At 70.8% G+C, this 57,671-nt stretch carries 48 protein-coding genes and 1 pseudogene (1 of these 49 only partly in view); 37 read left to right on the plus strand and 12 right to left on the minus strand.

Annotation, left to right across the window (positions count from 1 at the left end; genetic code table 11):
• Window positions 1-20 precede the first annotated feature (20 nt).
• From ACQPXS_RS40225 to ACQPXS_RS40265, 9 genes are all read left to right on the plus strand, one after another.
• Complete coding sequence (locus ACQPXS_RS40225) at window positions 21-1,079, plus strand: 3-keto-5-aminohexanoate cleavage protein (RefSeq protein ID WP_433454464.1); 1,059 nt, start codon at window positions 21-23, stop codon at window positions 1,077-1,079.
• 42 nt (window positions 1,080-1,121) lie between these two features.
• Entirely contained in the window at window positions 1,122-2,096 is a 975-nt protein-coding gene (locus ACQPXS_RS40230; RefSeq protein WP_433454465.1) for a quinone oxidoreductase family protein, read from the plus strand.
• 40 nt (window positions 2,097-2,136) lie between these two features.
• The gene (locus tag ACQPXS_RS40235; protein ID WP_433454466.1) at window positions 2,137-3,036 is read left to right on the plus strand and encodes a TauD/TfdA dioxygenase family protein; all 900 of its coding nucleotides are present in this window, start codon (window positions 2,137-2,139) and stop codon (window positions 3,034-3,036) included.
• 91 nt (window positions 3,037-3,127) lie between these two features.
• A complete protein-coding gene (locus ACQPXS_RS40240) occupies window positions 3,128-4,414 on the plus strand; it encodes an MFS transporter (protein WP_433454467.1) in 1,287 nt (428 codons plus the stop codon).
• Entirely contained in the window at window positions 4,411-5,034 is a 624-nt protein-coding gene (locus ACQPXS_RS40245; protein WP_433454468.1) for an RBBP9/YdeN family alpha/beta hydrolase, read from the plus strand. The genes ACQPXS_RS40240 and ACQPXS_RS40245 overlap by 4 nt, the downstream gene beginning before the upstream one ends.
• Window positions 5,031-7,064 carry an acetoacetate--CoA ligase gene (locus ACQPXS_RS40250; protein ID WP_433454469.1) on the plus strand — a complete coding sequence of 678 codons (2,034 nt, stop codon included), beginning with the start codon at window positions 5,031-5,033 and terminating at the stop codon, window positions 7,062-7,064. The genes ACQPXS_RS40245 and ACQPXS_RS40250 overlap by 4 nt, the downstream gene beginning before the upstream one ends.
• Before the next feature lie 115 nt (window positions 7,065-7,179).
• Window positions 7,180-7,614: a MarR family winged helix-turn-helix transcriptional regulator gene (locus ACQPXS_RS40255; protein WP_433454470.1), complete on the plus strand. Its 435-nt coding sequence runs from the start codon at window positions 7,180-7,182 to the stop codon at window positions 7,612-7,614.
• A complete protein-coding gene (locus tag ACQPXS_RS40260; protein WP_433454471.1) occupies window positions 7,611-8,051 on the plus strand; it encodes a hypothetical protein in 441 nt (146 codons plus the stop codon). The genes ACQPXS_RS40255 and ACQPXS_RS40260 overlap by 4 nt, the downstream gene beginning before the upstream one ends.
• Window positions 8,052-8,305: 254 nt before the next feature.
• Window positions 8,306-8,578 carry a hypothetical protein gene (locus ACQPXS_RS40265; RefSeq protein ID WP_433454472.1) on the plus strand — a complete coding sequence of 91 codons (273 nt, stop codon included), beginning with the start codon at window positions 8,306-8,308 and terminating at the stop codon, window positions 8,576-8,578.
• A 337-nt stretch (window positions 8,579-8,915) separates the two neighbouring features.
• On the opposite strand, the gene ACQPXS_RS40270 is transcribed toward ACQPXS_RS40265, so the two are convergent.
• Window positions 8,916-9,752 (minus strand): alpha/beta fold hydrolase, encoded by an 837-nt coding sequence (locus tag ACQPXS_RS40270; protein WP_433454473.1) that lies wholly within the window; start codon window positions 9,750-9,752, stop codon window positions 8,916-8,918.
• Between the two features lie 210 nt (window positions 9,753-9,962).
• Window positions 9,963-10,655: an alpha/beta fold hydrolase gene (locus ACQPXS_RS40275; RefSeq protein ID WP_433454474.1), complete on the minus strand. Its 693-nt coding sequence runs from the start codon at window positions 10,653-10,655 to the stop codon at window positions 9,963-9,965.
• 541 nt (window positions 10,656-11,196) lie between these two features.
• Here ACQPXS_RS40275 and ACQPXS_RS40280 point away from each other — a divergent pair.
• Window positions 11,197-14,007 carry an ATP-binding protein gene (locus ACQPXS_RS40280; protein WP_433454475.1) on the plus strand — a complete coding sequence of 937 codons (2,811 nt, stop codon included), beginning with the start codon at window positions 11,197-11,199 and terminating at the stop codon, window positions 14,005-14,007.
• Window positions 14,008-15,179: 1,172 nt separating this feature from the next.
• On the opposite strand, the gene ACQPXS_RS40285 is transcribed toward ACQPXS_RS40280, so the two are convergent.
• The 4 genes from ACQPXS_RS40285 to ACQPXS_RS40300 form a co-directional block, all read right to left on the minus strand.
• Complete coding sequence (locus ACQPXS_RS40285) at window positions 15,180-15,959, minus strand: SDR family NAD(P)-dependent oxidoreductase (RefSeq protein WP_433454476.1); 780 nt, start codon at window positions 15,957-15,959, stop codon at window positions 15,180-15,182.
• The gene (hisD, locus tag ACQPXS_RS40290; RefSeq protein WP_433454477.1) at window positions 15,956-17,263 is read right to left on the minus strand and encodes a histidinol dehydrogenase; all 1,308 of its coding nucleotides are present in this window, start codon (window positions 17,261-17,263) and stop codon (window positions 15,956-15,958) included. Before hisD ends, ACQPXS_RS40285 begins: the two co-directional genes overlap by 4 nt.
• 70 nt (window positions 17,264-17,333) lie before the next feature.
• Window positions 17,334-18,287: a VOC family protein gene (locus ACQPXS_RS40295; RefSeq protein WP_433454478.1), complete on the minus strand. Its 954-nt coding sequence runs from the start codon at window positions 18,285-18,287 to the stop codon at window positions 17,334-17,336.
• A complete protein-coding gene (locus ACQPXS_RS40300) occupies window positions 18,284-19,261 on the minus strand; it encodes a fumarylacetoacetate hydrolase family protein (RefSeq protein ID WP_433454479.1) in 978 nt (325 codons plus the stop codon). Before ACQPXS_RS40300 ends, ACQPXS_RS40295 begins: the two co-directional genes overlap by 4 nt.
• A 330-nt stretch (window positions 19,262-19,591) precedes the next feature.
• Here ACQPXS_RS40300 and ACQPXS_RS40305 point away from each other — a divergent pair, with 330 nt between their 5' ends.
• The 13 genes from ACQPXS_RS40305 (at window position 19,592) to ACQPXS_RS40365 (ending at window position 31,987) form a co-directional block, all read left to right on the plus strand.
• A complete protein-coding gene (locus ACQPXS_RS40305) occupies window positions 19,592-19,897 on the plus strand; it encodes an antibiotic biosynthesis monooxygenase family protein (protein WP_433454480.1) in 306 nt (101 codons plus the stop codon).
• Window positions 19,898-19,944: 47 nt separating this feature from the next.
• Window positions 19,945-21,069 carry an FAD-dependent monooxygenase gene (locus tag ACQPXS_RS40310; protein WP_433454481.1) on the plus strand — a complete coding sequence of 375 codons (1,125 nt, stop codon included), beginning with the start codon at window positions 19,945-19,947 and terminating at the stop codon, window positions 21,067-21,069.
• Window positions 21,066-22,088, plus strand: coding sequence for an amidohydrolase family protein (locus tag ACQPXS_RS40315; protein ID WP_433454482.1), 1,023 nt, complete (start codon window positions 21,066-21,068; stop codon window positions 22,086-22,088). The genes ACQPXS_RS40310 and ACQPXS_RS40315 overlap by 4 nt, the downstream gene beginning before the upstream one ends.
• Window positions 22,089-22,106: 18 nt before the next feature.
• Window positions 22,107-23,063, plus strand: a complete 957-nt coding sequence (locus ACQPXS_RS40320; RefSeq protein WP_433454483.1) for a fumarylacetoacetate hydrolase family protein — start codon at window positions 22,107-22,109, stop codon at window positions 23,061-23,063.
• A 225-nt stretch (window positions 23,064-23,288) separates the two neighbouring features.
• Window positions 23,289-24,317 carry a LysR family transcriptional regulator gene (locus ACQPXS_RS40325; RefSeq protein WP_433454484.1) on the plus strand — a complete coding sequence of 343 codons (1,029 nt, stop codon included), beginning with the start codon at window positions 23,289-23,291 and terminating at the stop codon, window positions 24,315-24,317.
• Between the two features lie 57 nt (window positions 24,318-24,374).
• Complete coding sequence (locus ACQPXS_RS40330; RefSeq protein ID WP_433454485.1) at window positions 24,375-25,157, plus strand: SDR family NAD(P)-dependent oxidoreductase; 783 nt, start codon at window positions 24,375-24,377, stop codon at window positions 25,155-25,157.
• Between the two features lie 118 nt (window positions 25,158-25,275).
• Window positions 25,276-25,791 (plus strand): cupin domain-containing protein, encoded by a 516-nt coding sequence (locus tag ACQPXS_RS40335; protein ID WP_433454486.1) that lies wholly within the window; start codon window positions 25,276-25,278, stop codon window positions 25,789-25,791.
• A gap of 166 nt (window positions 25,792-25,957) precedes the next feature.
• A complete protein-coding gene (locus ACQPXS_RS40340; RefSeq protein ID WP_433454487.1) occupies window positions 25,958-27,121 on the plus strand; it encodes a substrate-binding domain-containing protein in 1,164 nt (387 codons plus the stop codon).
• Complete coding sequence (locus ACQPXS_RS40345) at window positions 27,121-28,662, plus strand: sugar ABC transporter ATP-binding protein (RefSeq protein WP_433454488.1); 1,542 nt, start codon at window positions 27,121-27,123, stop codon at window positions 28,660-28,662. Before ACQPXS_RS40340 ends, ACQPXS_RS40345 begins: the two co-directional genes overlap by 1 nt.
• Window positions 28,663-28,664: 2 nt before the next feature.
• Entirely contained in the window at window positions 28,665-29,741 is a 1,077-nt protein-coding gene (locus ACQPXS_RS40350) for an ABC transporter permease (RefSeq protein ID WP_433454489.1), read from the plus strand.
• A 334-nt stretch (window positions 29,742-30,075) separates the two neighbouring features.
• Window positions 30,076-30,507 (plus strand): DoxX family protein, encoded by a 432-nt coding sequence (locus tag ACQPXS_RS40355; RefSeq protein ID WP_433456169.1) that lies wholly within the window; start codon window positions 30,076-30,078, stop codon window positions 30,505-30,507.
• Between the two features lie 461 nt (window positions 30,508-30,968).
• Complete coding sequence (locus ACQPXS_RS40360; RefSeq protein WP_433454490.1) at window positions 30,969-31,331, plus strand: hypothetical protein; 363 nt, start codon at window positions 30,969-30,971, stop codon at window positions 31,329-31,331.
• Window positions 31,328-31,987: a nucleotidyl transferase AbiEii/AbiGii toxin family protein gene (locus ACQPXS_RS40365; RefSeq protein ID WP_433454491.1), complete on the plus strand. Its 660-nt coding sequence runs from the start codon at window positions 31,328-31,330 to the stop codon at window positions 31,985-31,987. Before ACQPXS_RS40360 ends, ACQPXS_RS40365 begins: the two co-directional genes overlap by 4 nt.
• A 566-nt stretch (window positions 31,988-32,553) precedes the next feature.
• Here the strand turns inward: ACQPXS_RS40365 and ACQPXS_RS40370 are convergent.
• Window positions 32,554-33,942: a hypothetical protein gene (locus tag ACQPXS_RS40370; protein WP_433454492.1), complete on the minus strand. Its 1,389-nt coding sequence runs from the start codon at window positions 33,940-33,942 to the stop codon at window positions 32,554-32,556.
• Window positions 33,943-34,498: 556 nt separating this feature from the next.
• Between ACQPXS_RS40370 and panD the strand changes: the two genes are divergently transcribed.
• Window positions 34,499-34,918, plus strand: coding sequence for an aspartate 1-decarboxylase (panD, locus tag ACQPXS_RS40375; protein WP_433454493.1), 420 nt, complete (start codon window positions 34,499-34,501; stop codon window positions 34,916-34,918).
• A 550-nt stretch (window positions 34,919-35,468) separates the two neighbouring features.
• On the opposite strand, the gene gndA is transcribed toward panD, so the two are convergent.
• The gene (gndA, locus tag ACQPXS_RS40380; RefSeq protein ID WP_433454494.1) at window positions 35,469-36,908 is read right to left on the minus strand and encodes an NADP-dependent phosphogluconate dehydrogenase; all 1,440 of its coding nucleotides are present in this window, start codon (window positions 36,906-36,908) and stop codon (window positions 35,469-35,471) included.
• Window positions 36,909-37,179: 271 nt separating this feature from the next.
• Here gndA and ACQPXS_RS40385 point away from each other — a divergent pair, with 271 nt between their 5' ends.
• Window positions 37,180-38,322: a transglycosylase family protein gene (locus tag ACQPXS_RS40385; protein ID WP_433454495.1), complete on the plus strand. Its 1,143-nt coding sequence runs from the start codon at window positions 37,180-37,182 to the stop codon at window positions 38,320-38,322.
• Here the strand turns inward: ACQPXS_RS40385 and ACQPXS_RS40390 are convergent.
• Entirely contained in the window at window positions 38,312-39,496 is a 1,185-nt protein-coding gene (locus tag ACQPXS_RS40390; protein WP_433454496.1) for a DMT family transporter, read from the minus strand. The genes ACQPXS_RS40385 and ACQPXS_RS40390 overlap by 11 nt on opposite strands.
• Window positions 39,497-39,724: 228 nt before the next feature.
• On the opposite strand from ACQPXS_RS40390, the gene ACQPXS_RS40395 reads away from it, so the two are divergent.
• From ACQPXS_RS40395 to ACQPXS_RS40430, 8 genes are all read left to right on the plus strand, one after another.
• Window positions 39,725-40,474, plus strand: a complete 750-nt coding sequence (locus ACQPXS_RS40395) for a (2Fe-2S)-binding protein (protein WP_433454497.1) — start codon at window positions 39,725-39,727, stop codon at window positions 40,472-40,474.
• A gap of 40 nt (window positions 40,475-40,514) precedes the next feature.
• On the plus strand, window positions 40,515-41,666 hold the full coding sequence (glgA, locus tag ACQPXS_RS40400; protein ID WP_356307005.1) for a glycogen synthase: 1,152 nt from the start codon (window positions 40,515-40,517) through the stop codon (window positions 41,664-41,666).
• Window positions 41,667-41,716: 50 nt separating this feature from the next.
• Window positions 41,717-42,937, plus strand: coding sequence for a glucose-1-phosphate adenylyltransferase (gene glgC, locus ACQPXS_RS40405; protein ID WP_433454498.1), 1,221 nt, complete (start codon window positions 41,717-41,719; stop codon window positions 42,935-42,937).
• Window positions 42,938-42,953: 16 nt separating this feature from the next.
• On the plus strand, window positions 42,954-43,244 hold the full coding sequence (locus ACQPXS_RS40410; protein WP_433454499.1) for a hypothetical protein: 291 nt from the start codon (window positions 42,954-42,956) through the stop codon (window positions 43,242-43,244).
• 78 nt (window positions 43,245-43,322) lie between these two features.
• Window positions 43,323-43,550, plus strand: a complete 228-nt coding sequence (locus ACQPXS_RS40415; protein WP_433454500.1) for a GNAT family N-acetyltransferase — start codon at window positions 43,323-43,325, stop codon at window positions 43,548-43,550.
• A 139-nt stretch (window positions 43,551-43,689) separates the two neighbouring features.
• Window positions 43,690-46,011 carry a GH92 family glycosyl hydrolase gene (locus ACQPXS_RS40420; protein WP_433454501.1) on the plus strand — a complete coding sequence of 774 codons (2,322 nt, stop codon included), beginning with the start codon at window positions 43,690-43,692 and terminating at the stop codon, window positions 46,009-46,011.
• Window positions 46,012-46,166: 155 nt separating this feature from the next.
• Window positions 46,167-47,498 (plus strand): wax ester/triacylglycerol synthase family O-acyltransferase, encoded by a 1,332-nt coding sequence (locus ACQPXS_RS40425; RefSeq protein ID WP_433454502.1) that lies wholly within the window; start codon window positions 46,167-46,169, stop codon window positions 47,496-47,498.
• 490 nt (window positions 47,499-47,988) lie between these two features.
• Window positions 47,989-49,491 (plus strand): SDR family NAD(P)-dependent oxidoreductase, encoded by a 1,503-nt coding sequence (locus ACQPXS_RS40430; protein WP_356307017.1) that lies wholly within the window; start codon window positions 47,989-47,991, stop codon window positions 49,489-49,491.
• A 227-nt stretch (window positions 49,492-49,718) separates the two neighbouring features.
• Here ACQPXS_RS40430 and ACQPXS_RS40435 read toward each other — a convergent pair whose 3' ends face one another.
• Window positions 49,719-50,114, minus strand: coding sequence for a hypothetical protein (locus ACQPXS_RS40435; RefSeq protein ID WP_433454503.1), 396 nt, complete (start codon window positions 50,112-50,114; stop codon window positions 49,719-49,721).
• A 409-nt stretch (window positions 50,115-50,523) separates the two neighbouring features.
• Here ACQPXS_RS40435 and ACQPXS_RS40440 point away from each other — a divergent pair, with 409 nt between their 5' ends.
• Entirely contained in the window at window positions 50,524-50,697 is a 174-nt protein-coding gene (locus ACQPXS_RS40440; RefSeq protein ID WP_323375219.1) for a hypothetical protein, read from the plus strand.
• 64 nt (window positions 50,698-50,761) lie between these two features.
• A pseudogene (locus ACQPXS_RS40445) lies at window positions 50,762-51,146 on the plus strand (N-acetyltransferase family protein); the annotation flags it as partial.
• 36 nt (window positions 51,147-51,182) lie between these two features.
• Here the strand turns inward: ACQPXS_RS40445 and ACQPXS_RS40450 are convergent.
• The gene (locus ACQPXS_RS40450) at window positions 51,183-52,532 is read right to left on the minus strand and encodes an amidase (RefSeq protein WP_433454504.1); all 1,350 of its coding nucleotides are present in this window, start codon (window positions 52,530-52,532) and stop codon (window positions 51,183-51,185) included.
• Window positions 52,533-52,751: 219 nt separating this feature from the next.
• Here ACQPXS_RS40450 and ACQPXS_RS40455 point away from each other — a divergent pair, with 219 nt between their 5' ends.
• Window positions 52,752-55,088 carry an alpha-L-fucosidase gene (locus ACQPXS_RS40455; protein ID WP_433454505.1) on the plus strand — a complete coding sequence of 779 codons (2,337 nt, stop codon included), beginning with the start codon at window positions 52,752-52,754 and terminating at the stop codon, window positions 55,086-55,088.
• 79 nt (window positions 55,089-55,167) lie between these two features.
• On the opposite strand, the gene ACQPXS_RS40460 is transcribed toward ACQPXS_RS40455, so the two are convergent.
• Window positions 55,168-56,235 carry a LacI family DNA-binding transcriptional regulator gene (locus ACQPXS_RS40460; protein ID WP_433454506.1) on the minus strand — a complete coding sequence of 356 codons (1,068 nt, stop codon included), beginning with the start codon at window positions 56,233-56,235 and terminating at the stop codon, window positions 55,168-55,170.
• A 221-nt stretch (window positions 56,236-56,456) separates the two neighbouring features.
• Here ACQPXS_RS40460 and ACQPXS_RS40465 point away from each other — a divergent pair, with 221 nt between their 5' ends.
• Window positions 56,457-57,671 carry the 5' portion of an ABC transporter substrate-binding protein gene (locus tag ACQPXS_RS40465; protein WP_433454507.1) on the plus strand. Its footprint extends 72 nt past the window's final position, so only the first 1,215 of its 1,287 coding nucleotides appear in the window; the start codon lies at window positions 56,457-56,459; its stop codon lies beyond the right edge, outside the window.

Here is a 57,671-nt window from a genome sequence, read left to right on the forward strand (position 1 = left end):
CTACGCCAAGGAGAAGCCCCGTGCATTTCCACGACGACTCCCTCTTCCCGGAGAACCAGGAGAAGCTGGTGATCCAGGCCGCGCCGTACGGCCCCGAGTGGCTTCCCGGGGACGCGGACGACCTGCCACTGACCATGGACGAGCACGTCCAGGCGGCCGTGGACTGCTACAACGCCGGCGCCACGGTGCTCCACATTCACGTCCGCGAGCTCGACGGCAAGGGCTCCAAGCGGATGTCGATGTTCAACGAACTGCTCGGGCGACTGCGCGAGGCCGTGCCGGACATGGTGCTCCAGATCGGCGGATCGATCTCCTTCGCACCCGAGGGCGAGGGCGGCGACGCCAAGTGGCTCGCCTACGACACCCGCCACCTGCTGGCCGAACTCACCCCGGCACCCGACCAGGTGACGATCGCCATCAACACCAGCCAGATGAACATCGTCGAGATCATGAACGACGACGACCTGGAGGGCACCTCGATCGCGAAGCCGGACTACTACCGGGCCTACCGCGACATGGTCGTCGAGGCCGGTCCGGACTTCTACCTGGAACACCTCAAGCGCCTGCACGCGAACGGCATCCAGCCCCACTTCCAGCTCGCCCACCTGGCCCAGCTGGAGACCGTGGAGCGGCTGATCCGCGCGGGCGTCTACACCGGGCCGCTGATCCTCAACTACGTGGCCATCGGTGGCGGTTTCGCCGGCAGGCACCCCGCCGACCTGGTCGAGTTCATCCGCCGCGTGCCGGACGGAGCCGTCCTGACCATCGAGAGCTCCATGCGCGCCGTGGCGCCCATGAACGCCGTCGCCATCGCCCTCGGCCAGCACGTGCGCGTCGGCAACGAGGACAACCTCTGGCGCGCCAAGGGCGAACGGATGTCCTCCGTGGCCCAGGTCGAGCAGATGGTGAAGATCTCCGAGGCACTTGGCCGCGATATCGCCACGGGAGCGGACGCCAAGCGGATCTACAAGCTCGGCGAGTACTACGCGGACGCCGACGAGACCCTCGCCCGGCTCGGCATGGTGCCCAACCGCCGCCCGGGACAGCGCGGCTTCATGCTGCGCGACGTCACGGCCTGACCGCCCTCTTCCCCACCCTTACGAACCCTCAGGGAGCTCTCCGTGGCACACGCCGTCCGCTTCTACGAAACCGGTGGCCCTGACGTCCTCACATGGGAGGAGGTGCCCGTCGGCGACCCCGGACCGGGCCAGGTGCGCATCCGGCACGAAGCCGTCGGCCTCAACTTCGCCGACACCTATTTCCGTACCGGGCTCTACCCGGTCCGGCTGCCCGACGGCATCGGCGTCGAAGCCGCCGGGGTGGTGGAGGCGGTCGGGGAGGGCGTCACCCATGTCGCCGCGGGGGACCGCGTGACGTACACCGGGAGCCCCCTCGGTGCCTACAGCACCGAACGGGTCATGGATGCCTCGCACCTGATCAAACTGCCCCCGGAGATCAGCTGTGAGACGGCGGCCGCGATGACCATGCGCGGCCTGACGGCGGCCTATCTGCTGCGCAGGATCCACCCGCTGCGGGAGGGGGACACGGTGCTGTTGCACGCGGCCGCGGGCGGCGTGGGCCTGATCGTCTCCCAGTGGGCCGCACTGCTCGGCATCCGTGTGATCGGAACCGTCTCCAGCGAGGAGAAGGCGGAGATCGCCCGCGCACACGGATGCGAGCACGTCGTCCGCTACCGGCAGGAGGACGTGGCCGAGCGAGTGCGGGAACTGACCGACGGAGCCGGGGTACCGCTGGTGCTCGACAGCGTCGGCAAGGACACCTTCGCCGGCTCGCTGGCCTCGCTGGCCCGTCGCGGACTGCTGGTGTGCTTCGGCACCGCCTCCGGTCCCGTACCACCGATCGACGCCATGCAACTCGCCGCCCGTGGCTCGCTGTTCGTCACCCGGCCCGCCCTCGCCGACTACATCGCCGACCCCGCCGAACGCGGTGCTCTGGCAGGAGAACTGTTCGATCACGTCTCATCGGGGCGCATCGCCATCGAGATCAACCAGCGCTACGAGCTCGAGGACGCGGTCCAGGCCCACCACGACCTGGAAGCCGGGCGGACCACCGGGTCCTCCGTCTTCGTCCTGTGAGCACGGCACCCTCGACCCACCTCCCATGGAGGGAGCACCCATGCCCGACATCCTCTCGTCTCCGGTGCGCTCCGCCGCACGGCGCACCTCGATCCAGGTCGAGCCCCTGACCTGCACCATCGGTGCGGAACTCACCGGGGTGAACCTCGCCGACGCGGCCCGGGACGACGACCTGTTCGCCGAGATCAAGAGCCTGCTGCTGGAGTACAAGGTCCTCTTCCTGCGGGACCAGGACATCTCCCGTGCCGACCACGTCGCGTTCGCCTCGCGCTTCGGCCCGCTGGAGGACCACCCCGTCGCCGGCAGCGACCCGGACCACCCCGGACTGGTCAGGATCTACAAGGACCTGGACAGTCCTCCGGAGCACTACGAGAACGCCCTGCACACGGACGGCACCTGGCGGGTGAACCCGTCGATGGGCGCCGTACTGCGCTGCGTCGAGTCGCCCCCGGTCGGCGGAGACACGATCTGGGTGAACATGGTCGAGGCGTACCGTCGCCTCCCCGACCACATCAAGACCCGGATCCCGGGGCTGCGCGCCCGGCACAGCATCGAGGCCACCTTCGGCGCCGTCATGCCCGAGGAACAGCGCCACGCGCTGAAGGAGCGGTTCCCTGACGCCGAGCACCCGGTCGTGCGGACCCACCCCGAGACAGGCGAGAAGATCCTCTTCGTCAACGCGTTCACGACGCACTTCGTCAACTACCACACGCCCGAGAACGTGCGTTTCGGCCAGGACTACGCGCCGGGCGCGAGCCACCTGCTCGCCTATCTGATCAGCCAGGCGGCGATCCCCGAGTACCAGGTGCGCTGGCGCTGGAGCCCGGGCAGCGTGGCCATCTGGGACAACCGCTCCACCCAGCACTACGCCGTCCAGGACTACTGGCCTGCCGTCCGCAAGATGGAGCGCGCCGGAATCGTGGGCGACAGACCGTTCTGACCTTCCCTTCCAAGCAGTCGAGGTGATGACAATGGAGTTTCACGCCACTGCGCAGTCCACGGCCCCGACATCGTCCGCGTCGGAGTGGCCCGTGTCCAAAGGCTATGCCTGGACGGTCTTCGCACTCGGCTTCGGCCTGCTGCTGTCCGACTACATGTCCCGCCAGGTCCTCAACGCCGTCTTCCCGATGCTGAAAGCCGAATGGCTGCTGTCCGACGCCGCCCTGGGCTCGCTCAGCGGCGTCGTCGCCCTGGCGGTCGGCGTACTCACCTTCCCCATGTCCCTGATGGCCGACCGGTGGGGGAGGGTCCGGAGTCTGCTGCTGGCCGCCACGATGTGGAGCCTTGCCACCCTGGGGTGCGCCGTATCGGCGAGTTACGGCGAGATGTTCGTAGGCCGCCTCTTCGTCGGCATCGGCGAGGCGGCGTACGGCAGTGTGGGCATCGCCGTGGTCCTCAGCATCTTCCCCCGCACCCTGCGGGCCACCCTCTCCGGTGCCTTCATCGCCGGCGGCGCCTTCGGCTCGGTACTCGGCGTCGCCGTCGGCGGCGCGGTGGCCCAGGCGGCCGGCTGGCGCTGGGCGTTCGCCGCGATGGGGATCTTCGGCCTCGTGCTCGCCGCCGTGTACGCGGTCGTGGTCAAGGAGAGCAGACTGACACCCCACGGACGCCCCTCCGGCGGCGAGAACGGCGCGGAAGCCCACGGGCGGCTGCGCACTCACCTCCCCCGCCTCTTCTCCTCCGTCTCGGTCATCAGTGCCTATGTCGGCAGCGGACTGCAACTGTTCATCGCCGGCGCGCTGTTGTCCTGGCTGCCGAGCTTCTTCAACCGCTACTACCACATGGCACCGGCCAAGGCGGGCGGGGCCGCCGGCGGCTTCGCCATGATCATCGGCCTGGGGATGATCTTCGGGGGCGTGGCCTCCGACCGCATCAGCTCCACCGCCCCCATCCGTAAATGGGCCGTCGCGGCCGGCTGCAGCCTCGGCGCGCTCCTCCTGCTGACCCTCGCCTTCCAACTGCCCACCGGCGCGGCTCAGTTGCTCGCTCTGGCCGTGGGCTGCCTGCTGTCGGCCGGTTCCGCCGGACCCGCGGCGGCCATGGTGGCGAACCTGACCCCCGCCTCCATCGCGGCGACCGCGTTCGCCACCCTCACCCTGGCCAACAGCCTGCTCGGCCTGGCCCCCGGTCCCGCGGTCACGGGCGCGCTCGCGGACCACTTCGGCCTGCTGGGCGCCCTGCGCATCGTGCCCCTCGTCGCGGTCGCGGCCACACTGGCCTTCCTGGTCGGCAGGCACTGGTACGAGCGCGACCTCCTCCGCCTCGCCGACCTCACCGCGAAGGCGGAGCCCAAGCACCCGTCGGAGATCCCTTCATGAGTCCCACGCCGGAACCCACCGTGGTCATCGTCCCAGGTCTGCGCGACCACATCGCGGACCACTGGCAGACCGTGCTCGCCGAACGCCTCGCCGAAGCAGGTCGTCCCGTGCGCACCGTTCCTCCGGTGGTCGGGCGACGACTCAGCCTGGACGCCCAAGTCGGCAACGTGGCCGCGACGCTGGCGACCGTGGACGGACCGGTCGTGCTGGTCGCCCACAGCGCGGGAGTCATCACCACGGTGCACTGGGCCGCCCGCCACCGAGCCGACGTACGCGGCGCGCTCCTCGCCACACCACCGGACTTCACAACACCCCTGCCGGACGGCTACCCCACCCCTGCCGAACTGGCGGAGCACGGCTGGATCCCCGTGCCCCGCGCGCGGCTGCCCTTCCCGAGCATCGTCGCCGCCAGCTCCGACGACCCGCTGGGCGCACCCGAACGCGTCGCCGAACTGGCCCGGAGCTGGGGCAGTCAACTCCTGCAACTGGGCGCGGTCGGCCACCTCAACCCGGCCTCGGGACACGGCGAATGGTCCCAGGCCGAAGAGCTGATCTGCATGCTGGAGTCCGACTCCGGCCGCGCACCGCTCGGGGCGACGCCCACCGGAGGGCACTCATGAAGCCGGACTCCGAAGCGCTGTGGACACCGGGACGCCGCGAACTGGAGGACTCCAACGTCGCGGTGTTCATGGAATGGCTGGAAGAGACCCGCGGCCTGAGCTTCGCCGACTACGCCGAGCTGTGGCGGTGGAGCTCCACCGATCTGGCGGGCTTCTGGTCGGCGGTGTGGGAGTACTACGGGCTGGACGCTGTCACCGCATACGACGAGGTGCTGGCCGACACCACCATGCCGGGCGCCCGCTGGTTCACCGGCGCGCGCCTGAACTTCGCCGAACGGTGCCTGGCCCAGGCCACCGACGCGCGTCCCGCTCTGGTGAGCGTGACCGAGGGCGGGGAGCCCGTGGAGACGTCGTGGGCGCAGCTGCGCCGCCGGGTCGCCGACGTGTCGGCCGCCCTCCGGCGTATGGGTGTGAAGCCCGGTGACTGTGTCGCCGGCTACCTCACCAACCTGCCGCAGACGGTGGTGGGACTGCTGGCGACCGCGGCGGTCGGCGCGGTGTGGACGGCCTGTTCGCCCGACTTCGGCACTCCCAGCGTGCTCGCCCGGCTGCGACAGGCCCGGCCGACGGTCCTCGTCGCCGCGGACGGCTACCGCTACGGGGGCAAGGAGCACGACAAACGGACCACGGTCACCGAACTCCTGGACGGGCTGCCTACCGTCCGCCACCTCCTCACCATCGACAACCTCTTCCCCTCGCAGACGGACGCCTGGTCCGTACGATCCGACGTCACCGTGCACGCGTGGTCCGCGCTGCCCTCCACCGACCAGGCACCGGACTTCTGCGACGTACCCTTCGACCACCCGCTCTGGATACTCTGGTCGTCGGGAACCACCGGCGTCCCGAAGGGCATCGTGCAGAGCCACGGCGGCATCGTGGTGGAACTGCTGAAGGCGCTCGGGCTCGGTGTCGACCTGCGCCCCGAGGACCGGTACCTGTTCGTCACCTCCACCAGCTGGATGGTGTGGAACTTCCTGGTCGGCGGCCTGCTGCACGGCACCACGATCGTCCTGTACGACGGCAGCCCCACCTTTCCCGACGCCGCCGGCGCCTGGCGCGTCGCCGAACGGACCAGGGCGACGATGGTCGGAGTCGGCGCGGCCTATCTCGCGGCCGTGGAGAAGTCGGGTCTGCATCCGGCAGCAGACCTCGACCTCGGTGCCGTGCGCTCGGTCCTGCAGACAGGCTCGGCCATGGCTCCGAGCACCTGGCAGTGGGTCCACGACCGGCTTACTCCCGGCGTATGGCTTCAGTCGATCTGCGGTGGAACCGACGTCTGCTCCGTCCTGGCAGGCGGCTCCCCGCTCCTCCCGGTGCGCGTAGGCCGCATGCAGTGCCCGGCGCTCGGTGTGGCGCTGGCCGCGTGGGACGAGACGGGACAGCCTCTGATCGGAGAGCAGGGAGAGCTGGTGGTCACCGCCCCACTGCCGTCCATGCCGCTGCGCTTCGTCGACGACCCCGGTGACGCCCGCTACCGGTCCAGCTACTTCGACACCTACCCCGGCGTGTGGCGGCACGGTGATTGGGTGACCATGGATGCGGACCTGTCGGTCGTCGTGTCCGGCCGGTCCGACTCCACGCTCAACCGCATGGGGGTGAGGATGGGGTCGGCCGACATCTACGCGGTGGTGGAGCAGCTGCCCGGCATCTCGGACAGCCTCGTCGTCGGTGTCGAGCAGGCCGATGGCGGTTACTTCATGCCGTTGTTCATCGTGACGGACGACGACGAGGAAACGGACGACGGCCTGCGCGAGCGGATCACAGCGGCCGTCAGGCGCCAGTTGTCCCCACGCCATGTGCCCGACGTGATCGTGCGGGTGCCCGCACTGCCCCGCACACTGACCGGAAAGAAGCTGGAGGTGCCGGTCAAACGGATTCTGCAGGGCGCGCGCGTGTGCGATGTCACCGCTCCGGGTGCCGTTACCGATGGTCACATGCTGGCCTGGTTCGCAGAATTCGGAGGCCGGAAGAATCAGACCGGTGAGACGGGACCGATCCACGATCGCGAGCAGGATGCCGCTGCCGCCTGATCGGTGAGTCGGGCCGGCACCGCCCGACGCCGACCCGGACTCGGCGTGCCGAGCGGCACTGAGGTCGCGACGGAAGCTTGCGGTTCATTACTACGATCTCGTAATATCCGAAAGTGTGAAGTCCGAATCCGCATCATCTGACCGGTCGGTGCTGTTGACCTTGCAGCGCGCGACCCACGCCACCTTGCAGCTGATCGCCGCTGAGCTCGTCGATCTCGATCTGACCGCCTCCGAAATCAACGCACTGGCAAATCTCGCTGACGGCAAGGGTCGTACCGTGTCTCAGCTGGGCGCTGCTGTCGGCACGCGCCCCACTACGCTGACCGGCGTGCTGGACCGGTTGGAGCGACGCGGTCACATCACCCGGGGCACGCGGGCCGGCGACCGCCGTTCGGTGCTGATCCAGCTCACCGAGTCCGGGCGCGCCACAGCAGCCCTGATCAGGCAGACGCTGGCCGACCTTGAGAATCGCGCGTTGGCCGGACTGTCTGCCGAAGCGATCGCCAACTGCTGTGCCGTGCTGGATGCGTTGATCAAGGAGGGGGCGTGAGCACTGGCGAACACGCTGCGAATGAGCAGGCTTCGGCGTTCACGGAACTGATGGGCGAGGTGATGGCCACTGACGAGCGGTTCGGGCACCGCCAGCACGTTCACCTGACCTGGCTGGCCGTGCGGCGCTATGGAACCGACGCGGCGGTTGACCTGATCAGCGACGGTATCCAACGCACCGCCCGTTACGCAGGCGTCCCGCAGAAGTACAACGCCACCGTCAGCCGTGCGTGGGTCGAGCTGGTGGGCCACCACGCGGGTCAGCCGGACACTGCCGACTTCAACGCCTTCGCCGACCAGCACCCCGCGCTGCTCGACAAGAAGCTGCTCACGCGCTTCTACCGGCCCTCGACGCTGGCCGACGCCCGGGCCAGGACCGGCTGGGTCGAGCCCGACCGTGCGCCCTTCCCCTGGCAGCACACCGACGGGCGAGGCTGAACTTCGTCGCTGCGAGCACAGCGGCTGGCAGTGACTGCCGCCGTCGGGACTTGGTGCGGCGGAGAGGCTGGTCGTTGTCCGGGCAGAGGAACGAAACTCACCTGCCTGGTAGGGGATTGGCGGCCGAGGCTGTTCGGGCCAAGCGCCCGATACGCCATCCGCCCAGCGCTCAGCCTGCCTTGGCCGCGACGGCCTGGACCTCGGCGTGCGATTGCCTGCCCGTGATGCCGGAGTCCCCGAACTCGTGGGACTAGATGGGCTCGTGTGACGGTCAGGAACACGTCTGCGGCCACACCCTGCAGATCACGGCGGCCTTCGGCATGTCGTACGACCACCTGAGCCCGGCGGCCCAGCGGTTGTGCCGCCGATTGGCCCTGGTGCCGGGGCCCGATTTCGCGGCGCCTGTGGCCTCGGTGCTGGTCGGGTCCTCGGTGCCCGACGCCGAGGAACTGCTGGACGAGTTGCACGAACTGGGGCTGGGCTGCTGTCTCGGACCGAGAACGGCCGCTACGGCTTCCACGACCTGACACGCCTGTTCGCCGGGGACCGCCTGACGGCAGAGGAGCCGGCGGAACGGGAGGCGCTGACCCGGGCGATGACCGACTGGCTGCTGGACGTGACGGTGGCGGCCGGCCGGCCGTCCGTTCGAGCCCGACTACGGCGCCGCTCCGTAGCGTGAACTCCGTAACTGATCGACGCAGGTCTCCGGCGTCAGCCGGCGCATTCGGTCGATTCCGACCCTGGGGTACCGCCGAATCCAGCTGGGTGACGCGGGTCCCGGCCATGGGCCGGCCGGGAACGGGGTGCGCCGGTTCCCGGCCGGTGGAGCGCGGGTCAGTGGGTCACCCATACCCGGGGGTGGGATCAGCTCGTCGAGGCCGCGGCTTCCTCGATCATGTGCTCGATGACATCCGGGTGGCTGATCATGACGACGTGGGACGCGCCCGGCACCTCGACGACGTGCGCGTGTGCCCGCCTGTACTCGAACCGCTCCAGGTCCGGGGGGATCGACTTGTCGGCGCCGGCGACCACGCCCCAGGACGGGATGGTGTGCCAGGCGGCGGCGGTGGTCACGTCGGTGAAGGAGGAGGCGCTGAAAGGCCGCTGTTCGGCAGCCATCAGTTGAGTCGTCTTCTCCGGCAGGTCGGCGGCGAACACGTCGCGCAGCCGGTCGGGCCGCAGGTACAGGTCGGTTCCGGTGGTGCCGTCGGGATTGGTGAACGGCACCTGGTTCAGCGCCGCCTGGATCTCGCTGCCGGGGTACTTCTGGATCAGGTCGCCCAGCTTCTCGCCGGTGTCGGGGACGAACGCGGCGACGTAGACCAGGGCCTTGACGTTCGGGTTGCCAGCCGCCGCGTTGGTGATCACGGCGCCGCCGTAGGAGTGGCCGACGAGGATGATCGGACCCTTGATCGACTTCAGGACGCTGGAGATGTAGGGCGCGTCGGTGGGCAGGCCCCTCAGAGGGTTGGCCGGGGCGATCACCGGGAAGCCGTCCTTCTGCAGCCCTGCTATGACGCCGTTCCAGTTGGAGGCGTCGGCGAAGCCGCCGTGGACCAGGACGACGGTGGGCTTGGCCGCCGACGTGCTGTCGGCTGCTGATGCCGCGGGGGTCGGCGTGGCCACGGCTGCGGCGCCGACCAGGGCCGCCGCCGCGGCGGCACCGAGGACATAGTTCCGGCGTCTGTGTGAGGACTTCATGATGGTGCTCCTGTTACGGGATGGCTGGCGTCGCCCCCCGGTAGGGCGTGCAGCGGCTGCCGGGCCGCGCTGAGGCGTCGCCGAAGGGTGCACAGAGTTCAGGCGGTGACTGCAGGTCCCGTCCGGAAGGCAGTCGAGGCGTTCGGCGCCCGCCGACCGGCTGTGGCGGGTCGTTCGGCGGGCGCTGCCGAGGATGGTGTGGCGGTGCGATCAGCCGCGGGCTGCCTGCTTGATCAGGTCGGCCGTGGCGGCCGGCTGCGAGAGGTAGACGGAGTGGCTGCCGGGTACTTCGACGGTCTGGGCCCCGATTCGCTCGGCCATCGCGCGCTGCGCGGGCGGCGGGATCATCCGGTCGTCCTGGGCGACGAGGTACCAGGCCGGCTTGGTGCGCCAGGCCGACCGGGACACCGCGCCGCTCAGGGCGTCCAGGCCCCAGGGCACCTGGGAGTCGGCCATGAACTCGGCCTGGGCACGGGGCAGGTCACCGGCGAAGGAGTCGGCGAACTTGTCCCGGTCCAGGAACAGGAAGCCGTTGTCCGGCGGCAGGATCGGCGGGACCGGGGCCCCCGGCGGCGGGTCGGCGATCAGGGTGCTGACCGACTCGCCCTTGTCCGGGGCGAACGCGGCGACGTACACCAGCGATGTCACCTTCTCGTGAACGCCGGCCTCGGTGATCACCGCACCGCCGTAGGAGTGGCCGACCAGGGTCACCGGTCCCGGCATACCGTCGATCACCTGGCGGGTGGCGGCCACGTCACCCTCGAGGGAGAACGTGGGGTTCTGCACGACGGCCACGTTGTAGCCGTCGGCCTTCAGGGCCTCGTAGACGCCCTGCCAACCGGAGCCGTCCACGAATCCTCCGTGGACCAGCACGACATTCCCTCGTTGCGAGTTGTCGTTCATCAACCCTCCAGTGTCTTCCGGGCCTGGCGATCGGCCCCTGTGAAGGACACTAGGAACACCGCCGACGCGGCCGCCCCCGTCATGTGACGTAGTTCGTGGCCCGCGAGCGGCTCACTGCCAGAGGAACGGCTCCAGCGCGTGCCTGAGCGTGGTCGACGACGGCCACGCTGTGTGCGACCCAGCGCGCCGGCTCACGCCCAGTCCCAGCCGGCGTGAACATCGCGTCGCCGCATTCACCAGGACCACCGTGCGCACGGCCCGGGTGAGCACCAGGACCGCGGCCTACTTTTTCACCCCGTTTAGCCTGGCGGCTTCGCTGTCCCGCCGTTTGACTACGGGCATGTCGATGACGACCGTGGACGCAGTGCGCGCGCCACCTGGTGGGATGAGGAGTTCCTTGCCTGTTCGGGGTGGGGCACGCTGTTCGGTCGACCAGGGCTCCTGTGACGCGTAAATCAGCGATGCTTTTCGACACCCGCAGCATTTTCTGTCGAGTGAGTCTCCCGATCCCGCTCGATAGCGAACGTAAGAAGGTGTAGCCATGGTCGACCGAGCCACTGATCGCACCACGTTCAGTGCTTCAGCCCTCGGCCGGTCACCCGGCGATGAAGACAGGTCGCTGGTCGGCCGTGAGGCCGACATGGATCGGCTCGGCGTCTTCTTGGCCGGCATCCCGCGTAGGGGTGGATCGCTGGTGCTGCTGGGGGAGCCGGGAGTCGGGAAGACGGCGCTGCTCGCCACTGTCGCCCGGGAAGCCGAGGCCGCAGGGGTGCGAGTTCTGCAGACCGTGGGTGTGCAGTACCGGGCGCAGGCCAGTTTCGGCGCCTTGCGGCAGTTGCTGACTTCGGTGCCGCACAACCGGTCGGAAGCGGCGAGCGCACCTGTCCTTGCCGCGGCCCTTGGCTCTGAGCGAGGCACGGCGCGCGGGCACGACGCGGTCGCCGAGGCGGTGGTGTCACTGGTCGCGGATCTTTCACGCGACATGCCCACACTGCTGGTGCTGGACGATGTGCAGTGGCTGGACCGGGCCAGTGCCGTCGTCCTGGGGCAGGTGGCTCGTCGGCTTCTGGGCACCGGCACCGGGATGGTGTGTGCGGCCAGGCCCGGGGATGAGAGCTTCTTCGACCGCAGCGGGCTTCCGCTTCACGAATTGGGTCCGCTCAGCGAGGCCGCTTCCGAGGAGTTGCTCAGCCGTCGCTTTCCAGCGCTGGCCCCTCGGGTTCGACGGCGCCTGATGGCCGATGCCGAAGGCAATCCGCTGGCGCTGCTGGAACTCCCGGCCGCCCTGACCGATTCCCAGCGGGCCGCGTCGCAAGCCTTGCCGAAGCGCATTCCGCTGACCCAGCGACTACAGACGACATTCGCCTCCCGTATCACGACCTTGCCGGCAGCCACGCGGCACCTGCTGCTCGTAGCGGCGTTGGAGGGCAGCGGCAACATGCAGATCGTGCGCCGGGCGGTGGCTGGGCGGTGCAGCCTGAAGCACCTCGCTCCCGCAGAGCGCGTTCAGCTCGTCCACATCGACGACACGACCGGCCGCCTGGCGTTCCGGCACTCGCTCATGCGCTCGGCGGTGGTGGACCTGTCGACCAGCGACCAGCGACGCAACGTACACCGCGCACTCGCGGAAGCATGGATCGGGGTCCCCGAGCAGCGGGCCTGGCATCTGGCGCAGGCCGCGGTCGAACCCGACGAACAGATCGCAGCCCTGCTCGAGGAGGCCGCCGACGTCAGCGTCCGCCGCGGGGACGGGCCGAACGCGGTAGCGGCGTTGGTGCGCGCCGCCGAGCTGAGCCCGGGAGGGTCCGAGCAGGCCCGACGGCTGGCCAAGGCCGCGTACGTCGGCGCGAACCTCACCGGCGACCTGCGTGACGTGCCGCGCCTGCTGGACGACGCGCGACAGGCCGCCCCGGATGCGTCCTCCCTGGCTGTGGCGGTGGCTGCCGCGGTGTATCTGCTCAACAGCTACGGAGACGTCGACACCGCCCATCGCCTGCTCTACGGCGCGATCGTCCTCCAGCCCGACCCGTACGACCTGACCGATGCCACCCTGCTCGAGGCGCTGTCCACACTGTTGTTGGTGTGCATCTACGGCGGCAGACGCGAGCTGTGGTCGGACTTCGACGCGGCGTTGTCGAAGTGCACCTCGGTGCCGGACACCGTGCAGCTGTTGCGGGCCACCTTCGCCGACCCGGCCCGAGCCCGCCCGTCCGACTGGGCCCGGCTCGACGCCGCCATCGCGGCACTACCCGGCACGTCGGATCCGATACGGATTGTGAGGATCGGTACCGCCGCCGCCTATGCGGACCGCCTAGGTGCGTTGGAAGAGCCGATGCGGCGCACGGCGTCCGGCGGACGCACCGGGGAGAACATCTTCCCGGCCATCCAGGCCTCGTTCCTGTGGGGCAGTCATGCCTGGTTCACCGGCCGGTGGTCGGAGCTTCGAGAAGTCGCCCACCACGGGCTGGGCCTGTGTGAGGAGTTCCACTATCCGCTGCGTTCCTGGACCGGGAAATTCGTGCTGGCCTGCGTGTCCGCGGCCTGCGGCGAGTTCGCGGCCGCCCGTGGGCTCGCCGATCAGATGGACCAGTGGGCCAGGTCTCGCCGCGCCCATGCCGTCCGCCAGTACGCCGCCCATGCCAGGACGCTGATCGCCCTGTCGCAGGGCGATTTCGAAGAGGCCCACCAACACGTCGCCACGATCGCGCCGACCGGATCACTGCCGCCCTTCGTCGGACACGCGCTGTGGGTGATCCTGGACCAGGTCGAGGCGGCGGTGCGAACCGGTCGGCGCGAGAAGGCCCTTGACCACATCGGGGCAGCCCGGGACGCCGGTCTGGACGCTGTCTCACCGCGGTTGGCCATGGTCCTTCTCGCCTCCGCCGCCATTACAGCCGAAGACGACGAGGAGGCAGTACTCAGGTTCGGCGAAGCTCTGGCCGTCGAGGGGGCCGAGCGCTGGCCCTTCGACCATGCCCGCATCCAGCTGTACTACGGCGAACGGCTCCGCCGCGGCAAAGCCCCGGCCCGGGCCAGGCACTACCTGGGCGCCGCTGCGGAGATCTTCGGGCGGCTCGGCGCCAACCCGTGGACCGACCGGGCCAACAAGGAGCTACGCGCCTGCGGCAGCCCCATACGCGCCCAGCCCCGGCCTGATGGCGCCGCGCTGACGCCGCAGCAGCGGGAGATCGCGAGTCTGGCGGCCGCAGGCCTGTCCAACAAGCAGATCGGGGAGAGGCTCTTCCTGTCTCCGCGAACCGTCTCCACCCATCTCTACCAGCTCTTCCCGAAGCTGGGTGTCACGTCCCGGGCTGCCCTGCGGGACGCGCTGGAGGAGCTGGACCGGCCGTGAGTGTCAAGCCGGCTCACCCGCCGGGAACTACGTCAGATTGCGGGAGCCCCTTGATCGGCGCTGCTCCTAGTGTCCTTGACGGGGCCGGTCATCAGGTCCGGAAGACACTGGAGGAACGATCAACGACAGCTCAACGGCCAAGCGCCACGGCCACCCGGACTCCGGGCATACAGGCATCATGGTGAGCTGACGGGGGAGAAGACCATGACCGATCACGCTGCCGATCTGCTGATCCGGGCCGCGGCTGTGCGCACGCTGGTGCCCGGCCGAGGCGCGCCGCGGGAACCGGCGGTGCGGGGCGACCGTATTACGTCCTCAACACCTTCGCGCTGCGGCCGGCGGGCATCACCGAGGACACCCCCGTACCGCCGGGCGGAGCCATCGGGCGTGCCCCAGCACGCCGACCGCATCGCGCAGGAGTGCGTCGCCGGCCTGGTCACCAGGCGCCGCGGCGAGGGCGCCCTGTCCTCCGCGGCCCCGCCTCGGGTGCGCGACGGTCTCCCCGTTGCACCTCTCGTGGATCGTCGTTCCGTTCTTCCTCTTCGACACCATGACGCGGGTGCGGCGTTTGACTGGCACGGCGTCAGAAAGATCAGCAACAGGTCAGTGTGAGTCCTCGAACACCCGGCGACAGCTGACCACGCATCCGAAACGTTGTAGCCTCCGAACATCGCCCTTGACCTGCAAAAAGCAGGCAGGGAGCAGACAAACCGGGAGTTTCTCCATGCTTCGTACCATGTTCAAGTCCAAGATCTAGCGTTTGGGTGTTTCCGCAGGTCATGGCGCTGATCGCGGCCTCCGGGTCAGCAAAAGGTCAGCATCGGGCCGAACGGTGTCCGGCTTGCTGACCTGCGCCTAGGGCAGGGGCCGCCTGTGCCGCTCATCGCCCTGCTCGGAAGGCTTGATGCGCGCAAGCAACGTGAAGAGGCCAGCTACGACACGCGGATCGTCCACTACGGCTCGAATGATGGTGGGGCAATGCGCGTGTGGTGAGGTAAGCCGACGCCGGTCAGACCTGGGTGTGGAGGGGCCCGAGTTGTAGGTGATCGCGTCGGTGACTGCCTGCGGCAGGTCGAAGGCGTGGTCTCGGGGGCGTGGTGCAGGTTGAGGACGATGTGTCCCGCGTCGGGCAGGACGGGGTCGCGTACGTACGGCGGGGCCGGAGCCGTGGGTCACGAGGGGGCGATCATGCCGGCGGAGAGGTCGATGTCCGCGCCGCAGAGTCCGGGCATGGCGAGCATCGCCACCAGGGCCTTCGCCACTTCCTCCTCCTCCACCAGTCTGCCCAGGGCCGCCCGGGAGGCGAACGCCCGCTCGGCCTCTTGCGGTGTGCTGCCCGTCAGTTCGGCCTCCAGCCTGAAGTTGCGGTCCATGCGCGGGCCGCGCACCGGGCCAGGGGAGAGGGAGTTGACGGCGACGCCGTGGGGTCCGACCTCAGCGGCGAGGGTGCGGGTCAGGCCCAGCAGGGCCATCTTGGAGGCGGTGTAGGGGGTGCGGTTGAGGAGGGGGCGTTTGCCGCTGACCGAGGCGATGTTGACGATGTCACCGTGGCCGGCCGCGATCATCGAGGGAAGGAAGGCCCGGCACATCAGGTAGACGCCGCGTACGTTCGCGGAGAAAACCCCGTCCCACTCGTCGGGTTCGACCTCGGTGAGAGGCTTCACCGGGCCCGCGACGCCCGCGTTGTTGACCAGGACGGAGACGTCCTCCTCGGCGAGTGTGTCCGTGAGTGCCGTGACCGACGCCGGGTCCGACACGTCGCACACCGCGGTGCGGGCCGTGCCACCCTCCATGGCCACACGACGAGCCGCATCGGAAAGGGCCTGCTCGTTGCGGCCGACGAGGATCACCCGGGCCCCGGCCCGGCCGAGGCCGGCGGAGAAGGCCAGCCCCAACGGGCCCCCTCCGCCGGTGACCAGTGCCGTACGGCCCCTCAGGGGGAGGGTGGTCATGCTCGCACCGCCCAGGGAAGTTCGTCTCCCGCGGCCTTGGCGGCTCGTACGTCGCCGGACCGGGCGTGTCCCTCGAACAGCTCGATCCGGGCGGCCCGGCCGCAGAGCCGGCCCAGCAGGGCCTGCGACTCGGTGTCCGTGACCTGCTGGTAGGTCACCGTCTTGAGGTACTTGCCGACCCACAGACCGCCGGTGTAGCGGGCGGCGCCGCGCGTGGGCAGCACGTGGTTGGTGCCGATGACCTTGTCGCCGAAGGACACGCAGGTGCCCTCGCCGAGGAACAGCGCACCGTACTGGGTCATTCGCTCCAGTGCCTCGCGCGGGTCGGTGGTGAGCACCTCCACGTGCTCGTAGGCGAACTCGTCGGCCAGCGTGTACAGCTCGTCCATGGAGTCCACCACGATCACCTGGCCGTGGTCCCGCCACGCCGGCTCCGCGAAGTCCTTCGTCGGCATGCCGGGCAGCAGCCGCTCCACCTCGGCGATGGTCCGCTCGCCCACTTCGCGGGAGGTGGTGATCAGCACGGCGGGGGAGTCGGGGCCGTGCTCGGCCTGGGAGAGCAGGTCGACGGCGCAGACGAACGGGTCGGCGTCAGCGTCGGCCAGCACCAGGATCTCGGTGGGGCCGGCGAACAGGTCGATGCCGATCTCGCCGAACAACTGCCGCTTGGCCTCGGCGACGTACGCGTTGCCCGGCCCGGTGATCAGGTCCACCGGTCGCATGGTGTCGGTACCGGTGGCCATCGCGGCGACGGCCTGGACACCGCCGAGCAGCCAGATCTCGTCGGCGCCCGCCAGGTGCGCGGCGGCGACGGTCGCGGCGGGGACCTCGCCGCGGATCGGCGGGGTGCAGGCGACGACCCGGGGCACGCCCGCGACCTTCGCCGTGACGATGGTCATGTGGGCGGAGGCGGTCAGCGGGTAGCGGCCCCCGGGGATGTAGGCGCCCGCGGCCTGGACGGGGATGTGCTTCTGACCGAGCTTCACGCCGGGCAGGGTCTCCACCTCGAACTCGCCGAGGGAGTCGAGCTGGTGGCGGGCGAAGGTGCGCACCTGCTCCTGCACGAAGCGGATGTCCTCGATGACCTGGGCGGGCACAGAGGAGACGATCTCCTCGATCTGCTGCGGTGACAACCGGAAGGACTCCGGGCTCCATCCGTCGAACTTCTCGGAGTACTCGCGCACTGCCGTGTCGCCGCGTTCGCGGATGTCCGCGATGACGTCGGTGACCGTGGCGCGCACGGCGTTCAGATCGACGATGACCTGTTCCTTGGAAACGGCGGTCTTGAGAAATGTCTTCGCCACGGTGGTGCCTTTCTCGGATGCTTGGGGGGTGTTTCGCCAGAGGGGGCGGCGGGTGCTGATCACGTCCCGGTCACACGGGCGGGGCCTCGAACAGCACGTCGGGGTCGTTGAACTGTTCCTTGGCCACCGACTCGCTCATCGGGTCGGCGGTGCCCCACTGGTCCTGCGTCAGCGGATCGTCCACGTCGTGCCGTCCGGGGTGCCACAGGTCCTCCTCCAGGACGGCGAGTTCGGTGGTGTACTCGACGGTGTTGCCGTGCGGGTCGTGGAAGTAGGCGAAGGTGTTGTCGCCCGCGAGGTGGCGGCCGGGCCCCCAGGTCAGGCGTGTCCCGGCGCGCAGCGCCCGTCCGGTGCCGCGCATGTACTCCTCCACTCCGCGCATCTCGAACGAGGCGTGGTGCAGGGAGATATGGGGGCCGCGCGCGATGGCGAAGGAGTGGTGCAGCGGGTTGCACCGCATGAAGTACATGAGGTCACCCATGTGCTGCGAGAAGAGGGTGTCGGAGAGTCGGAAGCCCAGGTGCCGGGCGTAGAAGTCGCGAAGTCCCGCCGGATCGGTGGAGTTCACCACGCAGTGCGAGAGCCGGACCGGGACCGCCTCCCTCTCCTCGATCTTGCGGTGGACCCGGTTCTCCACGTCCGCGGAGACCTCGACGACCCTCCCGTCGGGGTCGAAGAACCGAAAGCCGTAGCCGCCTCCCGGAGTGTCCATGGCGCCCGGTTCGCTGACCAGCGGGACGTCCGCGGTGCCCAGCCGTGCCGCCAGCTCGTCGACATCAGCCACCGAGGCGGCGCCGAAGGCGACCAGGTCCATGCGCTTGCGCTGGTCCTTGCGGATGCGGACGACGTACTGCTCGGGGCTGCCCTCGGCCGCGAAGAATGCGATGCCGCTGTCGTTCGCGATCTCGGTCAGTCCCCACACCTCGGTGTAGAAGGTGCGCTGCCGGTCGAAGTCGGGCACAGCCAGGTCGAAGTGACGCAGATGGGTGATGGGCTGGAAGGCGTCGGAAGAGGTCGCGGTCATCGGATGCTCCTGACGGTGTTGCGCTGGTGCCCGAGGCCGGTGATCTCGGCCTCCATGACGTCGCCGGGCGCCAGGAACACGTTCCAGTGGGCGCCGTTGCCGGCCGGCGAGCCGGTGAGCAGCAGGTCTCCCGGGCGCAGGGTGCTGGTGGTCGACGCGTAGGCGATGAGCCGGGGGATGTCGAAGATCATGTCCTTCGTCGACTCGTCCTGGCGTACGACTCCGTTGTGGCGCAGGGTGATCCGGACGTCGGACGGGTCGCCGACGAAGCCGGCCGGCACCAGGAACGGCCCGGTCGGCAGGAAGGTGTCGGCGTTCTTGGCGGTGAACCAGTCGGTGCCGATGGCCTTCAGATCCGGGCGGTAGAGCCGGTCACGGGTCGTGATGTCGTTGCAGATCGTGTATCCGGCGACATACGACCACGCGTCCTTGGGGGCGATGTTCCGCCCTTCACGGCAGATGACGAGCGCGAGCTCCAGCTCCCAGTCGTGCTGCTCGCCGAGCTCCGGCAGCATCACCTCGTCGTAGGGGCCGCAGATCGCGCGCGGCGAGCCGAGGAAGATGTACGGCACGCCGTTGCGGGCGCGTTCGTCCATCATCTTCTCGGCGTCGGCCCGTGCCTCCTCCGGGGTGGCCCCGTGCACGCTCACCTTCTCGGCCGCGACCAGATCCTCCACGTGACGCCGGTAGTTGGCACCCGACTGGAGGATCTGGCCGGGCTCGATCGGGGCGTGCACGCGCAGGTCGGCCAGGTCGTGCCAGGTGCCGTCCGGTGTCTGCGGTTCCTCGGCGAGAGCGGCCAGCCGCGGCAGCACCCCGTCCCAGTCCTCGACCAGCGCACGCACCGACGCCGCCACGTCCGACAGATCGCGCACCCGGGTGGCGGTGACCAGTCCCGGGAACGGATCGCCGCCATAGCGGCTGAAGGTGCCGAGCGCGAACGGCCCGGCGTGCAGGGGTAGACGGTCAGGCACGAGCGACTCCTCGTCCATGGACAACAGGGGAAGTGACAGGAAACGGGATGCGGACAGGGCATCCACCGCGAACGCTAGGCAGCAGCGAGTGCCCGGCGGAAATGGTCATCGGCGATGCCAGCCATCACGTTCGGCCACTACTCCCCGTCACCCCAGATCGCGCATGGTTCCCGGCTGGTCCATCGCCGTAGGGGATGGATGACGTGCTGATTCGCGATGCCCGAATCGGTTGACCGCGCGGTCGCCACTCACGGAGGGTCATGCAACGCAGACCCGACGGCGGGCGTCGGGTGTGCTGGACCGTCGCACCCGGCACGTCAGGAGAATCTGGTGATCGTCGAGCACGCGGAGCTGGCCGTGTCGGCCGGCCAGGAGCAGCAGTTCGAGGCGGCCTTCGACGAGGGACGCAAGGTTCTGGCCGAGGCCGACGGCTTCCGCTGGGCCGAGTTGCTGCGCTGCGAGGAGCGGCCGCAGACCTACCTGCTGCTCGTCGGCTGGGACACGGTCGAGGCGCACATCGTCGGTTTCCGCAGCTCCGAGCGGTTCCAGCGCTGGCGTTCCCTGGTGGGCCCGTACTTCGACGGGGCCCCGGTCGTCGAGCACTACAGCGAACTCGGGGACCGCTTCACCGGCTGACGGACCGGCCTTCCCCTACCTCTCATCTCACACGGCAAGGAATGCCCATGGCAGTGGACAAGGTGCTCGTCGTCGGCGGCGGCATCACCGGAAGCGTGTTGTCGCTCGCGCTGACGCAGCGAGGCGTCGACGTCGACCTGGTCGAGATCTCACCTCAGTGGTTCGGTGTCGGCCACGGCATCACCCTGCAGGGCAACGCGCTGAAGGCGCTGCGCTCGGTGGGCGTCCTGGACAAGGTGCTCGCCCGGGCGGTGCCCTTCGACGGTCTGCGACTGCGCCAGGCGGACGGCGAGCTGATCACCGATCTCGCGGTCGCCCACACCGGCGGACCCGACCTTCCCGCGACGGCCGGCGCGCTCCGCTCCGACCTCCAGAACGCCCTGTGCGACGCGGTGTACGCCCAAGGGGTGCACGTCCGGCTGGGCCTCACCGTCGAGCGATTGGAACAGTCGACCGGCCGTGTGGACGTGACCTTCACCGACGGCAGCACGGGCAGCTACGACCTGGTCGTCGGCGCGGACGGCATCAAGTCGCACATGCGCTCCCTGATCGGCATCACCGTCGAGCCGCGCCCGGTCGGCATGTCCATCTTCCGGGTGGTCGCCGACCGCCCGGCCGAGATGGACGGCCCCGAGGTCTACTACGGCGGCCCCCGCTACAAGGCCGGCTACAGCCCCATCTCCCCGGACAAGTGCTACGCCTACCTGCTGGACGAGAACCTGGACGCCTCTCTGATGGGTCCGTCCGCCCCGGTGTCCCTGCTGCGTGAACGCGGCGAGGGATACGGCGGCACCTGGGGCAGGCTCATCGCCGCGCTGCCCGACGACACGGCGGTCGACTACCGCTGGATCGAGAGCGTGTTGATCGACGAACCGTGGTACCGGGGGCGGACGATCGTGATCGGTGACGCGGCGCACGCGTGCCCGCCCCTGGTCGCGCAGGGCGCGGCGATGTGCGCCGAGGACGCGGTGGTCCTCGCGGAGCTGCTCGTCGGTGACGACCCGGTCGAGGTCGCGCTCAAGGCGTTCATGGCACGGCGGATGCCCCGTGTGCGGATGGTGCTGGAGAACTCCCTGAAGCTGGCCGAGTGGGAGATCAACCCGGAGACGCCGGGGGCCCACCCCGCCCGGCTGATGACCGAGACCCTCGACGCGCTGCAGGCCCCGGCATGACCATGCCTGTCGTGGACTTCCACGGTCACATGGCCGTCCCCGCGGCGGACGAGCTGTGCGCCGGTACGGACGGACTCGCGGCCGAGTTCGCAGCCGAGCAGCGGGCGCACGCGCCCGAGTCGCTGGCGGCCAACCGCGCCAAGTTGTCCCGGCTGCGGCCCAGGCTGACCGACGTACGGGCAAGGCTGGCGGACCTCGACGCGATGGGCGTCGACATCCAGGTGGTCGGGCCGATGCCGATGCACCACTACTGGGCCGGCGAGGACCTCGCGCAGCGCCTGGCCCGTACGACCAATGAGGCGGTCGCCGCGCACTGCGCGCAGGCTCCGGAGCGGCTGTGCGGACTGGGCACCGTGCCGCTGCAGCACGCGCATCTCGCGGTGGAGCTGCTTCAGGAGGCGGTCACCGGACTCGGGCTGTACGGGATCAGCGTCTCCACCTCCGTCGACGGCCGTGAGCTGGCCGACCCTGCCCATGACCCGGTGTGGGCCAAGGCCGAGGAGCTGGGCGCGGTGGTGTTCGTCCACCCGTGGGGCTGTTCCCTCGGGGAACGGCTCGCCGTCCACTACCTCGGCAACACCGTCGGTCAGCCCGTGGAGACCACCGTCGCGCTGTCCCGGCTGATCTTCGGCGGCACACTCGACCGCTTCCCGGGGCTGAAGCTGGTCGCCGCGCACGGCGGCGGCTACCTGCCCACGTACATCGGCCGGTCCGACCACGCCTGGCAGGTACGCCAGGACGCGCGGGGCTGTGCTCACCCGCCGAGCGCCTACCTGCGGCGCATGTGGTTCGACGCCTTGGTCTACACGCCCCGGGGACTGCGCCACCTGGTCGAGGAGGTCGGTGCGGACCGTGTCGTTCTCGGCACCGACCATCCCTTCGACATGGGCGTCGAGGACCCGGTGGCGCGCCTGGACGCCGCGGGGCTGGACCCGGCGGCCCGGGCCGCGATCGCCGGCGGCAACGCCATGGACCTGCTGGGGACGGTCCGGCGGGCACCCACGCCCACCCACCACTGAGCACGGGAGAAGCACACGATGCGTTTCGCGACATACGAGCACGAAGGCGCCGAGCGCGCGGGTGTCGTCCGGGACGGGGTGATCCACCCGCTGCCGGACGGCACCACGGTGCTGTCCCTCCTGGAGAACGGGACGTTGCGGGAGGCGGGCGAGCGGGCCCTGGCCGGGGACGGCGGTCCGAGGGTCGAGGACGTCCGGTTGCTGCCGCCGCTGAAGCCGCCGTCGATCCGTGACTTCGTGGGCTTCGAGGCGCACATCGAGGGCGTCTCGAAGGCCCTGGACGGTCTGGAGCACGTCCCCGAGGAGTGGTACAGGGCGCCGAACTTCTACTTCACCAACCCGCACGCCGCCTACGGCGCCCACGACGAGGTGCCGGTCCCGGCCGGGTGCTCGGTGCTCGACTGCGAGCTGGAGGTGGCCGCCGTGATCGGCCGGCCCGGGCGGGACCTCGCGCCCGAGGAGGCCGGGGACCACATCGCCGGCTACCTGGTGTTCAACGACTGGTCCGCCCGTGACCTGCAGAAACCGGAGAAGAACCTCGGGCTGGGTTTCTCCAAGGGCAAGGACTTCGCCAACACCCTCGGCCCGTTCCTGGTGACCGCGGACGAGGTGGAGGACCGCAGGGACCCCGACGGGTTCCTCGACCTGGAGATGACTCTCACCATCAACGGAGAGCTCGTCGGCCGTGACACCCTCGCCAACTGCTCGTGGACCTTCGAGGAGATGATCGCCTACGCCAGCCGCGACACCTGGGTACGCTCGGGAGACCTGCTGGGCTCGGGCACCTGTGGCTGGGGCGCCCTGGCGGAGCACTGGGGCCGCAACGGCGAGCGGACCCCGCCCCCGCTCACCCCGGGTGACGTGGTGACGCTGACCGTGGAACGGCTCGGCAGCGTGTCCAACCGGGTCGTGGCGGGCCGCCAGGACGTCTACCTGCCCCGGGCGCGCAAGCGCGGGCGTACCCCGCGGCCCTGAGCGCGGGAACCGTAGAGCCTCACGTCCACAGGCCGCTGCGGCGGACCGCACCAGCACCACGGGTGGCGTCGCGACTGTTATCCGTGGCACCGATGGCTGGTATGGGTCTCGGTGACGGCCGCACGCCACCCCTTCCGTGCCCTGATTGCTCCCGGTTAAGCTCACCGCCCTGGTTAATCCCGCGTTTCGGCGCTCGTTCGGCGACGTTGCCGGAAGGGGACTCGGATGGGGCTCGGAACTATCGATCTCAACCTGCTGGTGGCGCTCGAAGCGCTGTTGCAGCAGAAGAACGTCACCCGGGCGGGTGAACGGCTGAACACCAGCCAGTCCGCGATGAGCGGCTCGCTGGCGCGGCTGCGCCGACACTTCGACGACGAGCTGCTGGTGCGGGTGGGCCGGGAGTACGAGCTGACGCCGCTCGCGGAGCGCCTCCTGCCCGTCGTACAGGCGTCGCTGCAGAAGGCCGAGGAGGCCCTGTCCCTGACTCGTCGGTTCGATCCGGCCACCAGCGACCAACGGTTCTCCGCCGTCATGTCCGACTACATGATGATGGTGATGGTGGAGCCGCTTCTGCGGGTCATCGGGCAGGAAGCGCCGGGCGTGCGCATCGACTTCCACCCCACGCCCGGACAGCTGGCGAGCGAGAGGCATCTGGCCTGTCACGATCTGCTGATCGCGCCGCTCGGCTACGGGGTGCCCGGGGTCAACGAGGCGGTGCTGCGCGACCGGTTCGTGTGCATCGTCGACCCGGACAACCCACGGCTGGTGGACGGGCGGCTGAGCCTTCGGGACCTGGCGGAGATGCCGCACGCCGCGGCCGGATTCGTCAAGAGCCCCACACCGTCGGACCGTCAGCTGGAAGTGCTCGGGATCACTCCGAGGATCCAGGTCAGCACCCCGGGTTTCAGTGTCCTGCCGTTCGTGGTGAGTGGCACCGATCTGGTGGCGGTGGTGCCGGAGCGGCTGGCCCGCCGGTACGCGGGCTTCGCGCACTGTGCCGTCGTACCGGCGCCGTTCCCCGACGAGCTGCCGCTGGTCGAGGCGATGTACTGGCATCACAAGCGCCATACGGACCCCGGACACACGTGGCTGCGCGGCGTGGTCCGTCGCGTCTGCGCGGAACTGGCCGAACCCGGCATGCCGGCTCCCGCCGCCGGGGATTCGACGACCGGCGCTGCCGCGGTTCAAGCCATGGCGGCTCCGGATGCCAGCCATCGGCAACAACCGTTTCCGCATCTCGTCTCCGCTTCCTAGCGTGAGTCCCGTGACGGGTACGGCCGAGTGCCCGGACGGGAACAGCAGGAGGAAGCCGTGAGTCGAAGGCGTCTGGAAGGCCGAAGCGTTGTCGTCACCGGCGCCGCCCGGGGCCAGGGTGCCGCCGAGGCGGAGGCCGCGGCCCGCGAGGGCGCCACCGTCTTCGCCACCGACGTCCTCGGCGAGGACGGCGAAGCCCTCGCCGCCTCCCTGACCGCCCAGGGCCTGGACGTCCACTACCGGCACCTCGACGTCTCCTCACCCGATGACTGGGCCGCTCTCGCCGACTGGCTGGAGGCCCTCGGCCGTCCCCTGCACGGCCTGGTCAACAACGCCGGCGTGCCGGTACGCGCGCGGCTCGGCGAGGTCGACGTCGCCGACTGGAACAGGGCCTTCGCGGTCAACACCACCGGCGCCCTGCTGGGCATGCAGGCCATGGCCCCGCTGATGCGCGAAGGAGGCTCGATCGTCAACGTCGGATCGGTCGCCGGCCTCGTCGCCCACCACGCGGTCGCCTACACCGCCAGCAAGTGGGCACTGCGCGGACTGTCGAAGGTCGCGGCACTGGAGCTGGCCCCCCGGGGGATCCGTACGAACATCATCCACCCCGGATACATCGACACACCGATCATGGCCAACGCCAACCCCGTGTTCGTGAAGGCGCATCTGTCGATGACGCCGATGAACCGGGCCGGGGTCCCCGAGGAGGTGGCACCGCTGGTGGTGTACCTCCTCTCCGATGAGTCGGCGTACGTCAACGGCGCCGAGATCACCGTCGACGGGGGATTCTCGGCACACGGCGGCACCAAGGCGTTCACCGACGCGCTCGACGCCGTATAGAGCCCTTCGCATTCTTTGCCTTTGACGCCCCGCGATGTTTTCCGCACCGCAGGGCGGGCCGCACTGTGCCCTTTTCCGGCACACGCTGATTCATTTGCCACGCTGAAAGGTGGACTGTATGAGCTGGACGTCTCGCCGGGTCGTCACCGGTCACGACGACAACGGAAAGTCGGTGTTCCTCTCCGACGGACCGCCGCCCGTGGTGCGGACCGCACCGGACGGCGCGGTCTTCCACGAGCTGTGGAACACCCGCGAAACGCCGGCCCTCATAGACCCTGACGAACCGGAGCCGACGCAGATCTCCCTGACCGTGCCGCCCGACCCCAACGGGACGAAGATCAGGATCAACGAGTTCCCACCGGGTGCCGTGTCACCGATGCACCGCACGCAGACCGTCGACTACGGCATCGTGCTGCAGGGCGAGGTCGTCCTGGTGCTCGACGACACGGAGACCGTGCTGCGGTCGGGGGACGTGGTCGTACAGCGGGGCACCGATCACCGCTGGGAGAACCGCTCCGGAGCAGTCGCCCGGATGGCGTTCGTACTTGTCGACGGCGCATTCTCCGACCGGCTCACTAAGCGGCTTCCCGAGGGAGTCATGGAAAGCCTGCTGACGGATCCCCATCACCCCTGATATCGCTGCCGAAGTGGCCGCGGATCAGCAGGATCAAACGCATCGTGCTCCGCGATGACACTCATGCGGATTGGCAATTTCCCTCGCAGTCGCCCGCTGTGTTCAATTCCAGCCATCACCGACTCCGGAATGGCGACGTTTCCGCCACCGCTCCCCAAGGAGAATCGTGTCCGAACAAAGGCGTTCACTCCGCAGATTCGCCCTCCCCCTGATCGTCGCGGCGGTCACCGCCGTCACCGCCGCCTGCGGCGGCTCCGCGAGCACCTCGGCCGGCGGATCCTCCGACTCCGGGACCTCCAAGGAGGCGCGCGCCGCCCTGGAGACGGCCTTCAAGGGCGCCACCGGCGACTTGCCGGAGGTCACCGCGAAGCCGAAGGCAGGGGTGAACCTGTGGGTCATATCCTGCGGCCAGCAGCAGCCCGGATGTGTGGAGCCCAGCGTGGCCGCCATGGCGGCCGGCAAGGCCGCAGGCTGGAAGACCAAGCTCTGTGACGGCAAGCTCAACCCCGGCGGCTGGGGGGCGTGCATCCGGCAGGCGATCAGCGCCAAGGCCGACGTGATCGTGCCCGTGGGCATCGACTGCCCGGCCGTCCAGGGCCCCCTCGGCGAGGCCAAGAAGGCCAAAATCATCACCATCGGGAACGGCGGCATGGACTGCGACGTAGCCGGCGGTAAGAAGCTGTACTCCGCGGTCACCACGCCCCTCAAGAGCATGACCCTCGCGGACTACCGCGCTCGGATGGGCGCGCTCCAGGCCGACTACGTCATCGGCAGGACCAACGGCAAGGCGAAGGTGCTCCTGGTCAACTTCACCGACCCGATCTGGGGCCCGATGATCACCAAGGGCTTCCGTGACGAGCTCAAGAAGTGCTCCGGCTGCGAGGTCGTCAAGCAACTCGACGTCGGCCTCCAGGACCTCGTCAACAACACGCTCGGCTCCAAGTTCTCCTCCGCCCTCCTCGGGGCGCCGACCGTGAACGCGGTCGCCTTCCCGATCGACGGCTGGCTGCAGGCGGGTATCGGCCAGGCCATTTCCTCCTCCGGTCGGAGTGCCCAGCTCACGGTGGTCGGCAACTTCGGCGACGCGGCCAACGCCGACGTCATCCGCAGCGGCGGCGCGCAGGACGGCGATGTCGGTTACTCCGCGAAGCAACTGTCGTGGGCCGCCGTCGACGACGCCGTCCGTCTGCTGGCGGGCCAGAAGCCCGCGGAGTCGGCGGGCGTCGGCCTCGTCGGCATCGACGCCGACCACAACCTGCCCAAGAAGGGCAGCTCCTACGAGCCGCCCGTCGACTACGTCAAGCACTACACCACCGGGTGGGGGAAGTAGTGAGCCGCCCGTCCGGCACGGCACTGCGGATCACCGGGCTGACGAAGCAGTTCGGCGGTACCACGGTGCTCCACGGCACGGACCTCCAGGTCCGTGCCGGGACCGTCCACGCGCTGCTCGGCGGAAACGGCTCCGGCAAATCCACCACCATCAAGATCCTCGCCGGCGCACACGGCGCCGACGGCGGCACGATCGAGGTCGGTGGGCAGAGTTGGGAAGCCCGGCACTTCTCGGCGGCCGCCGCACAGGCGGCCGGGCTCCGCTTCGTCCACCAGGACCTCGGGGTCTTCGACGACCTCACCGTGGCGGAGAACATCGCGCTCGCTTCCGGCTGGCCCACCCGGGCGGGCGCCCGGATCAGCTGGAGGGCTCTGCACGACCGGGTCGCCGACCTGCTGGAGTGGTTCGAGATCGACGCCGACCCCCGCGCCCCGCTCGGCACTTTGCGCCCGGCCGCCCGCACCATGGTCGCCATCGCACGAGCACTGCAGGAGACCGACCGGGACGACCTCATCCTGGTTCTCGACGAACCCACGGCGAGCCTGCCCGAGCACGAGGCGAGCTTCCTTCTGGAGTCCGTACGCCGGCGCGCCGACCAGGGGCAGACGGTGATCCTCGTCAGCCACCGCCTCAGCGAGGTCATCGCCGTCACCGACGACTACACCGTGCTGCGGGACGGCCGGGTCGCCGGCACCCTCGTGGACCACCGCCCCACGGAGTCTGAACTGGTGGAGCTCATCGCCGGGCGCGCAGTGGACGAGGCCGTGCGTCCGACCGCGAGCACGAGCCGGCCCCGCCCGGTGCTCACGGTCACCGGCCTGACCGGCGGCCCGCTCCGTGGCGTTGACCTCAAGGTGGGCGCAGGTGAGATCGTCGGCGTCGCGGGCCTGCTCGGCTCCGGCCGCACCTCGCTGCTGCGCACCCTCTTCGGAGCGCACCGGCCGACCGGCGGCACCATCGAACTCGACGGCGCCAGGGTGTCCTTCACCTGCCCCGGCGACGCGATGCGCGCCCGCGTCGCCTACGTCCCGGAAGACCGGGGCGCTGACGCCGCGTTCGCGGACCTCCCGCTGCGGGCCAACCTCTCGATGTCGGTGCTCGGCCACTACTGGCGGCGCTGGCGCCTGGACCACGGGGCCGAACGCAGCGACAGCCAGGACCTCGTGAGCCGCTACGGCGTGAAGGCACCCTCCGTCGAGGCGGCGTTCAGCACCCTGTCCGGCGGCAACCAGCAAAAGGCCGTACTGGGCCGTTGGCTGCGCCGCGACCCCCAGCTGCTGCTCCTCGACGAGCCCACCCAGGGCGTGGACGTGATGTCCCGCGCCGACATCTACACGGTGGTCCGCGGCACCGCTGCCACTGGTTGCGCAGTCCTCGTCGCCTCCTCCGACCTGGAGGAACTGGCGGCCCTGTGCGACCGGGTCCTCGTGCTGCACCAAGGCCGCGTCGTCACCGAGGCGGACGGCGAAGGGCTCACTGCCGACCGCCTCGTCCACCTCGTTCAGCGTTCACCGTCCCTCACCTCCGGAGTCAGGACATGACCATGAGCGGTGTCACTTCCTCCGCACCCCCGCCGCCCCCGTCCCCACCGACATCCGAGACGTCCGAGACGTCCGAGGAGACGGAACCCACCCGGCGCATCCGGCGGTCCGCGCTGTCGCCGGGGCGGCTCGCCGAGCGGTACACCCTTCCCGCCCTGGCCGTCGCCGTGGCGGTGTTCTTCAGCCTCTACCCGCCGAGTTCCGTGGTCTTCCCGACCTCCGCCAACCTCAGCGTGGTGACCGGCAACCAGTCGGTCATCGCCCTGCTGGCACTGGCCGCCCTCGCGCCGCTGGCCGCCGGCTACTTCGACTTCTCCCTCGGGGCGAACGCCGCGACCAGTTCCCTGGTGTGCGCGGCGCTCATGGCCCGCCACGGCGTGGGTGTCGTACCCGCGGTACTCGCCGCGGTGGCGACGGGCGTGCTCATCGGACTGGTCAACGGCGTCATGGTGGCCCGGTTCCAGATGAGCTCGTTCATCACCACCCTGGGCAGCGCCACTCTCCTCGGCGGGGTCATCCAGTGGTACTCGGGCGGCCAGACCATTAGCGCGGGCGTCTCGCCCGCCGTGCTCGACTTCGGCTCCCAGAAGTGGCTCGGCCTGCCCCGCGTGGTGTCCGTCGTCGTCGTTCTCGGTGCCCTGATGTGGTACCTGCTGGGCCACACTCCATACGGGCGGGCCCTGTACGCCATGGGATCCAACCCCAGGGCGGCGCACCTGGTCGGCATCCGCGTCTGGCGCAACCTGCTGCTGACCTTTGTCATCGCCGGAGCGCTCGCGGGGATCGCCGGCGTCCTGCAGACCGCCCGTGTCGGCGGAGCCACCGCGGACAGCGGCACCAGCCTGCTCTTCCCCGCATTGGCCGCGGTGTTCCTGGGCGCGACCGCGATCGAGCCGGGCCGATTCAACGTGCTCGGCACGATGATCGGCGTGGTGTTCGTCTCCGAGACCGTCAGTGGCCTCACGCTGGCCGGTGCCAGCGACTGGGTTGACCCGGTCTTCAACGGCACCGCGCTCCTGCTGGCCGTGGGTCTGTCCACCTACTTCGGGCGCAGGCGGGCCGCCGGAGCCGCCGTCTAGCGAGGTGGCTCCGGCGGCCGGCCGGCTACGGAGGGCGTCAGCGGCGGTGCCAGGGCAGAGCCGCCGGGTAGGCGTCCTCCTCGTCGGCCTGCTTGTCAAGGCCTCGGCGCGAGAGTCAGTCGCACTGCCCTCTGCCGCATCTTCGCCCCGGGCCACAGCCACTGTGACGGCTGGCGCCGAAATCCATCAGTCAACACGTTCCCGCGAGCGCGCCGATCCTGTAGCACCCCCTGGGCAGCAAGCCCTCAAACCTCGTTCGAAGGACTCAATGATGCGTCTCTATCGCTCGGCCGCTGACCGGCTCGCCAGCCTTGAGTAATTGCCTCTGCTCGTCTTGAGAGCAGTGTCCGGTTGGTTGATGACCCTGCACGGCATGTTCAAGATCAATGAACTGGGCCTCGGCAACTTCGAGAAGTACATGCTCCAGCCTGCCGGCCTCCCGCTCACCGGGGTGCTGAGCTGGCTCGTCCCCTCTACGGAGCTCGTCTTCGGGGCCATGCTCATCGTTGGTCTGCTGACCCGCGTCGCGGCAGCATTCCTCTGCCTCGAAATGCTGGGTACCGGCTTCATCATCAAGATCCACTTCCACCTGGGCATTCTCGGCCCGAAGGGTTCCGGAGGCGCAGAGGTCGACTTCCTCATGCTTGCCGGGCTTCTGATCCCGCTCATGCTCGGCCCCGGGGCGTGGTCGATCGACGCCCTTCTCCGTCTGGACCGGCCTTGGACCCGCGTCCCCAGGGCCACCCAAGAGGCGGTGCACGCCTGACGGCTGTTCGCTGCCCCCTGTCGGCATACACCTGAACGTCCCCACCAGCGTACGGACGAGCGCGGCCAGATTCTGATGCGATGAGGAGCGTTAGAGGTCCTGGCCGACCAGTCCCGCTACCCGCGGGATCTCGTCGAGCTGAGGCGGCCACTGGGTGACGTCGCCCACGGTTACCGCCGGTCAGGGACACCGCGAGCGGGATGCCCTGACCGTCGCCCGCCGGGTGCCCTTCTCGTCCGCTGCGCCGGCGTCATGGGCCTTGGCGTCGGGACCGTCGTCATTCCCGACGCCGAGACGGAAGCCGCAGCCGACTCCATCGCGGCGGTCCTCCGCGTCGGGGGGCTGTACGGGTAGGCCATGATGAGCGTCCGAGGGAGGGGCGGGCGGCGCCCGACCCGTACGTACGACAGAAGAGCCCCGTATCCGCCATGCCGCCGCCTCCCAGCAGCGATACTGGATGCATGGACCCGACGATCACCGCTCCCCGCGCCGAGGTGCTGCGGGCCCGCTACCGCAGCCGGCTGCCCGAGCGTTTGCAGGAGCTGGCCGGCCCCGTCGAGGGCAACGTGGACCTGCCGCTCCACATCGTCTGGTCCGGGCGAGCGAGCTACAGCCTGGACCGTCCGAAGTCCCGCATGACGCTCTACCGGACCGTCCTCGCCGAAGGACTGCGCGAGGACCTGGTGGCACTCCTGCACCACCGGCTGCTCACCGAGCAGTGGCCCGTGCTGCGGCGCTTGATCAGTCCCTACATCCGCGAGGTCTGGGAGGACGCCTTCCCCGAGCTGCTCCGCACCGCTCCGGCCGACACGACCGCCGCGTGAAGCTCACTCCGCTCCACGAGCGTCTCCTCGCCGACATCCTCGACATCGGCTCCCCCTACCCCCTGGTCCTCACCGGCGGATACGCCGTGCAGGCCCACGGCCTCGTCGAACGCTTCAGCCGCGACCTCGACGTCGCCACCGAGAACCCCGCTCCAATGCAGGAGATCGTCGCCTCACTCACAGCGGGTCTCAGCGCGCGCGGATGGCGGACCACCCACGTCCAGACTGATCCGCTCAGCGGCCGTTTCCTCGTCACCGATCCGGACACCGGCGAGGATTGCGAGGTCGACGTCCTCAAGGAGGCGTTCTGGGCTCCGCCCGCGCAGACCCCCTACGGCCCCGTTCTTTCCCTCGATGACGTGATCGGCACCAAGGTCCGTGCCCTCGCCGACCGCGGCACCGTCCGTGACCTCATCGACGTCCAGGCCGCCTCCCGCCACCGCTCCACCGCCGACCTCGAATCCCTGGGCCGCCGTCGCGCACACGACGAGTTCAGCCTCGAAGACCTCCGGGACCGGCTCATCGGCGCGGACTGGTACGAGGATGAGGACTACACCGCGTACGGGCTCACCTCCCGGCAGATCGAAGAACTCAAGGCGTGGGCGCTGGAGTGGGCAGAGGATCTGGGTGCGCGGATCCATGACGAGAACGCCTGAGAGGCGGTCAGCAGGTTCCACCCCGGAGCCGTCCACGGTGGGTGGCTGCCCTGCACGGCCGATGTGCAGGGCAGCCGAGCGATACCCAGCAGTGGACTCACGGCGAAACCGGGCTGCGGTAGCGGTCAAACACTGCATCTCGCTCCCAGGTCCAGTCCGGGTCCCGACGGTGGAACTTGCTGACTGCCAGCTCGAAGAATTGGTCGGAAGGCTTCCGGCTGGATCCGTTGACTACCAGTGCTGACAGCATCGGCTCGGGACCGGTCCATCCCTGCGGCAGACGTCTGCCAGCAGAAGCGACATCGTCCGGCCGTGGTAGTGCTGCGGCTGGGCTCTCCGGGCCATACGGCGTACAACGTGGACTAGCCGGCCACTGCCCGCTCGTACGCCGCTCGGTCACTGCCGTGGGTGACTCTGCCTTCCTTCAGGGCTGGTAAGCGAGGGCATGCGCTGCATCGCCCGCGCCTACACCGTCACCGCGAGTCGAGGCTCACGCTCCTGACCGTCAGGTGGTTTGGTCGTCCGCCCAGAGGGCGTCCGGACGGACCTGCCGTCTCAGAGGCGCGTCAGCGAGACGAGCACGCGCAGGGTTCCTCGTTCTGCCCCGGCAGCAGTCGCAGGGCGAAGACGGAGCCGTCGGCGTGGACGGAGACGGGGCCGCCCCAGTTCTTGTCGAAGGTGAGGCGGGGGCGGACGCCGCGGCTCGCGTGGGCGAGGGCGCGGTACTCGTCGACGTCGCCTCTGGCGAGAAATCGGAAGACTTCCTTGTCCACGCCGGAGCACGCCTCGACGCGGGGGCCGTTGAGGCGGAAGACGTGGTCGGTGCCGACGTACTCGTTGCCGAAGAGGGTGTGGGCGGCGTCCTGGATGCTCATGCTGGCCGCGTGTTCGAGGCCGGTGAAGCGTTTGCGGCCCTGCCGGTCGGTCAGGTGGCGGGCGGTGGCGTGGCCGGAGCCGGTGAAGGCCATGAGGCCCGCCGCGGTGGTGTGGGCCAGGGACTCCTGGAACCAGGCGTAGTCCTTCGGTTGCACGTGGCAGCCCCGTACGGGCTCGGGTGCCATCAGGCCCTCGGTCGGCGGGTGGATGTCCGGCATCACGTTCGCTTGGAACGGCGGGGCGTTCCGGTTCGCTTCCCGACCCTCTTCCGGGGACAGCCGACCACCACCGCCCGGTGCCTGGAGGGCGTGGACGGTCATCGTGCGGCCGTCCGTCGGGAGCTGCGTGCTGAACAGCAGGCTGGGGGTCTCGTTCCACGCGCCGATGTGGACCGCTTCGGCGTGGGCCGAGGCGGAGGCCAGTTGCTCGTCGGAGGTGGCGGAGTCGCTGTGGTTGCCCTTGCAGGCGAGGGGGATGGCAAGGGACGGCTCGCCCGGCCGCCAGACCTCGGCGAAGTACTGGGGACGATAGCGGTACTTCACCTTCTCGCCCTTGTCCCTGCTGGTGAGGGCCCAGCCCGCGCGTAAGGTTGTGTCGGCGGGGACGATCGTCACCGAATGGTCGGGGAAACGGCTGCGCAGCATGTGCTCGGTGAGCGTGAGCGCGAAGCCGATGCCGAGCTCGCCGGACTGCAGCGACTTGTAGTGGTCCGCGATGCGGTGGCCTTCGTCGGTGAGGCCGAGGAAGGAGTCACGACCGCCGGCCAGGGCTTGAGTGTACTTGAGTGCGCCCCAGTGTTCCGCCAGCCCCCGGCCCGCACCACGCCACGACAGGGCAGTGGCCCGGGCGAGGGTGTGGAGCACGTCCCAGAGGGTCACTTCGAAGTGCCGGGGCAGCTCCGTCGGCAGGATCGGGACGAGGGCGGGCTTCCGGCGGAGTGGCTCGTCCTCATTCTCCTTGCGCTTATCGTCGTCCGCCGCGATGGCGGCCTTCACCTTCCCTGCGAGCGCGTCGTCGGAGTGGACGGAAACGTTCGAGGGCTGGGTCAGGTCCTGGAGCACTTCCTCGGTCGGCTTCAACAGCTCTCCTTCACGTTGTGCGAGCGCGGTTCGCCATCGGCTGGACCATACGGAAGGGAGGAGCGGCGCACGCAAGTGCGCAGGGGCGCGTGACTTGGACTTTGGCCCGGCGGGCCGGTGTCGGCGCCTTGGACGCACCTCGCTCGCGAGTTCCACGCTGCCGAGGGGCCTGGGGCGGGCGGCAGGCAGCGAGCCGGCTTCCGGGGTGGTCGAGCGCCAACCGGCCGACGGCCAAAGGGACCTTGTTCCACGAACCAGAGCGATGTCGGTGCCCGACAGGTCGGTGCGTGGAGGCACGTCGTCCGTGGGCAGAGTGGTCTCCTGCATCTTTGATGGCTCATCAGGTAAGTCAGCATCCGGTCAGCATGAGTCGCCGGGCTTTCCTGGAGGATTGCCTGAACAGACGCCGGTGCGACGCGAAAGCCCAGGCGTGAAGCCGTCTTGCCCGAGCGGAGCGATGTTCCTCACAATTCTCGACCGGCGTGTCCCGGTGTACAGTCGACACCGCCCTTGACCTGCACAAAGCAGGCAGGGAGCCGTCAAACAGGAGTCCAAAGTGCTGCGTACTCTGTTCAAGTCCAAGATCCACCGTGCCACCGTCACCCAGGCCGACCTGCACTACGTGGGATCGGTGACCATCGACGCCGACCTGCTCGACGCCGCGGACCTGCTGCCGGGCGAGCTGGTGCACATCGTCGACATCACCAACGGCGCCCGGCTGGAGACGTACGTCATCGAGGGCGAGCGCGGGTCCGGGGTGATCGGGATCAACGGGGCGGCCGCCCATCTCGTGCATCCCGGAGACCTGGTGATCATCATCAGCTACGCCCAGGTCACCGACGCCGAGGCGCGGGAGCTGAAGCCGCGGGTCGTGCACGTCGACGCGGGCAATCGGATCGTCTCGCTCGGCGCCGACCCCTCCGAGCCGGTGCCCGGCTCGGACCAGCGGCGCAGCCCGCAGGCCGTCGGGGTCTGACCGCGGGGCCCGGGCGGGCCGCCGCTCGTCCTGTCGGGTGAGTGGCCGCTCAGGCGTCGGGTAGGTGGGGGAGTAGTCCAGAGGCGACGTTCAGCGACTGCCCGGAGGACGCCATGACGAATCCGCTTTTCGGCCCGGTCCCCCCGGGGCCGGCACCGGGTCCGGGTCCCACCACACCGGACCCCTACCCGAGCCCCGTCCCCCCGCCCGAGCCGGGCCCCCAGCCGACACCCCCACCGGGCCCCGAGCCCACACCTCCCCCACCGGGCCCGCAGCCCACACCACCCCCACCAGGACCGGACCCGACCCCGCCTCCGGCGCCGCCGGCCCCCGGCCCCCCGGAACCCTCACCGTCCCCCATCCCGCCGGGCCCGGAGCCGGTACCGAACCCCGAGCCCGGTCCGCCACTGACCTGAAGAACCTGGTGTGCAGCGCCGGTTCTTCAGGGGCGGGGCCGCATCGATGTGCGGCTCCGCCGCGCGGGCGCGTCCAGCCACGACGCACCCGCACCCGGCGGCCGCCAGTTCCCCGAATCCCTTGAGGAATCCCTTTAGGCGGACACCTCCGACCGGTCCCCGCCCCACAACGTGTGGAACGAACCCTCCCGGTCCACCCGCCGATACGTGTGCGCCCCGAAGAAGTCCCGCTGCCCCTGCGTCAAGGCCGCCGGCAGGCGCCGCGCCCGCAGCGCGTCGTAGTACGCCAGCGCCGCCGCGAACCCCGGCGTCGCAACACCCTGCCGCGTCGCGGCGATCAGCACCTCACGCCAGTCGTCCTGGGCGTCGGCGATCTCGCGCGCGAACGTCTCGTCCGACAGCAGGCTCGGCAGATCGGCGCGGGCGTCGTACGCGGCACGGATCCGGTCCAGGAACGCGGCCCGGATGATGCAGCCGCCCCGCCAGATCGAGGCCACCGCACCCAGGTCGATGTCCCAGCCGTACTCCTCGCTGCCCGCGGCGATCTCATGGAAGCCCTGCGTGTACGACACGATCTTGGACGCGTACAGCGCCTGCTCCACCCGGTCCGCGAAGGCGGCCGCCTCCTCCTTGCCCAGCGGCACCGCCTGCGGGCCGGCCAGCCCCTGCGAGGCCTCGCGGAGCTTCGCGTGACCCGACAGCGAGCGCGCGAAGACGGCCTCGGCGATGCCGGACACCGGCACGCCCAGGTCCAGCGCGATCTGGACGGTCCAGCGGCCGGTGCCCTTCTGCTCGGCCTGGTCCACCACCACGTCCACGAACGGCTTGCCCGTCGCCCCGTCCACGTGCGACAGCACCTCCGCCGTGATCTCGATCAGGTACGAGTCGAGACGGCCGGTGTTCCACGTGCGGAAGATCTCCGCGATCTCGGCGGGGGAGTACCCGGCGACATCGCGCAGCAGCTGGTACGCCTCGCCGATCAGCTGCATGTCGGCGTACTCGATGCCGTTGTGGACCATCTTCACGAAGTGCCCGGCGCCGTCGGGGCCGCAGTGCGTCACGCAGGGCGCGCCGTCCTTGGCCTTCGCGGAGATCTTCTCCAGCATCGGGCCCAGCGACGCGTACGACTCCACCGAGCCGCCCGGCATGATGCTCGGCCCGTGCAGCGCACCCTCCTCGCCGCCGGAGATGCCCGTGCCGACGAAGTGGATGCCGCGCTCGCGCAGCTCGCGCTCCCGGCGCCGGGTGTCGGCGAAGTGCGCGTTGCCGCCGTCGATGATCATGTCGCCGGGTTCGAGGAGCGGCGCGAACTCCTCGATCACCGCGTCCGTCGGCTCGCCCGCCTTCACCATGATCATCAGGCGGCGCGGGCGTTCCAGCGCCGCCACGAACTCCTCGGCGGTCTCGGCCCCGATGAAGTCACCCTCGTGCCCGAACTCCTCCACCAGTGCCTTCATCCGCGACGACGTGCGGTTGTGCACCGCGACCGTGTAGCCGTTGCGGGCGAAGTTCCGGGCGAGGTTGCGGCCCATGACCGCGAGGCCCGTGACACCGATCTGCGCTGAAGTGCTCATACCGCCTGCTCCCTAGCTGCCTCGTGACTGCGGCTCCGTCAGTACGGGTCCTCGCCCATCCTTACGTGCCGCCAGGGCGAGCGCACATCCGACCCGCCATGCCTTTGTACGCACGCACGGCGCCCTCGGCCTCAGTCTGCGGCGGTCCGGGTCAAGCGGGAGCCGTTCCCGGCCACTTGGGCGGTGCCGAGGCCGGTTTTCCGTCTTGTCATGGCCTGTTCGCGGCGCTTACTTTTGCCCCCTCCTGACGCATGCCGAGGGGAATTCGGACATGGCCGTACGCGGCCGGCATCGCCGGTACCAGCCGAACAGGATCAACCGCGCCTCACTCACCGTCACGGCGGGCGGCGCCGGCCTCGCGATCCCGCTGGTCGCCGCCGGCACGGCCGACGCGGCCGACGCCTCCACCTGGAACAAGGTCGCCGCCTGCGAGTCCAGCGGAAACTGGAGCGTCAACACGGGCAACGGCTACTACGGTGGGCTGCAGTTCACCCAGTCCACCTGGGACGCCTACGGCGGCACCCGGTACGCGCCGCGCGCCGACCTCGCGACCCGGGACGAGCAGATCGCCGTCGCCGAGAAGGTCCTCGACGGACAGGGTCCGGGCGCCTGGCCGGTGTGCTCGGTGCGGGCCGGGCTGACACGGGGGGACGCCGACCCCGGAGCGCACGTGGACAGCGCCGCGACCCGGCCCGTGCACGCCGCACAGAAGAGCTCGGTGCGGGACGTACGGCCGCAGACCACCCCGCAGTCGCGCGCGGGCCGGGCGGAGATGTACACGGTGGTGCCCGGCGACACCCTCTCCGGGATCGCCGGCGAGCACCACGTCCGCGGCGGCTGGCACGCGCTCTACGCCGGCAACCGCCGGACGATCGGAGCCGATCCCGACCTGATCCTGCCGGGCCAGCGGCTCAGCCTGCGCGGCACCGCCGCCACCGGCACCAAGCCCGCGAAGAAGAAGGAAGGTTCGGAGCACAGGAGCGCACCGCACCGGACCAAGAGCACCGGCCGTACGCTCGTCCCCCCGGTCGACGCGCCCATCGGCACCGGCTACCGCGTGGCGGGCTCGCACTGGTCCAAGGGCTACCACACCGGCATCGACTTCCTCGTGCCGACCGGCACCTCCGTCAAGGCCGCGGAGGCCGGGCAGGTGGTGGCCGCGGGGTGGGGCGGCTCGTACGGCTACCAGGTGGTGATCCGGCACGCCGACGGCCGCTACACCCAGTACGGCCACCTGTCGGCCATCGCGGTGCGGATCGGGCAGCACGTGACCACGGGCCAGCGCATCGGCCGTTCCGGGGCCACCGGGAACGTCACCGGCCCGCACCTGCACTTCGAGGTGCGGACCGGACCCGGCTTCGGTTCGGACATCGACCCGCTCGCCTATCTGCGGGCCGGCGGCGTCAGGATCTGACGCGCGTACCCCGGCCGTCCAGGACCGGCAGCGGTACCCCGACGCCCGCGGGCAGGGTGAGGTACGACGCGGGGAGCGAGCGCAGGTCCGGCGGCTCGCCGCCGCCGGCCCCGCGGGCGCCAGGACCCGGAAGGACGCCGCCGCCCGGACCCGGAACCCGGCCCCCGCCCGGGCCCGGCACCAGCACGTTCCGCAGCACCGGTGCGTCGGGCCTGCCCTCCGCCTCGGGAAGTCCGGCCCGCCCCGGCTCGGCCTGGACGCCCCAGCGCTGCTGGGGCACGCCGGGGAACGCCTCGGCGGCCGGGACCGGTTCGGGGCCGCCGTCCGGCAGGACCGGCGAGCCGGCGCGCCCGATCCGCTCGGTCGTCAGCAGGATCAGACCGCCCGCCGCCACCACCCCGCAGCTCATGGCGAGCGCGGTGCCGGTGGCGCCGTACCGGAACGTCTCGCCGAACATCAGGATGCCGACGGCGGCCGCCAGCACCGGATTGACCACGGTGAGCGTGGCCAGCGGCGCGGCGAGCCCGCCGCCCCGGTAGGAGGCCTGGGACAGCAGGACGCCGGCGACGGCGAACAGGGCGATCACCGCGAGGGAGGGCAGGTCGTCCAGGCCGATGCCGTGCGTCCAGTCGACGGCGACGGTCTTGGTGAACACCGACGACATGCCGAACGCCGTGCCGGAGGCGGTGGCGAGCAGCACACTGCGCACCGCCGGGTGCCGGTGCGCGGCCCGGCCCGCGCACATCAGCGCCACGACCGCGCCGCCGGTGACCAGTGCCACCGCCACCCGCTGGGCCGTGTCGAGGGAGTGGCCGTCGGAGGAACCGACCAGGGCCAGCAGACCGGCGAGACCGGCGGTGGTCATGACCGCGCCGCGCCAGGCGGTGGCCCCGGCCCCGCGCCCGACGCACAGCGCCGCCAGGGGCAGGGCGAAGACGATGGTCAGGGCGCCGAGCGGCTGGACCAGGCTGAGCGGTCCGTAGGCCAGCGCCACGACGTGCAGCACACCGCCGAGGCCGTTGAGGGCGAGCGCCCCCCACCAGCCGGGGCGGCGCAGCGGCAGGTACGCGCTGCCGGGCGAGGACACCGCCACCTGCTCCTGCACGATCGCGCCGGCCGCGTAGGCGAGGGCGGACGCGACCGACAGGAGCACGGACAGCGCGAGGGCGCTCATCTGCGTCTCCTCTGGGGGCGGCGGGGGCGCTGGGCCCGACGCGACGTACGGTCGGCTTGCATGGCCAACACTCTGCCCGGCCGTGCTCTTCCCGTCGTCGTCCCTGAGCACGCAATGAGTCCTACTGCCGATGGAGTACACCAGCCGCGCGATCATCCTCGCGGCGGGTGACGGGAGGCGGAGACCCCGTACGGGGACCGGGGAACTCACCTGGTAGGTGTACTCGTCGTGGACCTCGACCCCGCTCTCGCCGCCCTCCGCCCGCTCGGCGGCTTCTTCGTCCTGCGTACGGTCCCGGGCCCGGCCGGCGCCACCGGCGGACCGGGTCCCGGGCCGCTGCCGACCCTCGCCGAGACCTACGAACGGGTGCCTTCGGACGCGTGGGCGGTGCGGGTGGCCGTGGTCGCGGACCGGCTCCGCACCCGCGAGCCACGCGTGGCCGCCTCCATCGCCCAGCAGGGCCTGGCCGCCCGGCTGTGGTCGGTGGCCCTGGGCTGTGCCGTCCGGTACGGCCGGCTGCCCGACCTCGATCCGCGACTGCTGCGCTGGGACCCGCTGGCCGCCGCCCCCGACGACCTGTACCTGACCGAGCTGCGCCCGCTGCCCGGCGACGCCGCCGGCCTGGCCGCCGCCGTGCTGCACGGACACCTCGAACCCCTGGCGGAGGCCCTGAGCGCCGGCCACGGCGTCGCACCCGGACTGCTGTGGGGCAACGCGGGCTCCGCGCTCGCCGGGGCGGCCCGCGAACTGGACCGCTGGGCCCGCGCGCACGGCCGTACCGAGCCGGCCGGCCGGGCCCGCGCCCTGACGGACGAACTCTTCGCCCACCCCCTGCTCCGCGCCACCGGCACCCGCACCGGCACCGCCTTCCGCCGCCGCAGCTGCTGCCTGTACTACCGGGTGCCCGGCGGAGGGGTCTGCGGCGACTGCTGCTTCACGCGGCCGCCGCGCTCTTCCCCAGGGGCCGCTTCTGGGTGACCATGAAGGGAACCTGCCGCCGGTACAAGGGGGTTGTCAGGTGCGTGTGGGACTGCTGACCCGGGAGTACCCCCCGGACGTGTACGGCGGCGCCGGTGTCCATGTGGAGTTCCTCGCCCGGGAGTTGACCTCCCTCGTGGACCTGGAGGTGCACTGCTGGGGCGAGGGCCGCGGAGTCGGCGTCGTACGCCACCGCCCCTGGTCCGCGCTCGACGGCGCCAACGACGCGCTGCGCACCTTCTCCGTGGACCTGTCCATCGCCGCCGCCCTCGAAGGCCGCGAACTCGTCCACTCCCACACCTGGTACGCGAACCTCGCCGGCCACTTCGCCAAGCTCCTGCACGGCGTCCCGCACGTGGTCACCGCCCACTCGCTGGAGCCGCTGCGGCCCTGGAAGGCCGAGCAACTGGGCGGCGGATACGCGCTGTCGGGCTGGGCCGAACGCACCGCGATCGAGGCCGCCGACGCGGTGATCGCCGTGTCCGGCGCCATGCGCGAGGACATCCTCGCCTGCTACCCGGCGCTCGACCCGGCCACCGTGCACATCGTGCACAACGGCATCGACACCCACCTCTACCGGCCCGACCGCGGCACCGACGCCCTCAGCCGGCACGGCATCGACCCCGCACGCCCGTACGTGCTGTTCGTCGGCCGGATCACCCGCCAGAAGGGCGTGCCCCATCTGCTGCGCGCCGTACGGGACATCGACCCGGGCGTCCAGGTCGTGCTGTGCGCGGGCGCCCCCGACACCCCGGAGATCGACCGGGAGTTCCGGGAGCTGTTCGAGGAGCTGAGCCGGGTCCGCGCGGGCGTGTTCTGGATCCCGCAGATGCTGCCGCGCCCCGAGGTGATCCAACTCCTCACCCGCGCGGCCGTGTTCGCCTGCCCCTCGGTGTACGAACCCCTCGGCATCGTCAACCTGGAGGCGATGGCCTGCGGCACCCCGGTCGTGGCCTCCCGGGTCGGCGGGATCCCGGAGGTCGTGGACGACGGCCGTACGGGCCTCCTGGTCGACGTGGACGACGCGTTCGAGGCGGGTCTCACCCGGGCGCTGGACACCGTGCTCGGCGATCCGGAGGGGGCCCGGCGGATGGGGGAGGCCGGACGGGAGCGCGCGGTGGGGGAGTTCGGCTGGGACGCGGTGGCCCGGCGCACGGCCGCGCTGTACGAGGAGATCCTCAAGCAGGCTTAGCCACGCCTGCTCGGGGCAGCCATGGTTCAACCAGGGTGAGGGGAGCGGCCATGCGTCGTGGAGGGCCTTCCGTACTCGGGATCGTACTGGCGGGCGGCGAGGGAAAGCGTCTGATGCCGCTGACCGCCGACCGCGCCAAACCAGCCGTCACCTTCGGCGGCACCTACCGTCTCGTCGACTTCGTCCTGTCCAACCTCGTCAACGCCGACGTCCTGCGGATCTGCGTGCTGACCCAGTACAAGTCGCACTCGCTGGACCGGCACATCACCACCACCTGGCGGATGTCCAGCCTGCTCGGCAACTACGTCACACCCGTCCCGGCCCAGCAGCGCCTCGGCCCGCGCTGGTACCTGGGCAGCGCCGACGCGATCCTGCAGTCACTGAACCTGATCCACGACGAACAGCCCGAGTACGTGGCCGTGTTCGGCGCCGACCACGTGTACCGCATGGATCCGCGGCAGATGCTCGCCCAGCACATCGAGGGCGGCGCCGGGGTGACGGTGGCGGGCATCCGGGTGCCGCGCGCGGAGTCCTCGTCGTTCGGGGTGATCACGCCGGGGCGGGACGGCCAGGTCGTCGAGCGCTTCCTGGAGAAGCCCGCCGATCCGCCGGGCCTGCGGGACGACCCGGAGACCGTCTTCGCCTCGATGGGCAACTACATCTTCACCACCAAGGCCCTGATCGAGGCGCTGCACCGGGACGCCGAGGACGAGCAGTCGGTGCACGACATGGGCGGCTCGATCCTGCCCCAGCTCACCGCGCGCGGCGAGGCCCAGCTGTACGACTTCGCCGAGAACCACGTGCCCGGCGAGACCAGCCGCGACCAGGGCTACTGGCGGGACGTGGGCACCCTGGACGCCTACTACGAGGCGCACATGGACCTCATCGCCGAGCGGCCCGCGTTCAACCTCTACAACCGCCAGTGGCCCATCTACACCCACTCGGGCCAGCTCTCCCCGGCCCGCTTCAACGCGGGCGGCATCGCGGGCGAGTCCATCATCAGCGCGGGCTGCCTGATCCGCGGTCAGGTCACCCGGTCCGTCCTCTCCCCGGGCGTACGCGTCGACCCGGGCGCGGTGGTCCAGGGCTCGGTGCTGCACGACAACGTGCGCATCGGCCGGGGCGCGGTGGTACGCGGCGCCGTCCTGGACAAGAACGTCGAGGTCCCGCCCGGCGCGACCATCGGCGTCAACCCGGAACGGGACGCGGAGCTGTACACCGTGTCCAAGGGCGGGGTGATCGCCCTGGGCAAGGGGCAGCGGGTGCCCTAGGGATAGGGTCCGCGGCATGCGATGCGCCATATGCGGTTCCGGCCGGCTGAGTCCGGTCGGTGAGCTCTCCTCGGGGGAGAGGCGGTTCGAGCGGCTGCGGCTGAGGTTCCGCCGGCCGGGACTCCTCAAGCCCCGGCCGGAGTTCGAGGCCTCCCTCGGGCGTGCCTGCCGCGACTGCGGAGCCCTGTTCCCCTTCCTCACGGAGTACGACCGGCGGGAACTGGACGCGGTGGCCGAGGACCTGATCGAGGTCGAGGACGCCGTCCCCGCCCCCCACCCCTGGGACCCGCCCGGCAGCCCGGGTTAGGGCCAGGCGCGTGTCGGATGCTCCCGCGCTCACGTTCCGGCCCGCCACCCGCGCCGCGAGCAGGACCCGCGGCACGAGATGCCGGTCCTCGTCGAGGCCGGGACCGGCGCGGTGATGGGCTGTCCGCAGGCGACGTACATCCCGGGACTCGGCAAGGGCGGTGCCGATCGGGCGCTGATCGAGGAGGTGCGGATCCGCGCGGACCGGCGCGGCGGCGGGCTCGGCCGGACGCTGATGGAGCGGGCCGTGGCACGGGCACGCGCGCCAGGCTGGGCTTCGTCCGCAGCCACGAGGGCTTCAGGCTGACGACACTCTGACGCCACGTCACCATGCGGGCCCCGCCGGGCGCGACGCGTTCGGCCCGATCGTCGTATCTTGCCCGGATCTGAGTCGTTCGACCTTCAGGATTCAGACATCGATGTCGAACCTGCGGAGGTCATGCGACATGAGAGGGACCCGGCGCACGCGGCTGTGCCTGGCCGGGGTGATGGCAGTGTCCACGCTGATCGCCACCCCGGCCGCACGGGCCGCCGAGCGGACCGACGGCCACCTCACCGATCTGGTCAACCCGTTCATCGGGACCCAGGACGAGGGCAACACCTTCCCCGGCGCGGCCGTGCCCTTCGGCATGGTGCAGCTCTCCCCGGACACCGGGCACAACACCGGCTACGACTACACGCAGAACCGCATCCGCGGTTTCTCCCTGGTCCATCTCTCCGGCGTCGGCTGCCGCATCGGCGGCGACCTGCCCGTGCTGCCGACCACCGGCGACGTCACGCAGACGGACTACACCCGGTACGCGGCCGGCTTCTCGCACCGGGCCGAGACGGCGAGCCCCGGCTACTACCGGGTCGGCCTCTCCTCCGGCATCCGCGCCGAGCTGACCGCGACCGAGCGCACCGGCGTGCAGCGCTACACCTTCCCCGCCACCGCCAAGGCCAACGTCCTGCTGAACGCGGCCCAGTCCCTGCACAAGGGGGTCTCCAGCAGCGTCGAGATCCTCGACGACCACACCGTGCGCACCGAGATCACCGGGCACGGCTTCTGCCGGGACACCGGCCCCTACACGGTCTACACGATCACCCGGTTCAGCCGGCCCTTCACCGCGTACGGCACCTGGGACGGCGCGACGCTCACCCGGGGCTCCCGCAGCGGGCCCGGCGGCGCCTACGTCCGCTTCGACACCACCAAGCACCGTACGGTCGAGGCGACCACGGCCCTGTCGTACGTCGACGCGCGCGGCGCGGCCGGGAACCTGGCCGCCGAGGGCGGCCGGTCCTTCGACGCCGTGCGCGAGCGGGCCCGCCAGGCGTGGGAGAGGCGGCTCGGCGCCGTCCGCGTCCGGGGCGGCAGCCGCACGCTGCGCCGGACCTTCTACTCCTCGCTGTACCGGTCCTTTCTCGCGCCGAACGTCGGCAGCGACACCGACGGCCGCTACTTCGGCTGGGACCGCCGGGTCCACCACGCCGAGGGCTTCACGTACTACCAGAACTGGTCGCTGTGGGACACCTACCGCACCCAGGCCCAGCTCCTCGCGCTCCTCGCGCCGCGCGAGGCACGGGACATGGCCCGCTCGGTCGTCGCCGTCGACGAGGACGGCGGCTGGCTGCCCAAGTGGGGGTACGGGCCGGTCGAGACGAACATCATGAGCGGCGACCCCGTCACCCCGCTCCTGACCACGGCCTACCACACGGGGCTGCTCAAGGGCTTCGAGGAGCGGGTCTACCGCGCGCTGAAGAAGAACGCCGACGGCGTCCCCCCGGCCGACTACCCGGGCATCGGCCGGGAGGCCAACGCCGAGTACCTCGCGCACGGCTTCGCCCCGTACGACAAGAACCGGCCGTACGCCAAGATGGGCGACTCCGACTACCACCACGGAGCCTCCGTCACGCTGGAGTACGCCCTCGCCGACGCCATGCTGGCCCAGATGGCGCGCGGCCTCGGCCACGACGCCGACGCCGCCCGCTACGCGGCACGGGCGCAGAACTACCGGCACATCTTCGACCCCGCGACCGGCTTCTTCCGTGCCCGCGACGCCTCCGGCGCCTTCACCGGCTCGGCCGACCCGGCGCGCGGCACCGGCTTCCACGAGGGCACCGCCTGGCAGTACCAGTGGCTCGTGCCGCAGGACGTGCCCGGCGTGGTGCGGCTCATCGGCGGCGAGGCCGCGGCCAACGACCGGCTGGACTCCTTCTTCGCCTACGACCGGCTGCTGGCCGACCCCGCGAGGACGGCCCGCGAGGTGTGGGTGCACGGCGACGCGTACGCGTACTACAACGCCGACAAGTACAACCCGATGAACGAGCCCGACCTCATCGCCCCCTACACCTACCTGGCCACCGGCCAGCCGTGGAAGACCACCGACGTGGTGCACGCCGCCCTGACCCTCTTCACCGACGGGCCCACCGGCATCACCGGCAACGACGACCTGGGCACGATGTCCGCCTGGAACGTGCTGTCGTCCATCGGGCTGTTCCCGATCCAGCCCGGCTACGACACCTGGGGCCTGTCCACGCCGGTCTTCGACCGCGTCGACCTCACCCTGGACCGCCGGTACTGGCCGAGCGGCCGGCTGGCGATCGCCGCGCCGGGCACCTCGGCCACCGACCGGTACATCCAGACCGTCCGCACCGACGGAACACCGCACGCGCGGACCTATCTGACGACGGGTGCGCTGCGCTCCCTGCGCTCGCTCGCGTTCACGGTCGGCCCGCGCCCGTCCGAGTGGGGTACGTCACCCGGGGCGGCGCAGCCCGTCCTGAGGTGACGCACATATCCCTAGGTCCCGCCCCTGTTGCAGGGGCGGGACTTAATCTCCTGTTAACTGAGCGTAGCCTGATCGTACTTGACCGTAATCGGTTGACAGAGATTGACTGCGCGTGACTGTCAGATCCACCCGTCGTCGACGCGTGAGGCAAGCCCTTGACTTCCGACCTGCTCGCTCCACTCGACCTGGCGTTCTGGAACATCGAGTCCGACCGGCATCCGATGCACCTCGGCGCGCTCGGCGTCTTCGGCGCGCACTCACCCACGGCCGGTGCCCATGCCGCCGACCTGCTCGCCGCCCGCGCCGCCGCCGTACCGGGGCTGCGCCTGCGCATCCGCGACGTCTGGCAGCCGCTCGCCTTCGGCGGCGCCACCCGGGAACCCGACCCGGACTTCGACCCGCTGAACCACGTACGGCTGCACGCCCCGACCGCCGACTTCCACGCGGCCGCCGGCCGGCTCATGGAGCGGCCGCTGGAGCGCGGCCGGCCGCCGTGGGAGGCGCATGTGCTGCCCGGCGAGGACGGGATGTCCTTCGCCGTGCTGTTCAAGTTCCACCACGCCCTCGCCGACGGGCTGCGCGCGCTGAAGCTGGCCGCCGGCGTCCTGGATCCGGTGGACCTGCCCGAGCGGGCGCCCCGCGCCGTCGAGCCGCCGCGCGGGCTGCTGCCGGACGTGCGCAAGCTGCCGGGGCTCGTCCCGGAGCTGGTCAAGGGCGCGCTGTCCGACGTGGGCCGGGCCCTGGACATCGGCGCCTCCCTCGCCCGGTCCACCCTCGGCATGCGGCCCACCTCCGCGCTCACCTCCGCCCCGAGTGGCACCCGCCGCACCGCCGGGGTGGTCTTCGACATCGACGACGTGCACCGCGTGCGCAAGACCGCCGGCGGCACCGTCAACGACGTGCTGATCGCCGTCGTCGCCGGGGCCCTGCGCAGCTGGCTGGACGAGCGCGGCGACGGCAGCACGGGAGTGGCGCCCCGCGCGCTCATCCCCGTCTCCCGCCGCCGTCCGCGCACCGCGCACCCACAGGGCAACCGGCTCTCCGGCTATCTGATACGGCTCCCGGTGTACGAGCCGGACCCGCTCGGCCGGCTGGACGCGGTGCGCACCGCGATGGTCCGCAACAAGGACGCGGGGCCGAACCGGGGTGCCGGTGCCGTGGCGCTGCTCGCCGACCACGTCCCGGCCCTCGGGCACCGGCTCGGCGGTCCGCTCGTCGGGCAGGCGGCCCGGCTGTGGTTCGACATCCTGGTCACCAGCGTGCCGCTGCCGGGGCTGGGGCTGCGGCTGGGCGGCCACGAGCTGAAGGAGGTGTATCCGCTGGCGCCGCTCGCGCCGGGGCAGTCGCTGGCGGTGGCCATCTCCACGTATCGCGGCCGCGTGCACTACGGGCTGGTCGCCGATGCGCAGGCCGTGCCGGACCTGGACCGGTTCGCCCACGCGGTGTCGGCCGAGGTGTCGACGCTGCTGGCGGCCTGCGACGCCTGACCACCCCGGCCGGCCTCCGGCCGGGACCAGGGGGACACACCCACACCACCCGTGCGGCTCCGGCCGCCGGGTGCGGGTGGTCCCGGTGGGGCGGCTTCGCTGTCGGCGGGGTGGGCCGGGCTTCGGCCGGGGGCGGGGGATCCGATCCGCACGGCCCGTGCCGCTCTGGCCGCCGGGTGCGGGTGGTCCCGGAGGGGTGGGTTCGCTGTCGGCGGGTGTGGGGTCGCGGGTGCGGGGCGGTTCGGCCTTCGGCCGGGGGCGGGGTTCCGATCTGCGTGGCCCGTGCGGGTTTCGTTGTCGGGTGCGGGTGGGGTCGATTCGCCGTCGGTGGCCGTGGCCGGCCGGGTTCGGGGTGCCGGTGGCGTCGCGGCGTGGCTTCGGTGCTGGTCCGGGTGGGTTTGGCGGGGAGCCGGTTGCTCCGTAAAATTCCCCGTTCGAAGGCGGGCGCGAGTCGGAGCGCTGCGCGGGTGATCAGGGAAGCGGCAGCGCGATGACGGTGACAGAGGACGGCTCCATGGCTTCCATGGCCACGGAGGAAGTGGTCTACGGCCCCGGTATCGACCCGGAACGGCTGGCCGTCTGCCTCAGCGTGCTGGAGGAACTCGACCAGATCGAGGTCGACCACCCAGACGCGATCAAGGTCCGCCGGGCCACCTCGCACATCTACCGTACGGTCAAGCAGCGCCGCCGGCAGGAACGCCGCGCCGCCAAGACCGCGCACGACCGCGCCGTCACCGAGGCCACCGCCACCGGCTCCGCCGAGCGCATCGACGACGAGACCGAGGGCATCCTGCCCTCCTCCAAGGTCGACGCGGGCAAGATCGCGGGCATACTCCAGCGCCCCCGCTCCTGCTACATCTGCAAGAGCCGCTACGTCGAGGTCGACTACTTCTACCACCAGCTCTGCCAGAAGTGCGCCGCCGAGAACCGCGCCAAGCGGGACGCCCGCGCCGACCTCACCGGCAAGCGCGCCCTGCTCACAGGCGGCCGCGCCAAGATCGGCATGTACATCGCGCTGCGGCTGCTGCGCGACGGTGCGCACACCACCATCACCACCCGCTTCCCCAAGGACGCCATCCGCAGGTTCAAGGCGATGGAGGACTCGGCGGACTGGATCCACCGGCTGGAGGTCGTCGGCATCGATCTGCGCGACCCCGCGCAGGCCGTCGCCCTGGCCGAGCAGGTCGCCGAGGCCGGTCCGCTCGACATCCTGATCAACAACGCGACGCAGACCGTGCGCCGCCTGCCCTCCGCCTACGCGGCCCTGGTCGAGGGCGAGAGCGCCCCGCTGCCCGCCGGTGAACTCCCCGCCCACCACGTCATCGGCGCCTTCAACTCCGGCGCCGTCGACGGCATCGCCGCGCTGCCCGTCGGCACCGGCGGCCTGGACGCCCAGAAGGTCGCCGACCTCGCCCTCGTCGCGGGCAACGCCAGCGTCGCCCGGCACCTCGACGGCACCGCCATCGACGCCGGCGGCCTCGTCCCCGACGTCGTCGACACCAACACCTGGGTGCAGACCATCGACCAGATCTCGCCGGTCGAGCTGCTCGAGACCCAGCTGTGCAACTACACGTCGCCGTTCATCCTGATCAGTGCCCTGCGCCCGGCCATGGCCGACGCGGCGAAGAAGGCGGCGAGCGGACGCGCGTACGTCGTCAACGTCTCGGCGATGGAAGGCGTCTTCAGCCGCGGCTACAAGGGCGCCGGGCATCCGAACACCAACGCCGCGAAGGCGGCCATGAACATGGTGACGCGGACCAGCGCCGAGGAGATGTTCCAGACGGACGGCATCCTGATGACCTCCGTCGACACCGGCTGGATCACCGACGAGCGCCCGCACTACGACAAGCTGCGCCTCGCCGAGGCCGGCTTCCACGCGCCCCTCGACCTGGTCGACGGCGCCGCCCGCGTCTACGACCCGGTCGTGCGCGGCGAGGCGGGCGAGGACCTGTACGGCGTCTTCCTGAAGGACTACGCGCCCGGCAAGTGGTGACCGGTGCCGAATCCGGTGGCCTGCGCGACCGTCCCTGCCCTAGGGTGACGGTCGTGCCGGAGTGCCCGGTGCGCAGGTGACGCGTTCTTCATGGTTGTGATCCATCAGCAGACCCCAGCGGGACTGCGGGCCCTTCGGGGCCGACGCGCAGCCGTCTCGATCTCGGGCACTCCGCGCAGGCGTTCGTGACGGCCCGGCGGTTCGACGGGCCGTCAGCCGTGCGGGTGTCAGTCGACGGCACCGAGCCGCGAATTGTGGGCCGCCACCAGCTCCAGTACCGTGCGCCAGTCCTCCAGGACGCCCGCGTCGAACCCCGCCGTACGGCTCTCCTCGTCCGCCTGGCGCAGCCGCAGCACATCGTCGTCGGCCGGGCCCGCGTCCCCGCGCACCAGCCGGAACACCCGCTCCCCGAGCAGGGAGCGCACCGCCTCGGCCGCGCCGAGCGCCCCGCCCGTCTCCTCGCCCGGGCACAGCACCGGCCCGATGCCGTGCACCAGCCCCGCCACCTGGAGCTCCTTGTCGGCGGGGCGGCGGCGGCGCAGCAGCGCGGCGGTTCTCAGCGCGTGCTGGTGCCGGCCGGCGTACAGCAGATCCATCAGCTCCTCGACGCTGCGCAGCTCCATGCGTCAGTCCTTCCGCGAGACAGCCGTTGCCCACTCATCAGCAGATCATGACCATCTTGCGCCCCGGCCAACGGCACCTGAACTGCGCCACATGTAGGCCGAGTGGGTGAATCGCTCGACGATCGGGTGATGCGACCGTCGGCACATAGCCGCATATTGGAGGTGTTGAGGTGCGAAACGACTTCTGATAGTTACACCTTGTTTGCACTCCCGATCGAGCGCGAGCCCGCTCATTTGGGTAACCTGGAGGGGACGGACAACAAGACCGGGTCCCACCCAGACCCATACGTCCGCATCGGCGCCACCGCGTCCGAACTGGCCTTCCATCCAGACCCGAGCGGGCGCCGAGTGCCGGCGCGCAGGCTGTCCGGCAGGCGCCCGAGGGTGACCGACACATAAGGAGTGCGCGGTGACACCGGAGAAGACGAATCGCGACCAGCGCCCCAAGGAACGCACGGAGCGCACGGGCCGGCAGCCGGGAGAGCTCGGCAGCCTCGACGTGTGGGCCCGGTCCGCCCCGATCCGCCTGGCGGGCTACGAGGACGACCTCGCCGAGCCCCACATCCTGCCCAGCGTGGACTGACCCCCGGGTCGGACCCCTTCCGCGATCGCCGCACGCATGGGCGTGACCCGACGGACTCACGCCCATGCCGACCGAAGGAGCCGCGGCCGACGACCGGCCGCGGATCCGGCCTGTCCGGCACCGGATCGTCGCCGCCGCCGAAACCTACGCCTGGGATCCGCAGACCTCCGAGGAGGACGCCCGCGCGCTCTGGATGGACCCCGCCAGCGCGTCTACGTGGCCGAGGACGCGACCGGGGCCGTGGTCGCACGGGCGAGGGCATCGGCCGCGCCCTCGTCGAGCACGTCCTGGCCGAGGCGAAGGCCCACGGCTACCGGGCGATGGTCTTCAACGCCGTGGTCGAGACCAACCCGGCCGTCGCCCTGTGGACCTCCCTGGGCTTCACCGTCCTCGGCACGGTCGCGGGCGCCTTCGACCATCCCCGGCACGGCAGGGTGGGACTGCACATATGTACCGGTCGCTCGACCAGGCGGCGCTGGGGAGCCTCAGGAGCCCGCCACCGGTGCCGTCCGCCGCCACGGACGCAGCGTCTCCAGTTCCTCCGCCAGCTCCAGCAGGACGGACTCCGAGCCCGGGCGGCCCACGAGCTGTACGGCGCAGGGGGCGCCCGAGGGAAGGGTGCCGAACGGGACCGACATCGCGGGCCAGCCGGTCAGGTTCCAGGGCGGGGTGAACGGGGAGTACGCGGTGTTGGCCAGCACGTTGCGCAGCCAGCCGCGTTCGTGCCACGGGCCGGCCTGGGGGGAGCGCCGGGCCAGGGCCGGGGTGATCAGGACGTCGTGCTCGGTGAAGAAGGGGGTCAGCCGGGCGCGCAGGCGCTCGCGGCCGTCCCCGGTGCGCACCGACTGGACGAAGCGCTGTCCGACGGCCGCGTGCACCCGGGTCCGCCGGGCCAGCCGCGCCCGGTCCAGGCCCTCGGCGTCCACCGCGGTCCCGGCCGTCCAGTGCCGCAGCGCGGTGACGCCCAGCGAGAGGGGATACGGCGGCTCGGCCCGCCGCACGCGGTGCCCGGCCCGCGCGAGCACCCCGGCCGCCTCCCGGACCGCGGTCGTATACGATCCGCTCACGCTCACCCCCGCGAGCGGGCTGCGCACGGCCGCGGCGATCCTCCGGCGCGGGGCCTCCTGCGCGCCCGGCAGATCGGTGCCCGCCAGCACGCCCAGCATCAGCCGCAGGTCCTCGACCGTCGTCGCGAGCGGGCCGTTCTCCGCCATGCCGAACCAGTCGCCGTTGCCGATCCCCGCCGGCACCACCCCGTGCCCCGGCTTCAGCGTGACCAGGCCGCAGTTCGCGGCCGGGATGCGCAGCGAGCCCATGCCGTCGTTGCCGAGCGCGACGGGCACCATCCCGGCGGCCACCGCGGCCGCGCTGCCGCCGGAGGAGCCGCCCGCCGTGCGCCTGGTGTCCCACGGGTTGCGGGCGGCGCCGAACACGCCCTCCGTGGTGCCGAAGACACACAGCTCCGGCACGTTCGTCAGGCCCACGACCACCGCGCCGGCCGCCCGCAGCCGGGCCACCGTGACGTGATCCTCGGCGGCCGGGGTGTCCGGGGTGGCGGCGGAGCCGTCCCGGTGGGACTCGCCGCGCACCGCGAGATTGTCCTTCACGGCCACGGGCACGCCCGCGAGCGGCAGTTCGGCCAGATCGGTGCGGGAGGCCACCTCGTCGGCCTCGGCGAGCGCCGCCTCGGCCCGCACCTTCCGGAACGCCCCGATCCGGCCGTCGAGCCGCTCGATCCGTGCGAGGTGCTCGGCCGCCACCTCCCGGGGCGTCACCCGCTTCTCGCGTACGGCGGCGGCTATCTCGGCGGCACTCCGCCCGGCCCAGTCACCCACGGGCACTCCTCGCTCGGTCGTCGGCTACTCGCTGGTACGCATCACGGCGCAGGGAGAACTCTGCACCTCCGGGCGGCGGAACGTCGAGAGCGGTGCCCTACGCCCGGTCAGTCATCCCATCACTTGTTCAAGTCAAGCCTCTTGCAGCCCCGTTGACACGGCTTCGGCACCCACTGAATCATCAGACATCCGATGAATCGGACTGCTTGGGAGCCGCTCATGAGTACGTATCCCAGACGGCGAGTCCTGGCCGCGGCGGCGGGCGCGGCCGCGGTGACCGCCCTCCCGCTCGCCACCTCCGCACCGGCCCGGGCGGCAACACGCCAGGCACCGTGGGCCACCGTCCCCGACCCCGTGCCCGTCCCGCTGGACGCCCTCTACGACAACGACGGCATCGACACCGCCTCCGCGCGCGGTGGCGACTTCGACGGCTCGGGCTACACCTTCCCCGGCGAGGAACTGCCCGCCGGCCGGGTCGAGGCCGACGGCGTGCCGTTCGACTTCCCCGCCTCCACCGCCGGCGCCCGCAACAACGCCGTAGCCCTGGGCCAGCGGATCGACGTCCCCAAGGGCCGTTATCTGTCGGCCCACTTCCTCACCGCCGCGAGCTACGGCGACGCCTCGGGCACCGCCACCGTCCACTACGCCGACGGCACGACGGCCACCGCCGGCCTCGGCGGCGCCGACTGGTACGCGACCGGCGGCCCGCTCTCGGCGCCGTACCGCTACCGGCCCGACGGCACCAAGGACGAGCACCCGGTCGGCATCGGGGCCTCGGAGCTCCCGCTCGACCCGGGCCGCGAGGCGGTGGCGATCACGCTGCCCGTCACCAACCCCGCCGAGGCCGGCAAGGCTTCACTGCACGTGTTCGCGCTCACCCTCCAACCGGCGGCCCAGGGCCGGGCATTGCTGCTGAGGTCCGCACACTCCACGTCCTCGCTGCTGGAGCCCTCGGGCGCCCAGAGCGTGGAGGCCACCGTCGTCAACGCGGGCACGGTCGCCGTACTCGCGGCGGACGGCGTCTCCGTGGCCGTGGACGTGCCCGGCGCCCGCACCGTGCAGCCCGCCCGGATCCGCCGCCTCGACCCCGGTGAGCAGGCCCGCGTCCGCATCGGCATCCGCAACCGCACGGGCACGGCGCCGGGCACCCGCAGGGAGGGCGCCGTGACGGTCACCGGACGCGGCACCGAAGCGGCGGACGTCTCGGGCACGTTCACGCTCGGCACCGCGGACTACGCGCCCACCGAGGACTCGCTCTCCGCCCACCAGGCGCCGTACTGGTTCCAGGGGGCCAAGTTCGGCGTCTTCATCCACTGGGGCGTCTACTCGGTGCCCGCGTGGTCACCGGTGGGCGCCCAGTACGCCGAGTGGTACTGGGACAGCATGCAGGACCCGTCCAACGCGGTGTACGCCTACCACCGGGACACCTACGGCGAGGACTTCGCCTACGACGACTTCATCCCTCGTTTCACCGCCGAGCGGTTCGACCCGCGCGCCTGGGTCGAGCTGTTCCGCGACGCAGGCGCCCGGTACCACGTCCTGACCTCGAAACACCATGAGGGTTTCGCCCTGTGGGACACCCAGGTCTCCGACCGCAACGCCGTCAGGATGGGCCCGAAGCGGGACCTGGTGCGGGAACTCTTCGAGGCGAGCCGCCGCTACGCCCCCGAACTCCACCGGGGCCTGTACTTCTCGATGCCCGAGTGGTTCAACCCCGACAACCCGTGGATGGGGCACGCGCCGCGCAATCCGTACACGCTCGCCCCCGTGCCGTACACCGGCTACACCGCGGACAAGGACTACGTGCACGACTACCAGGCCCCGCAGATGCTGGAGCTGATCCACGGGTACGACCCGGAGATCATCTGGTGCGACATCGGCGGCGCCAACGACAGCCTCCACGTCCTGGCCGAGTACTTCAACCACGCGAAGAACCGCGCCCGTCCGACCGACGTGACCGTCAACGACCGGTCGGGCATCGCCTTCCACGACTTCACCACGCCCGAGTACACGACGTACGCCAACACCGTCGTCGCCAAGTGGGAGGCCAGCCGCGGCCTGGACCCCCACAGCTACGGCTACAACCGGGCCACCCCGGACGACGCCTACATGACCGCCGAGGAGGTCGTGCACAGCCTCGTCGACATCGTCTCCAAGAACGGCAACTTCCTGCTCGACATCGGGCCGCGCGCCGACGGCACCATCCCGGAGATCATGCAGACCCGGCTGCGGGAGACCGGACGGTGGCTGAAGGTCAACGGCGAGGCGATCTACGACACCACGTACTGGTCGCGCATGGCCCAGCTCGGCGAGGACCTGCGGTTCACGGTCCGCCCGGACGAGGCCTTCTACATCCACTCCCTGACCCGGCCGGGCCCGAAGCTGATCGTCGACGCCCCGGTCCCGGTGCGGCCCGGTGACAAGGTGACGATGCTGGGCCACGACCGGCCCCTGACCTGGACCGTCTCGGGCGGCTCGCTGGTCGTCGACGTACCGCGGGCCGCACGCGACGCGGGCCGGTACGCGTGGGTGTTCAAGGTGCACTGGCAGGTCTGAGCGCGCACAGCCGCGGAGGCCGGGTGGGAGCGGGCCGAAGATCCTCTCCCGCCCGGCCTTTGCGTCGTCCCGTCTCGCCTCAAGAGATCTGCTCCGCCCGCGCGTTGCCCGGGACGGGAGCCGTGCTGCCCCGCCCCGTCAGCCGCGGCACCGGCACGCCCACCGCGCGGGCCGGGTCGCCGTCCAGCAGGGCCAGCAGCTCGCGGGCGGCCGTCCGGCCGAACTCCGCGCTGTCCCGGGAGAGCGCGGACAGCCGGGGGGTGACCATGCGGCACAGGGCCGAGTCCTCCCAGGAGACCACCGACACGTCCTGCGGGACGCGGAAGCCCAGGTCGGCGGTGGCGGCCAGGCCGGCCACGGCCATCACGTCGTTGTCGTAGATGAGCGCCGTCGGGACGGGCGGGTCGCCGAGGACGCGGCGGGTGACGGCGGCGCCCTGGGCGTCGGAGTAGTCGGTGGTGACCGAGCGGACCTCGGTGAGCCCGCGCCGCTCCGCCTCCGCGCGCAGCGTGGCGATACGGCGCTGGGTGTGGGCCAGTTCGGGGAGTCCGGCGATGTGCACGATCCGGCGATGGCCGAGCGCCGTCAGCTCGTCCACCACGGAGGCCATCGCGCCCGCGTCGTCCGCCCAGACCGTGGACAGGCCGGGGTGCCGTACGTCGGGTGCGCCGCCGATCACCACGGCTGGCAGCCCGAGTTCGTCCAGCAGTCCTGGGCGCGGGTCGTCGGCGCGCGGGTCGGCCACCAGGACGCCGTCGACGCGGTGTTCCGCCCACCAGCGCCGGTACACCGCGCACTCCTCGGTCACGTCCTCCGCGACCTGGAAGAGCAGGCCCAAGTGCCGCTCGGCCAGCACCTCCTGGATGCCCGAGACGAGCTGGAGGAAGAAGGAGTCGACGCCCAGGGTGTGCGCGGGGCGGGCCAGGACGAAGCCGACCGTGGCCGCGCCCTCGCCGGACAGGGCGCGGGCGGCCGTGCTGGGACGCCAGCCGAGCTGCTCGGCGACCCGGTGGACCCGCGCCCGGGTCGCCTCGGAGACACCGGGGCGGCCGTTGAGCGCGAAGGACACGGCGCTCTCGGAGACTCCGGCCCGCCGGGCGATGTCCTTCATCGTGGGCCGGCGGGTGGGGGACCGCTTGGTCGCCACGCTTCTCCCCCTTCCTGACAGTGCTCGCTAATGCGCTTGAGTGTCAAGACCCTAAAGCGCATTAGCATTTGACCGCAAGGTCTCGGCCATATGGGCCTGACCTGCACTAATGAACGGGGAATTTCTTTAGTTGGTTGGAATGCATTGACTTTCTTCGAACGGCGCGGGCAAGGTCTCTGGCGCCACCCGACCGCCCGACACAGCAAGGGAGCCGTGTCACCGTGCCCATACCTCGCAGAGCCCTCGCCGCCGCTGCCGTCGCCCTCGTCCTGCCCCTGAGCGCCTGCGGCTCGGGCGGCGACGCCGGCGGCTCGACCGACGCCTCCGGAAAGGTCGAGGGCGACATCACCTTCCAGACCTGGAACCTGCGCGCGAACTTCAAGTCGTACTTCGACGGCGTCATAGCCGACTTCGAGAAGAAGTACCCCGGCACGCATGTGAAGTGGATCGACCAGCCCGCCGAGGGCTACGCCGACAAGCTCAGTGCCGACGCCGGCGGCGGCACCCTGCCCGACGTCGTCAACGTCTCCCCGGACCTGGTCGCCCCGCTCGCCAAGGCGGGCCTCGCGCTCGACCTCGACAAGGCCGCCGGCAAGTACAAGCAGGAGTACCTGGACGGGGCCTGGGCCAGCCACCAGGTGCCGGGCATGAGCGGCACGTACGCCTTCCCCTGGTACCTGAACACCGGCCCGCTCTTCTACAACAAGGCCCTGTTCACCAAGGCCGGGCTGAACCCCGACCAGCCGCCGAAGACGTACGACGAACTCTTCGCCGACGCCCTGCAGATGGCGAAGAAGAGCGGCGGCAAGGTCGCCACCCTCGCCAACGTGCCCACCATCGAGGACTTCGGCCGCTACGGCGTCTCCCTGATGAACAAGCAGGGCACCGCGTTCGCCTTCAACGACGCCAAGGGAGTCGAACTGCTCACGAAGTACAAGGAGTTGTACGACGCCAAGGCCCTCGACCCGCAGGCCCTGACCGCCACCCCGGAGTCCTCCGGCAAGAAGTTCCTCACCGGCGCCGTCGCCATGAACCCCGGCAGTGCCCTCGACCTCGACAACTTCAAGAAGAACGCACCGAGCCTGTACAAGAACATCGGCATCACCGACCAGATCACCAGCACCGGGCACGTCAACATGTACGTGATGGGCGTGATGGTCAACTCCCGCACCAAGCACACCCCGGCCGCCGTCGCCTTCGCCCACTTCGTCACCGACGCGCGGAACCAGATGTCCTTCGCCAAGAAGGTCGCCATCTTCCCCAGCACCGCCGGCTCCCTGAACGACCCGTACTTCACCAAGGAGGACGGCACCGACGAGACCCGGGTGCGCATCGCCGCCGCCAAGTCCCTGAAGGGCGCCGTCAATTACACGCCCGTGCTGTTCAGCGACCAGATGAAGACCGCGCTGCGCAACGAGGTGGCCAAGGCGCTCCAG

It is taken from the genome of Streptomyces sp. CA-142005 (assembly GCF_050942335.1).
GTDB lineage: Bacteria > Actinomycetota > Actinomycetes > Streptomycetales > Streptomycetaceae > Streptomyces.

What these genes read in the sequence shown, in the direction of transcription:
- ACQPXS_RS40280 (WP_433454475.1), top strand. Translation starts at nt 11,197, where the DNA reads ATGGTCGACCGAGCCACTGATCGCACCACGTTCAGTGCTTCAGCCCTC.
- ACQPXS_RS40360 (WP_433454490.1), top strand. Translation starts at nt 30,969, where the DNA reads ATGGACCCGACGATCACCGCTCCCCGCGCCGAGGTGCTGCGGGCCCGC.
- ACQPXS_RS40295 (WP_433454478.1), bottom strand. Translation starts at nt 18,287, where the DNA reads ATGACCGCGACCTCTTCCGACGCCTTCCAGCCCATCACCCATCTGCGT.
- ACQPXS_RS40390 (WP_433454496.1), bottom strand. Translation starts at nt 39,496, where the DNA reads ATGAGCGCCCTCGCGCTGTCCGTGCTCCTGTCGGTCGCGTCCGCCCTC.
- ACQPXS_RS40265 (WP_433454472.1), top strand. Translation starts at nt 8,306, where the DNA reads ATGGGCTCGTGTGACGGTCAGGAACACGTCTGCGGCCACACCCTGCAG.
- ACQPXS_RS40325 (WP_433454484.1), top strand. Translation starts at nt 23,289, where the DNA reads ATGGGGCTCGGAACTATCGATCTCAACCTGCTGGTGGCGCTCGAAGCG.
- glgC (WP_433454498.1), top strand. Translation starts at nt 41,717, where the DNA reads ATGCGTCGTGGAGGGCCTTCCGTACTCGGGATCGTACTGGCGGGCGGC.
- ACQPXS_RS40245 (WP_433454468.1), top strand. Translation starts at nt 4,411, where the DNA reads ATGAGTCCCACGCCGGAACCCACCGTGGTCATCGTCCCAGGTCTGCGC.
- ACQPXS_RS40420 (WP_433454501.1), top strand. Translation starts at nt 43,690, where the DNA reads ATGAGAGGGACCCGGCGCACGCGGCTGTGCCTGGCCGGGGTGATGGCA.
- ACQPXS_RS40310 (WP_433454481.1), top strand. Translation starts at nt 19,945, where the DNA reads ATGGCAGTGGACAAGGTGCTCGTCGTCGGCGGCGGCATCACCGGAAGC.
- ACQPXS_RS40285 (WP_433454476.1), bottom strand. Translation starts at nt 15,959, where the DNA reads ATGACCACCCTCCCCCTGAGGGGCCGTACGGCACTGGTCACCGGCGGA.
- ACQPXS_RS40250 (WP_433454469.1), top strand. Translation starts at nt 5,031, where the DNA reads ATGAAGCCGGACTCCGAAGCGCTGTGGACACCGGGACGCCGCGAACTG.
- ACQPXS_RS40275 (WP_433454474.1), bottom strand. Translation starts at nt 10,655, where the DNA reads ATGAACGACAACTCGCAACGAGGGAATGTCGTGCTGGTCCACGGAGGA.
- gndA (WP_433454494.1), bottom strand. Translation starts at nt 36,908, where the DNA reads ATGAGCACTTCAGCGCAGATCGGTGTCACGGGCCTCGCGGTCATGGGC.
- ACQPXS_RS40385 (WP_433454495.1), top strand. Translation starts at nt 37,180, where the DNA reads ATGGCCGTACGCGGCCGGCATCGCCGGTACCAGCCGAACAGGATCAAC.
- ACQPXS_RS40235 (WP_433454466.1), top strand. Translation starts at nt 2,137, where the DNA reads ATGCCCGACATCCTCTCGTCTCCGGTGCGCTCCGCCGCACGGCGCACC.
- ACQPXS_RS40430 (WP_356307017.1), top strand. Translation starts at nt 47,989, where the DNA reads ATGACGGTGACAGAGGACGGCTCCATGGCTTCCATGGCCACGGAGGAA.
- ACQPXS_RS40270 (WP_433454473.1), bottom strand. Translation starts at nt 9,752, where the DNA reads ATGAAGTCCTCACACAGACGCCGGAACTATGTCCTCGGTGCCGCCGCG.
- ACQPXS_RS40315 (WP_433454482.1), top strand. Translation starts at nt 21,066, where the DNA reads ATGACCATGCCTGTCGTGGACTTCCACGGTCACATGGCCGTCCCCGCG.
- ACQPXS_RS40415 (WP_433454500.1), top strand. Translation starts at nt 43,323, where the DNA reads ATGCCGGTCCTCGTCGAGGCCGGGACCGGCGCGGTGATGGGCTGTCCG.
- ACQPXS_RS40350 (WP_433454489.1), top strand. Translation starts at nt 28,665, where the DNA reads ATGAGCGGTGTCACTTCCTCCGCACCCCCGCCGCCCCCGTCCCCACCG.
- ACQPXS_RS40320 (WP_433454483.1), top strand. Translation starts at nt 22,107, where the DNA reads ATGCGTTTCGCGACATACGAGCACGAAGGCGCCGAGCGCGCGGGTGTC.
- ACQPXS_RS40335 (WP_433454486.1), top strand. Translation starts at nt 25,276, where the DNA reads ATGAGCTGGACGTCTCGCCGGGTCGTCACCGGTCACGACGACAACGGA.
- ACQPXS_RS40455 (WP_433454505.1), top strand. Translation starts at nt 52,752, where the DNA reads ATGAGTACGTATCCCAGACGGCGAGTCCTGGCCGCGGCGGCGGGCGCG.
- ACQPXS_RS40435 (WP_433454503.1), bottom strand. Translation starts at nt 50,114, where the DNA reads ATGGAGCTGCGCAGCGTCGAGGAGCTGATGGATCTGCTGTACGCCGGC.
- ACQPXS_RS40410 (WP_433454499.1), top strand. Translation starts at nt 42,954, where the DNA reads ATGCGATGCGCCATATGCGGTTCCGGCCGGCTGAGTCCGGTCGGTGAG.